Source organism: Rickettsia asiatica (assembly GCF_007989425.1).
Taxonomy (GTDB): Bacteria; Pseudomonadota; Alphaproteobacteria; order Rickettsiales; family Rickettsiaceae; genus Rickettsia; species Rickettsia helvetica.
Window position 1 is genome coordinate 1121567 of sequence record NZ_AP019563.1, and the last position, 57671, is coordinate 1179237.

Genomic DNA, 57671 nt, shown 5'->3' on the forward strand with positions numbered 1-57671 from the left:
CTAGAGATTGAGGAACCTAAATATTTACTAGACGACTATGTGCATAAAATAATTGAAGTAATAGATAGTTTGAAAATTAAAGAAATTAATTTAATAGGACATTGTATTGGTGGTAACCTTGCGATAGCTACAAAGGTACTTATGCCTAAATTTATAAAAACTCTAACTTTACTTACCTGCCCGTGGGATTTTTCTCATTTTTTCTATATAAGAATGTTGCATCGATATTTAAAACTAGATAGTGGCATAGAAAATTTACCGATAATTCCTAAAATTCATATTCAAATTTTATTTTTTCTTTTATTCTCTGATTATTTCAATGCTAAATTACTTCCGATAAGGAGCAAGAATTAGCATTTAGAATAGAGAATTGGCTTATGTCAGGTAATAATATATCTAAGGAGGTTTATAATCAAATCATACAAAATATATTAGATGAAAATATGTTTATAAATCTTAGATGGAAAATCGATAATTTTATTATTGATCCGAGTTTAATTCATTGTCCTGTATATATAATAGCAGCAGAAGATGATCAAATAGTGCCTAAATCTTCCATTTTACCTTTGCAAAAATTATTAAAAAACTCTAAGCGTATAAATGTAACAGACGGACATATTAGTTATTTGATAAATGATAAATTATTTAAGGAGTATAATTCTTGACACCGCTGAATAAATATTAATATCGTCATTGCGAGCAGGTATTGTTGCGTGGATCGATTCCCACTGTCACCCCCCGTGATCAAGTCACGGGGTCCAGCTTAAAATACTAATAATTATTAGTATTTTAAATTGTTTTTTTGGATACCGTGGTCAAGCCATGGTATGATACTGAACTTGTTTTTCGATCCATGCGAAAAAGCTTTTTGTGCTTGTTCTTATTACTTTAATACACAGCTTACGAAGAGTTAAAGCTAAAAAAGGCTTAGTTACTTTATGTATCGGTGGCGGTATGGGTATGGCTATGTGCGTTGAAGCGGTTTAAATATACATTTGACTATATAGGCATTAATTGCTTTATTTGCTAAAGAAGAAGGTTGTATTTATCTGAATTAACTACAGTTCATTGTAATATATATCGGATCTAATATCTCTACAACCTAATAATGCATCATTACAATGTGTTATTGTATTTATAAACTCATGAAAGATAGAAAAATTAGAGAATGCCTCCGGTTCATAACTCTCCCAATAATTTTCTGCTTCTTCTATATTATTACAAACACGCTTTAGCTTTGGACCAAAATATTTAGGAATATTCCCTAAATTTTTTGCCCAACTCCATACCATACAATAGTTAGGATTAGAATCAGTAGGCTCTATAAGAGGAGTTAGTTTAAAATGCTTCAATAAATTAGAAAAGTTATTTATGAGTTTATGAGATGCTAACGGCTTCATCAGGTACGTAATTCTCATCATCAAATTTATGAAATATTTTTAATCTTTTTAGGCATATAAGTATCTCTTTTGCAAGTTCCATATAACGAGAAGATGGAAATTGTGTTATAAAAGGTAAAAGTTTGATTGCTTTTAAGCCATTCCTGGTCATTATTTATTATTTGTGCATCTTCGGATATGCATCGTTACCATCAATTAAACAAGAGAATATATAACTTAAGGCAGCTAGTTGTATGCTTGGTGACTAGTTTATAGGATTCCAAGAAGACCAAATGCTAGACACTATATATTTAATAATTTCCTTATTATTGTGCATTTATTATATCCTATTTGGGTTAAGGAAATATATTCAATGAATTTATAAAAGATAATAAAGTTTTATTAAAAATCATTAATAATCTGGTAATAATTGTGTTCATTATACACATCTTTATATGCTATAAATAGTAACATTAAAAAGTTGTTTACTTCTTCTAGTTTCATACTTAGGATATTTCTATTTTAAGTGTAAACTTCTTTTTATGTACAATCAATCTGATGAACAAATTAAATCTATTTTAGATGTATGGAGAGCTATTGAACACTTAACTCCCTTCAAGAATGAAAATTTGCAACAATATTTTGAAGCTGTAGAAGAATATAAAGAAAAGAAATTATTAGATGAAAAATTTAGCCATAAATTAAAGGATGAAGAAGCACTTATTTTTATTGAGGGATAAACCATTTGAAGAATTTAATAAAAAAGACCTGGATATAGATCTAAATGAAAATGACGTAGCGGTCTATTGGAATATTTATTTAGGATACTTGAAATGGTCAGAAGCCGAAAATTGATTTTTTAAAAAAATTAGTAACCTAACACAAATCAATACAGAAATTTTACAAGATCACGTAAATCAAGATACTGCAACCATTACTCCTATTGCTGCATTAACTATTAATGAAAATATGATTTATGAAAAAGACTCAATGGTTATTTCCACGGCTGCATATGCTTTAGGCGAAATTACCAAAGATGATTTTTGTGAAGATGATCTTACAAAATTAATTAATTTCGATGACATAGATAATAGCTTAATACGTGAATCACTTAGTTACGGTAAAGTTATAAATGAAGGGTAAGTACAACTAGATTTAGAGATAATCAATCGTATTATTGATTTTTTAGTTGCATCATTAAAGATTAAGTCAAAATATTTAATTGATCATTCTGAAATTTGTGTAAGAAGAGTTATTGCATCAAAAAAGAAAAAGCCGGAAGAGAACAAAGCAAAAGAGAGTGAAGAAAATGATAATGAAACAAAGGCAGATGAAGTAAATAATGTAGACAATACTAGTTCTTCATTATCGGCACCGTCTTTAGAAATGTTTAATAGTTTTTTTCTTAAGCCTCTAAATTCGCTTAGAAAAAATGTAAAAATATTACTAAAGATTCAGCAATTTCTAAATATTTAGGATTAGAAAGCAAACCAAATTCTATAGATATTTTAGAGGACTTAGAAGCTTTTAAACGCTTACTGCAACCAAAAGAAATGCAACTTAGCCGTTGGCCTTCTTCACCGAAAAATACTTTAGCTGCTTTGCAAGCAGCAGCAATTAACTCAATATTACCTTCATCAGAAAAGCTTTTTGCCGTTAACGGCCCGCCTGGTACCGGTAAAACCACTTTAATGTTTGATATAATCGCAAACCTTTATATGTTGAACGTGCTTTAAAAATGTCACAATTAAACCATCCGGAGGATGGTTTTGATAAACAAAATCATGTACACGAACAACAAAATTCAAATAAAAAACCCTTTAAGCATAATATAAAGACTTTAAAAACGGAATTACAAAATTATAGTATTGTTATCGCTTCTTTTAACAATAATTCCGTTGAAAATATTTCTAAAGAGTTACCGCTTAAGACTAAAATAGATCCCGTTTACCAAAATGAATTAGATTTTTTCAGTCGACTTTTAACCAATAAAGATAGCTGGGGTATATTTTCAGCAGTGCTTGGAAATTCTAAAAATAGGAAAAAGTTTATTGAACGGTTTTGGGATATTAGAAATGAGAAGGATAATAATAAATCCAAAACTTTCAAGATGCGTCAATATTTAAATTTACTAAATAATAATAACCATAAGGATCATACTCCTGTAAACTATAAACCTGAATATTGTAAATCACCTTCAGACCTAAACAATAAATGGGTTCAGGAATGTCAAGAATTTAAAGAATTACATAAAAAAATTACTGGTATCTATGATGCTATCGATATAGTGATTACTCAAAATCAGGCAAAAAAATATTTTGAATACACATAAGATTATAATTAATGATGAAGAATTTACAGATGTAATTTCTAAGTTAAACCGTATACTAAAAAATATTGATTCGGAATTAGAAAAAAGAAACTTTAAAGGATTTAACTCCGAATTATCTGAAAAAATTCATAAATTCTTTAATACAAAAAAATATCAATATTTCATAGAAAGAGAAAATAAGTTAAAAGCTTCAAGGGAAATAATGAAGTTGCAAGATATTTTACATATACTAGTAAAACCTACCGAGCTTTTGAAAGAATATGGCTTTGACGTTAAAAATTTTGAAGATGACCATTTTTGGCAAATTTGGGAGGAACAAAGTAATAGACTGCATAAAACCCCCATTATTTTAACGAAAAGTTTGAGCAACTTAGATCAGAACTATTTATTAAAGCTACCAAAATACATGAAGTTTTTATAAATGCGAATGCTGATATTTTTTGGTGTAGTTTGAATTTATTTGCAACTATTTTAACTACATCGTCTATGGATATAGATCGTAAAATTTGGCAAACAGTTTGGCAAAACTTTTTTATGGTTGTACCGGTAGTATCAATTACTTTCCATTCTTTCGATAATATGTTTAAGTATTTCAATCATAATAATATTTCTTGGCTTATTATTGATGAAGCCGGACAAGCACAACCACAATATGCTGCCAGTGCTATATATAAATCAAAGAATGTTGTAGTAGTAGGCGACCCGATGCAAACTCAGCCTGTTTCTACACTTAAACAAAAATTAATTGAAAAACTATGTGAAAAATTTAGCGTTTCATTTCCGGATTGGTCGCCTTCCAAAGTTTCCATGCAGCATTTAGCCGATCGTAACTCTTTGTATCAAACTAAATATAATAAAACTCTAGTTGGTTTTCCTTTACTAGTCCATAGAAGGTGTCAAAATCTGATGTTTGATATCTGCAATAAAATTGCCTATGACGATAAAATGATTTTTGCAGTTTCACCGCCAAAATCTGTAATTAGTGATATTTTGGGTAATTCACGATGGATAAATGTTGCAGATAATAATAGCACAAAAGGTAAACATGAGTCTAAGGCAGAATTTGACGTATTATATCAATTACTTAAATCTATTGTAAATAAACCTAATTCAAAGGAGTTATTAGAGTGTAATCACTATGTATAAAAGTTTTAAACTTTATATTCACAAAAATATAAAATATTAAATTTAACTAAAGATCAAAAATTACCGAAATATATAAAAGATTTTTGCGATAGAAATATCGGTACTATTCACGCTTTTCAGGGGAAAGAAGCAGATACGGTTATTATGTTGCTTGGAGCTCAATGACCTAGAGATGTCGGGACTAGAACCATCATGACCGAAAAACCAAACATCTTAAACGTCGGTATTAGTAGAGCTAAAAATAACCTTTATATTATCGGGAATGCCGAGATGTGGCTAAAGCATAAACATATGAAAGAAATCTATAATATGCTTGGTGATAAAGATTATACTTAGATAGAACTTCAAGAATTGGCTAACTGTCCAGATCTGGCGGAGAGAGAGGGATTCGAACCCTCGATACGGTATGACCCATATAACGGTTTAGCAAACCGCCGCCTTCGGCCACTCGGCCATCTCTCCGGTTATGGCCTAACTTTATATCATCTAAATTATAAAATTTCTAGAATTATTTTAGAATTTTTATTACTGATTTAAATATTATTCATAATCATGGCTCGGTAGTTTTGAAGAAACTTCACCTATAGGAAGCATATCATTATAACACCAAAAAATAGGTAATCCTTTTCAAGGTTCTAAATAATCAATAAAATATTTTACAACTTCAGGCTTTGTCGTATTTTTACAAATATTGAAAAGTTGTGTGGTTATATGACAAATAGAATCCGTGTTATCTTTATATTTATCCATCACATAGGTTATGGTTTTAGTTTGCTTTTCTAAATCAAGAGAGATGAAGTCTGAAAGCAATGATTTTACAAAATCATCATTATCACTACAAATGCTAAATAGTATTTCTGAATGTTCTTCGCTAAGATTATCAAATAATTTCTGATATTTAACTAAAAATCTATTCCAAGTTATTGCTTCAATATTGACAAAACTCTTATAGTCTTTTGGTTGGTATTCGGGATTATATTTTTGTAACGGTACTAAAAAGTTAAGGTTATCTAAATTTTGATGAAAATTTTGTAGTTCTTCAAAATGTGCAGCCATAAAAATGATCGTATACTGAGTAATAGCAGAATCTACAAAATAAAATTGATAAATAAATTTGATGATATTTGATATATCTGCTACTAACTCGCTGTCTAGTTTTCTAATATCACCTATATATTTTAACTCTTCATCCGTGTGATCTACATATTTAATATTTAAATCTTCAAAGGTAATAACTTTACCTTTGGCTATTTTATCTATTATTGTATAGTTTTTAATTGTATGTTCTTCATAGTTAGCAATAATATAAATTTCCGGATTATATATATCTTTGAAATTATTTCGGAGCATATTTTTTACTGCTTTTACCGTATTTTGATTTAGATAATCAAGCTCTAATATATGAATGTTGGTAAGTAGTAAACTTGTATGATCTATTTTATTAAAAGGAGCAACATACCATGGATATTCCCCTTCTTTAATGCATCCTTTAATAAGAGCAATTTTTCTATAACATTCTTCTCTTAAAAATGTATTATTACCGTCTAATAAAGCTAAATTTTTCAGCTCTGTTATTCTGTCATTTAAATAGCTTCGCCAATCACTAGTTAATAATTCTAGCAATTGCTTAAAAAAACTAAAACTAATTTTCATATAATAATATTAAGTTAATTTAAAAACTTTATAAGTCAGAAGTTATTAAAGACAGTTATTTGCTAACGTTATCTAAAAAATTCTGTAGTTCTTCTAAATTACTTATATTACTTAATTTGAATGGATAATTAATTTTTCGGAGCATATTTATTAGTACGCTTCCGGCACCTATTTCTACTATATGAGTTATATCTAAGGTATTAAATAGTTCTAAAGTTTCATGCCATCTAACTCGTCCGCATATCTGAAGAATTAAATTTTGTTTGATTTCTTTAGGATCTAGAGTAGGTTTTGCGGTATAATTTTGGATTACCGGTATCAGAGGCTTATTAATTACAGCTTTATCAAGAGCTACTCGCATTTTATCTTCTGCCGGTTTCATTAAGCTACAATGAAATGGAGCACTGACTTTCAGCTTTATCGCTTTATAACCTAAATCTTTAATTATACTAATAGCATGATCTATAGCTATGGTCTTGCCGCTAATAACTATTTGTCCTTCGATGTTATCGTTGGCAATTTGGCATAAATTTATTTTGTTTATATCTTCTAATATTTCTTCAAGTTTTTGAAGTGGAATATTGATACAAGCTGCCATGCTTCCCTCACCTTCAGGACATGCTTCCTGCATAGATGTACTACGTATATGAAGTAGTTTTGCTGCTGTCTCAAGACTAATACTTTCGGTGCTACATAAAGCACTATATTCACCTAACGAATGACCGGCAGCATAATCGCAAAGACTATCCAAACTTTTACCGGTTTCAGCTTTGATAATATTTATTATTGCCATAGATACTGCCATTAATGCCGGTTGTGCGTTAGTGGTTAAGGTCAATTCTTCAGAAGGTCCATTAAAAATTATATCAGTGAGTTTTCGTTTTAGTACTTCATCAACGATCTGAAAAGTTTCTTTGGCGGGTTTAAAATTATCATAAAAATCTTTTCCCATGCCGATCAATTGCGACCCTTGACCGGGGAAGATAAAAGCTGTTTTCATATTTTGTATTATCGATTGAGTTTATTAATAGATTTTATTAAAATTTTCTAAAATAGTCAAATTATTTTAAGCATTTTAAAACTGTTTTTCAATTGTTACGCTACATGTAATTTTTACAAAAGTATTAATTTTTCTTAGCTCTATAACTTGATTACTTTCAACTAGTACTATAAATTAAACTAAGAAAATATAAACAAGGAAATTAGTTATGAAGTTAAAAGAATATTTTGAAAAGTTAGAAAGTACAGCTTTTAGTCCATGGCTTGCTGCATTTAAAAAATTATTTAGTAAAGAGGAGCTAAATGGTGAACTATCTGAGGTGCAAGATAAAAAGAAAAAGGAAGAAAAATTTTTCGATAATGTCAAGCAAGCATTAGATAAAATACAAGTCAATATGGAAATAATTAGATTAATAGAACCTGGGAATAGTACAATATCTGATAATACGGAAACATTTATTACTGATTGTAAATCAGAAAATTTTTCTATGCTATTTACGTATTAAACAACAAAAGTTATTATTAGAGCAGAAAATTAAGGAAGAAATATCAACTAATTATAAGGTAGTATATTTTATCTAATAATGTTGTTAAAACAAATAAATTAGGGTTAGAGAAATTAGAAAAAGGACGAAAATTTGATTTGCAAACGAAATGTGAATTTAAAGATAATAAAATTTATAAATTAAACGATCAACATTTTATAAAAATTAAAGATGAACTTTTTAAAATGAATGAGTTACCAAAAGAATTTGAAAAAGCTACACATATAATTTTAGAATATAAAGAACAAATAGTACCTAGCCTTAGAGTAATTACTAATCTTCAATTAGAAAAATTTGCAGAATTTATATTAAATCTTCCGGAAAATCGTTTAGAATATTACAATTATTTTTTAGTAGAAGAGGAAAAGGATGGATATTCTAAGATTGATGTTTTTAAAAATGTTGCTAATAAAAACAAGTTAGTTGAAAAATTTAGAAATTTAGAGAAATATGACTATCAACAGATTAACACAAACGTTCAAGAATTAGAGGAGTATTGCAATATTTTCAAACCTGAGTTTTCTCATCTAATAGGGCAACCAAAGGATTATGGTTTTGATACTTAATTTATCCAAAATTATAACCGATAGCAAATTACAAATGTAATTTGCTACCCCATAAAAATTGTAGAAATCTGGGTTTGACGCTAGTCTTCTTTTATATTCAATATTTCTAACCGAATAATAATTCGCTATTTGCATTATTTAAGTTGAAATTTAAATGAATGTTACTACTATTATATAGTATCAACTAAATTCTGTGAAATTAATAATGTTTGATCAGTTAAATATCTTATATCCTCTGTTAATAAGTATTTTTATTTTTCTTGTTGTAGTCGTTATTTCTAAAATAACAAAGTATAAAAAAACCTTAAAAGCCCTAGAACTGAGAATTATGCTAATTCTTTTTTAGAAAATATCAAATCTTATTTTAAATTAGATGATATAAGAGTAATTTCACAGGAAGAGCTAGAAAGTGATCAAAGAGTTAAGTAGTTTATTTAAAGACAAGTTAGAAGAAGTTGTACATCTTTTTTAGATGAAACAAAAAAAGATATAACAGCTTTGTATGAAGTGCTGCATGCTAATAAGGAGTCTCAGGATCAAGAAGAACATAGATTATATATATATTTCCGCCTGACCAAATAAAGAAGCAAGACGCCAAAAAACTTATTTATATAAAATCTCCTTATAAATTTACTAAGGAGGAAATTGAAACGCTGGATATTTATATACTATTTAGTACAGTTATTTAATACTGGTTCGGAGTGAGTTAAAAATAATTAACTTGCTCTTCTCGCTATTTCCATAGTACGAATACGATCTTTAATATGTGGCTAATCGTTACGTTCTGCAAGTTCTAAGTCATAATGTGATTGCAGATTAATCCACATTTGAGCCGAAGTTTGAAAATATTTACCAAGCCGTAAAGCCATATCAGCAGTAATTGATCTTTTGCCATGTACTATAGCATGGATACGGCTTGGCAGTACATCAATATCACGAGCTAATCTATTTTGACTTATATTTAAAGGCTTCATAAATTCTTCTTCTAATTTTATGTCCTTTCGAGAAGATTTGAATGAATTTTAGTTGATGCTCAAAAATATAATAAAGCCTAGTTGACTTTTTAAAGTAGTAAGCTAGAATTCTTGCAAGAATAGCGGTAACGTTATTCCGAGGTGTAGAAGTCCTTTATCACAGATGGTTAGCATTATCCATTTAAAAATGCTCCTCAACTTTGTCATGGTTGGGGTGATTTTAGCGATGTTCAGGGTTTAAAGTTTGCACTTTAAACCTAAAGGCTATTATAACTGTTCTGTGACGGTTCTTCTAATGCCCCAACCACCCAAGGTTAAAATCTTCGGTGGTTAAAACTTGAGCAACTTAAGTTTAATCAATCGGGAGCAACCGTATGTTCAACAAAAATAATAAATTATTATCTAAAATATTACCAATTTCTAAGAAAAATAAAGATTTAGAAAAACTGAGATCCAAGTTTAAATAAAGGCTAGAAGAACAGGTAACGATAGATGAGATAAAAAGAATAGAACAGCGTTCATTATATTTAGAAAGTATAAAATAATTCTAGGTTTTATGAAGGAAAATTAATAAGATTTTTGAAAGAATAGTTAATTCTATTTCAAAAAAATCTTATTAATTTTTGCTAAAAATTTATTTTTCTTCTCCTTTTTTAACAATTTTAGATAAATTGGTTATTTGTCAAGCTATTCTTATTCTATGACTTCTCCAAGCTTATCTACTTTATTTTCAAATTCAGTGCTATAATCTGCAGGGATATAATTTTTATTATCTTGAATATTCTTATCAATGCCATGAGATTGAAGCAGTATTTTTATTACTTCCTTATTACCTTTTTCATAAGCATGATGCAGAGGGGTATTACCGTTAATATCTTGCTTGTTTACGTCACATTTTCTATGTAAATATATTCTTACATCAGAAATACTACCTTCTGCAGCAGCTGCATGTAAAGGCGGTAATTGCTTAAACCTTTCTATTTTAATTCTTGCTTTATTTTCAAAAAAAATTTCTAAAATCTTCAACATAAGACGCTATTTTAAATTATAAGTGCGTCTTAATGGCATATTATATTTAATTAAGCAATTATTAATTGAAAGTTTTCTTGGTTATTTCATACCAACAATTTTCAGGAATAGCAGCTTTATTACTAAAACCGCATATAATGAGCTGGTCTTTAGCTCTCGTCATTGCAACATAGAGTAGTCTTATATATTCCTGCAAATCTTTTAGTTTTTCAGCGTCTTTCAGCTTTTGTAAAAATGTTGGTGTATCTACAATATTAGCAGAAAAAAACATTTCACCTTTATCATCCCAAATAAATTTATTGCTGCTTATCGGCAAAGTAGTAGAATCGCATAATATAACGATAGGAGTTTCAAGTCCTTTAGAGCCGTGTATAGTCATTACTCTTATTTTGTCTGAATGTTTCATATCACGTTTGATATAGATATCGTTATTCTCAAACCAGGCTATAAAGCCTTGTAGTGAATTATCTATATCATTCACATAGTTTTTGCTTAACGTTAATAGCTCATTTATCATATCATCGCTATCATCGCCGTTATAAGCGTAAAAAATCTCTCGTAAATTTAAATTATTCATCACTAAATCAAAGAAGTTCTCAACAGTTGATATTTTATAAATTTCAATCAAAGAATTTAATTTAGTATATATTTCTTCATAAGCAGATAGATTATCCCATAAACTATTATCGTTTTTATTTACAAGAAGTTCGTATAATTGTTGCTCATTCATGCCGATAATCGGCGATTTTAGTAAACCGGCAAGGTTTAAATCATCGTCAGGTAATAACACAAATTTAGCCACGGATATTAAATCCATTATAGTTAGATTTTCTTTAAGATTAATTCTATCACTTATCTCAACCTTAAGTTTAGCTTTGCTAAGTTCTTTTATCAGATTATTACTAAATTCATCTCTCTTTCTTACTAATATCATGAAATCTTTCTCGTATATTCTGCTTGCAGTGGACGGTAAAATTTCTTTGCTTTCTATTTGTTCTTTTATAAAATTTACGATTTTTTTTATGAGTAAATCGGCAGCAGATTTAGAATTTTCATAATCTTCAGGTAACGCCCAAAAAAGCTCTTCTTGTTTTTCACTTGTTACTAAGGGCCAAACCGTTATGATGCCTTGATGTGTACGAAATGAGGATATTAAAGGATTATTCGAAAGGAATAAACTTGGATAATCAGATTTTATATTTTTCAAAACATTGTGAGTAAATTGTAAAATTTCTGCACATGATCTATAAGAATATTCAAGGGTGATATTTTTGAATTTCTTATTAGTACTTGTAAGGTTTGCTTTTAGTTGCTCATTTACTAAGCTGAAATTATGAAGATCGGCACCTTGAAAACTGAAAATGGATTGTTTATCGTCACCTACTATGAAAATTGTCATCCCGCGACTCGATCGCGGGATCCAATCTTTTTTTATTTTTTCCTGGATACTGTGGACGAGCCATGGTATGACATTTTGTTGTTTATCTGCCGCATTAAACTCTGTTATTAAAGTAGTAATAATATTCCACTGCGGGGGGCTTGTATCTTGTGCTTCATCAACCAAAATATGATTTATTTCACTCTCCAGCTTATGCAGCAACCATTCGTGCATAGTTTTATTATTTAGTAATTTCTCGGTGTAGTAAATTAAATCGTCGTAATCGAGTAAATTATTTTCTTCCTTATATGAATCATATTTTTTTAAAATAATATGAGCAAGTTTAGTAAGTAAATTCATGTGATATTCTAGCTCTTCTATACGACGCAGCTCATCTAATCGGTAAATTTCAGAGGTAATTTTTTCTAGCTCTAGCAATAATTTAGGATATTTTCTTGTTAATTCTTTCGATAAAAGGCTTTTACGTTTTTTTCCGTCTTTCGTAAAAAAAATTTCTTGAGCTTTTATCTCTAGATCATATTCTGCAAATAAATTTTCTATTTCGTCATAGATATTGTTTAACTGACCAAGTGCTAGTCTTTTATTAGATATTTCTTTTGAAATAGTTTTATGAGTAAATAACTTTTTGAATTTAATTTTCTGCTCGATTATTTCAGTAAAAATATCTTGCAGGGTTATTTCATGAAAGCGGTTCAACAAAACTTTAATTAGGTCATTATGCTCATCGCTTAAATAAAGTTCGTTTCTGATATTTAGGAAGATATCTTGTAGCTTGGTTTCTTCAAGAATTTTAAATTCCGGCGTTATGCCGGCTTCTAAAGGAAAAATTTTAAGAATTTTTTGACAAAAAGCATGGATTGTATAGATATTTAAAGGCTCATTGCTATTTAGTATTTTATTATATAAAGTTTTTGCGTTTTCTGTTTCTTGCGGCGATGGCTTATTGCCGCTCATTAAGAAAAGTTCTTTTTCTAGTTTCTCGGCGTTGCAAAGAGAAAGATATTTAAGTCTGCTATTAATCCTTGCTTGCATCTCTATAGCAGCAGCATTAGTAAAAGTAAGGCATAAAATATTTGAAGGTTCTACTCCCGTTATTAATAGACGTAAAAACCGATCGGTTAGGATCTTAGTTTTACCGGTACCGGCAGATGCCGAAACCCAAACGGAATAATTGGGATCGGATGCTTGTTGTTGTAAATCACTCATTATTTCTTTTTTCTATATTGTATGGATCTGATGTCATTCCTGCGTAGCATTATTGCATGTGTACCTAATCGTCATTGCGAGCAACCGTAGGCTGCGTGACAATCTAGAAAATAATTAAAAAAATGCTAATCTTTAGCATTTTTTAACTGGATTGCTTCGTCAATTACTTGCGTAATTTCCTCGCAATGACGAAAAACTGATCTCTACGCAGGAATGACATTACGCCTATAAATCACATATATTACGATTAAGGAAATAGCAAGTCCAAACCAAGTTAAGGCATATTCTAAATGGTCGTTTCTAATAGCTGCTAAATGATTGATCGAAAGCGGCAGTACAATATCTAGATTACTAATATCTTTTCCTTCCTCGATAATATAAAAATTCTCTAGATTTAACCCTAAAGCTTCGGATGCTGCTTTTAAATCTAACGTTAGCCACACATTATTTTTTATATCATTAGCAGGTAAGTAGCTACGAGTTTTTTCAGATGGCATAGTAACGCCGATTATTTCATGTTTTTGATCATTGGTCGCCTGCGTGATAATATTTTTATTGCGATTACTAAACCAACCTCGTGCTACTAAAATAACTTTATCTTCTATGGTTTTAAAAGGAGTCACTAAATAATATCCGTCTTTTTCACTCGACATTGACCTTCTACCATATAAATATATGTCTTTATTAGGCAAAAATTGACCGGTAATTTTTACTTTGTGATAAGATAAACCGTCTTGAATTTCTGCTAAATTAATTGCAGGTGAGGTTAGATTAGCTTGCATTGAGGCTAAGAATAATTTCTTTTCTTTTAATCGACTAAGCTGCCAAAAGCCTAAGGAGATAAGTATTGTAAAAGTTATAAGTACAAAGAAATTTGTTAAATTAGTTTTGTTAGTCATGGTTAAGTTTAATGTCCTTTTGTCATACCGCGGCTACAACCGCGGTATCTCTAGAAATATACCGTTACTGATTGTTTTATTAGATACCGCGATCAAGTCGCGGTATGACAAGGGTTACAACAACCCCAATTTTAAGCCGGCATTAAAATCTTGCTTAGGAATTCTTTATGTTTTTGCAGCTCTTCTTTTGTAGGTTTAATAACGATAGTAGTTTGCTCTGTTTTGTTATTTACTTGATTAGTGGCTAAATTATTTATTCCGGCAGATTTATCAATCATTTTAAAAGCGGATTGTCTACCGCCCATTAGCTCTACATATACTTCTGCAAGTAATGCCGCATCTTTCAAAGCCCCGTGAAACTGCCTACCTGAATTATCAACTTTAAATCTTTTACATAATGCATCAAGATTATATTTTGAGCCTGGAAACATACTTCTAGCCATCACTAAAGTATCAATAGTATTTGCTAGTTCCAAGAGTTTAATTTCGGTTCTTTTTAATAATGATAATTCGTGATTTAGAAATTTAATATCGAAAGGAGCATTATGAATAATAAGTTTGCTATCTGAAATAAACTCTAAAAAATCGTCGGCTATTGTATGAAATAGAGGTTTGTCTTTTAAAAATTCGCCGGATATGCCATGAATTCTATAAGCCTCAAACGGCATATCTCGCTCAGGATTAATATAAAAATGAAAATTCCTGCCTGTTAATACCTTATTTACCATCTCAATAGCACCGATCTCAACGATTCGATGACCTTGTCGTGGGTCAAGTCCCGTAGTTTCGGTATCTAAAATTATTTCTCTTAAACTCGACATTCCAAATCCTTTATTAGTCTTTAAAATCGTCATTGTGAGCGGATGTTATTGCATGGCTCACTTCCCCCCCTCTGTCATCCCCGCGACTTGATCGGGGGATCCAGTTAAAAATACTAATAATATTAGTATTATCAAGTTATTTTTCTGGATACCGTGGTCAAGCCACGGTATGATATCGAATGCGTTTTTCGTTTCATGCAACAAGACCGTAATTTCCTCACAATGACAAGAATTATCTTACTTCCAAATCCTTTATTAGCTTCGCTATTTGTTTTTCCAAGTCTAACATATCAACGCCGCTATTTATAGCAAAATCTGCTTTTGCTATTTTGCTCTCTTGTGATAGTTGAATTTCTTTGATTTTATTATAAATTGCTATATCAAACGAAGATCTCGTTATCGCTCTTTGCATTCTTATTTCTTCAGAGCAGTATATTGTTACGACAAAATCAAAATATTTATCAAATTTAGCTTCATAAAGCAGAGGTATTTCAGCAAAACCAAATTTGGAATTAACGTTTTCTTTTTTAAATAAAATGAGTTTATCTATTAGTAATGGGTAAATAAAATTTTGTAATTTCTCTCTAGATAGGTCGTTATTGTAAATTAAATTACTGATTTTTCCAATATTGAAATACTCAAGCTCAGGTAGTAATTTTAAGATTTGAGTTTGCAAAGCTATATCTTGATATAATTCTTTTATGCATCTATCAGCACAAAAAGTTTTATATCCTTTTTCTGCTAAATAATCTAAAATAAAAGTTTTGCCCGATGCATAGCTACCGGTAATACCTATTGCTAACATTTTGTTATAAAAATTTTATGTTCATTAGCGAGTTTTATAGTTAATTCTTCTTCGACTATAATTACGTTATTTTTCTGAATAGCTACTCCTTTGTAATTATATTGAGCAAGATTCTTTATAGTATTAGGACCGATCGTCGGCATATCTAGTCTATTATCTTGACCTAATTTCGGTATTTTTACTAATACTCCTCCATAAGGATTTTTACGCAAATCTGCACATCTCGTTATTAAATTATCCGTTCCTTCGGCAGCCTCTATACCAAGTATGTAGGCACTTTCAACTATAACAGATTGTGCGATGTCGAATGAACTTAGATGATTTAATAATTTTATTCCAAGCTCAATATCATTTTTATCTGAACTTGTAGGGTTAGTATCGGTTATAATATTGGAGTCACCTTGTTGATTTTTATATATTTCATTACTTGAAATTACCTTGAAACCGTAACTTTCAAAAAAATCTGCTACTGTTTTTAGCAAACTATCATCTCCTCGAATTTTTTGTCCAACTATTGTGAAAAGCAATAAACCGCCTATTTTATCTACGGCTAAATTTTTAAAATTCGGTCTATTAATTCCGCCGATAAAAATAATATTTTTTACGTTATGCTCCTTAAAATATTTAATAGCTTCTCCGACCATGCCTATTTTAAAAAGCTTATATTCAAAATTTTTAATTTGATCTATATCGGCCTCGTCTTTAATTGCCGCTATATAACAACTGCCGCCTTGCTTTGTATAATTACCTGCTATTAAGTAAGGTAATGAACCTCTGCCGGCGATAATTCCAAGATTTGGTAGCATAAAATATTTTTTAAAAAGTAATATTTATTATAAGTATACAAATAATATAAGTCCATTTTTAATATAAATCTAGAATTCTTATTTGACCTTTACATTTTAATCAAATTAAGGCATAATATTTGGTGCTAATATAGCTATAGTAATAAACGTAATTTAGAATAGAGGTTACGGACTCGGGGGCAGTACCCGACGCCTCCACCAAAACTTTCTAAATAACTTGCTCCTAAAGGTAATTTGTACGTCGATCCGGTACTCGAATCCTCACGTACTAAGTGTATGCTGCGGTTCTGCGTTCCGTGTCTTCTTCAAATTCCTCTTTATTAGCTGCGTCATTTAGATGTAATAATTCTTAAAGAGTAGACAATACGAAGTTCATCGAGTATTTTATGGGGGCGAAATAGGATCGACGTGCCTAATAAAAAAATTGCTTTTACTCGGGATGATTCCGCCGATGGTTTTTGCCATATGGGTCAAAACAAAGAAATGCAAACGATAATAATCGTTATGTGGGTGCTCCAGCTTTAGCTGCAGCTTAATCCTACGCGGCTTGGGGGTTTGCCGGGCAACAGAAAAACCCTCGCGTATACTCGTTTAATTTGAAAAATTGGTATTGCCTAAAAACGGTTGATATCGTCATTGCGAGCGACTGAAAGGAGTGCGACAATCCAGAAAATAATAAAAAAAATGCTAACCTTTAGCATTTTTAACTGGATTGCTTCGTCAAAACTTACAGTTTTTCCTCGCAATGACGTAAACTGTTCAAATTAAACTTCGTCTACCTATTTTTATTTTTAGAGTGTATATTTTATTTTTCTCATATGAATATTGAATATAAAAAATTTGTGAATGAATCTATACTAGAATTTGTGAAAAAAATTCTAACAAAAATTCAGCATGAAAATTTATATTGGGATCAGTTAATATACATATCGTACAGAACCGATAACCCTGCGGTAATTTTACCTTCAAAAGTTAAACAGGCATATCCAAAACAGATAACAATAGTACTGCAATATCAGTTTGAAAATTTAATAGTAAATGATACAGGCTTTTCTTTAACGGTAAGTTTTGACGGTGTTAAAGAAATAATTTACGTACCTTTTGATGCACTTATTAGCTTTGTTGATTCCAATAATAATTACAGTCTAACTTTTAATCAGTCGTTAAATATACAAGAAAATCACCAACATGAAGAGGAAATAAGTAATAATAAAAGTTATAAAACTTCATTATCTCCAAATCCAAATGTTATAATGTTAGATAAGTTTCGTAACTCTTCTAAACCTAAGCCTAGTTAATGCCCATATATGGATTCAAAAGTAGTTATATATACTGATGGTGCATGTGCAGGTAATCCTGGTCCCGGAGGATGGGGAGCTTTACTTCAATTTAATGATACTAGCAAAGAAATATTTGGGTATGAGTTAGATACGACTAATAATCGTATGGAAATTATGGCAGCACTTGAAGCATTGAGGATTTTGAAAAAATCTTGTAACGTTGAGATTTATACCGATAGTAAATATTTGCAACAAGGAATTACCGCTTGGATTCATAATTGGGTAAAAAATAATTGGTGTAAAAGCAACAATGAACCCGTTAAAAATGCCGATTTATGGCAAAAATTATACGCAGAATTGAGTAAACATACTATTATTTGGAAATGGGTAAAAGGTCATGCAAATAATAGCGGTAATATTGCTGCCGATAAACTTGCAGTGCAAGGAAGAGAAACTGCTATAGAAATTTTAAAATGTCGTGGATAGATAAGTTTTTTATTACTTTTTTTCACAAAAAAGTAGGAGAAGATGAGTTTTTGAATCAATATTATGAAAGCCGTAATATTGATTATTTAAGGCGTCCAAGGAGGTTTATTATTTATAAAAATGTAAATGAACCTACAAAAATTCCGCCAAGTTGGCACGCTTGGTTACATCATTTAGTAAATGAGATACCAAAAAATATTCAGCTTTTTCCGTGGCAAAAGAATAGATATCTTTCCAAACCAGCTTATAGAGAGGAATTTAAAGGAGAGACGGAACGCAGCACCGCAGCGTATATAGACATACGTGAGGATGCGAGTACTGGATCGACGTCTAAATTACCTCTAGAAGCGAAGAAGTTTGGAATGTCTAATAATAAAATAGCTAAAAAGGCATCTAAAACATCAAATCTTAAATATAATAGATGGCAACCGTAATTAATTATAAAATATAAAAAAACAATGAAACAGAACATTATTGAGACAATTATCGGCTTTGTGGTATTAATTATTGCTTTGCTATTTTTGATTTTTGCCTATAAAACAGGTAGTTCTATAACTAGCTTAAAAGGTTATCAGGTAACTGCTAATTTTCAGAGTGCAGAGGGTATAGCAGTCGGAAGCGACGTAATGATCTCAGGTATAAAAATCGGTAGTGTAAAGAAAATTACTTTAGATCCAAATAGCTTTTATGCAAGTGTATATCTAAATATTAATGATGCTGTTAAAATACCTAAAGATTCTAAAGCCCAAGTAGTCACCAGCGGATTACTTGGAGGTAAATATATTTCAATTGTACCGGGTAATGACGATGAAAATTTAGCGGCTAATGAAGAGATAAGATATACTCAATCAACAATTAATATTGAATCATTAATTAATAAAATTGTTTCTTCATTTGGTAGTAAGTAAAAACTCTCTAAAATTCAACCGAATCTATTCTGGATTCGGTTTTTTTTATTTTAAAATCTCATAAATTTATTTCAATAATGTTATTTAAGCTATTGTAAAGTGCTTATAAGAGGAGTATCCTATAATTGTAAGCAAAGTAATTTACTTAACAAAATGTAAACTAATAAAGGAGTAAATTATGAAAGAATCAAATTCAAACTCTGCTAAAGAAGATGTCGAAGGTATCAAAAAGATATTGAAAGCTTAGTGTCAAGATTACGTAATTTAAAAGGTAAATCCGGAGATATTCTTGATGAGCAGTTAGGTAATTTATCATCCGTTATGGAATATTATAAAGATAAAGGAATGGATAAAGGTAAAGCTAATGTAGCGGATTTATGTGAGTCGACACGTGACCACCCTTTGCGGAATCTCGCCTACGCTTTTGGTGCAGGCGTATTGCTCGCTATTCTTATGAAATAGGTAATTCAATGTTAAAATCTCTAATATATTAATTATTAAAAAGTAGCATGAAGCAAGAAGAGAAATCTTATGGCAAACCATTTGTCTATTTTTTTAATATTCTAGGTTTAGTTTTAATAATTATTGCTAATTATTGTTATTGTTCGGATAGTACGGAATTTTATTTTCTTATGCAAAGCGGAATAATTTCTATTATATCTTCTATTAGATTGTTTAAGATCAAAAAGTAGAGAGTTAGTAGAGAGCATAAGTACGCCGTTTACTGACTTAGTTTCAATAAGACCTTAATAAGATATTTACCTACGATAATTCGCTATGTTCCAAGTACCGTACTGACATTTTTAGTATGTACTTATATTAAAAGAAAATTCTTAAAAAATGTTACATATCCACTTTTAGGTAAGTAGTAATTTATTACTCGGTTTAGGTAACTCTAAACCGAGTTTTAAATAACTCTATCTTACTTAAAAATATAGTTTCAATATTAAGCTCTTGACACCGAATTTTGTAAGATTCGCTTATACGCTTCATTAAGCTCACTTTTAAATTTGTTATTTGAGTTTCTGATTTTGTTTTTGGGAAATCTCATTATCTTAGCCAAGTGTATGAAAGTGTTTAAGCTTTCTTCATCGTCTTTGGTCATTATATAAGGTACATATAAGCATTTGATGTGTTTTGTCCGATATTTTATTTTTCTCTAAAAACGCATATAATTTATGAGTATTGTTATGTTCATCTTGTATACTAAACGCTTTATTTACTGCAACTGATTTATCAGATTTTGACATAAAATCATCAATAAACTTTTCTTCAATTTCATAACACTCTAAATGTATAGCAACAACTAGAAACTTCTTAAATGTTTCCACAATGATCTTCTTCGCTTTTTCAGGTGATTTAGCTCCTAAGGTTTGCACGTTATGAATACGATCAAATAATTTTATAAGTGCGGTATCATATCTTTTTTGCTTAATAATAGGTTTAGGCTTTCTTCGGCACTGATTTTTCCGTGAGGTTTAATTCTAGTTAAACCTTCTACATGTTTTGCTATTTCTTTGCCAAAAATTTCGATGATCATCTTTTCAGTACGCTCTGTATCATATTTACGTTCTTTGCAATTACCAATATCGAACGTATATACTTCCGTTTGCATCGGTAAAACTAATATTTCCTTGTGAGCGATCATATTTTTATTATATCCGCTAACATGACGCACAGAAGTTACTTTTGTACAGCCTGAAGTAATAAAAACTAATAAAATATACAATACTAGGTTTTTTAATTGCATAATTATTACCTTTAATTAGTCGGTATTATACGGGTACACTTTTCGGAAAAAATAACATATACTTTTTGACCGTTTCTTATATTTACGTCTGTACCTTGTACCACGGTAATTAAGCAGCTTGTAACTGCGCAGAGATAACATTACGCATAACAAGTACTACCTTCATAATAGTCACTTTTTATTTTAGAAGTATCAACTTTAATTAAATATTCATACCCTTTACTCTGTCCGAGTTTATCTTGTAATATAGTTCCAACAGCTGCCCCTGCGCAAGTGCACCTCCGACAATATCGCAGCACAGTAGTACCGTTGCCTTGACCTACTGTACTACCAAGTACACCTCCCCTGCTATACCTCCTGCTGCCATACCACCTGAATTATCTGATAAACGATCTGATTCTTTTATTTTTACAGGACGTACGGATACTACTTCTCCTTCTAACGTTAAACTTAAGTTGCATCGCTAGTATATACATTTGAAGATAGGTCACGAGCACAACCGCTAATAAAGGTAGCTAAGATAATAAAAATTATAGATTTATGAAAAATCTTATGCATAACATTTAAATTTAAAGTTAAAAAAATTATGAATAAAGATACTTGCACTCATTATTTTCGTCAAGATTTATTTTTTACCTATTACGGTTAAATAATATGGTCATAGAATAAGCAAGTACGGCAAACATGCAAAGATATAAAATCGGAAATAGGTTAAAATCAAATGATTTTATTACCTTTGCACAAATATAATTAGCAGTACCGGACATTAACATTGAGCCGATATTATGCCCTAAACTTATAACACGATAGCGTTCTTTAACTACAAAAGACTTAATAACTATACTATGAGCAAGAGCATTAAAAGGAGCAACTGATGCAGCTAACATTAAACTAGCTGCAAGCCCTAAATTAGTCATTTGATATTTTACTGCTATCACAAAAAATACACTTGCTGTAATAGTACATATAAATGCAGTTTTTAATACTGAATTAACTCCTAAACGATCAGCAATAAAGCCGGCAATCGGCATGCAAACAGCAAAGCATATTACTATTAAGACTGAAAAGGAACTCATAATAATACCGACTGAAGGTAATACGATTGGTAAATATTGCTTCATAAAGATGATTGCAATTTGATATGTTACTCCAAAACCTCCGGCTAAGAATATAAGAGGTAAAATATCCTTCCATTGCTTTTTAATTATGAAGCTAAGTTTTTCAATAGAATCTTGACTATGATGTGCTTCTTTAAATTCCGGTGTTTCATCAAATTTTTGACGGTAATAAAGGGTTATTAATGCAAGCGGTAAACTTAGTAAAAACGGAATACGCCAACCCCACTCCGGAAAAATATGAGAATTAAAGAAATTAGTTGTACCAATCCCGCATAATAAACCCATTACTCCTGTACATCTAGTTATTGCCGAGGCAGTAAATCGGTATTTTGCTCCTAAATGTTCAATAACATAAATCGCTGCACCGTCATATTCCCCTCCAATAAAAATACCTTGCATGAAGCGACATAAAACTAAAATTATTGTACTCCAAACTCCTATCGAAGAATAATCAGGCAATAAACCGATTATTAAGGTAGGAATTACAATACCGATAATCGTAAAACTTAAGGCTTTTTTTCGACCGTATATATCCCCTATACGTCCAAAAATATAAGCACCCATAGGTTTTGATAAATATGCTGCTGCATAAACGGCAAAAACATTTACAAGTTTTGTTAATGGATCAGTACCGGCTGAAAAGAATTTATCGGCAATTATTGCCGCTGAAAAACCATATAAACTATAGTCGTAATACTCAATGATAGTGCCTAAAAAAGCACCGAGAACTTTATTGCTTGATTTTGTTTGTTTCATTTTAAAGATATACTGTGAGTAAGAGAAAGTAGGTAGACGAAGTTTAATTTGGAAAAGAGCAAGGCGTCTTGAAGCTGATAACCGCAGCGTACATACTAGTACGTGAGGATTATCAGCAAAAGACTTTGTCGCCAATTTTTCACATTAAACGAGTATACATGACCGCTTTGGCCGTTACTTAAAATCCTTCAAAGACCTTTATGTAAAGGTGGACTTCATATATCTAAACTGAATTAGTATTAGACAGGGACGATGTCCTAAAAGTTAGTGGTAGTCCTAGGTTAATATTAAGCTCACGAACCAAGCAGCCAAGAGCTAATATATCACTTTCCCATTTTACGTGCAAGGTTTTCTAGGTAACCTGCTATAGTAGTTAAGGTTTCTGCGAATTTTTCTTCGTCTGGATGATTTTTTTGAAAGCCGTTTTTATCAAGCTTTTCTGTTAGGCTTGCTATTTCAGCTTGAGCATTAAGGGATGCCATAACTAATAATAGCTCAAAAGAGGCTGTAGGACTACCAAGTTTAATTTCCGCTACTTTATCATTTAATTTATTCGCTAAAGATAGTAATTCTTCCTCATCTCCATTATTATAATATAATTGAAAACTCTTGTTATTTAATGTTACCGTAACAATTGACATAATTATTTTTGCTGTTTTTTTATTTCTTCAAGTTCATTAATATAAATGTTAATTTGATCTAGCATTTTTATATAATTATCTTTTAATTCTTTATTTTCATTTTGTAATTTTTTAACTTCATTTTGATTATTTACAAGCGTACTCAATAAATCATCGAGTTTATGCTCAACTTCTTCCATTAATTTTTTTAGACTGCTTGCATAACTTGCTTCTAAAGGTATTTGTACGTCGAGCCGGTACTCGCATCCTCACGTACTTCTTTGTACGCTGCAGTGCTGCGTTTTGTGTCTCCTTCAAATTCCTCTTTATTAGCTTCGTTCTGTAAGCAGTCTAATATTTCATTATCCATTTTCATTTAAGCATTAATTATGAATGGATGACTTACAATAATAATCGATAACATTATAATAGATATAAGTACTAAATTGTTTTTTACGTTTATAATTTATCAATGCCGTAGCTCTTTTATTATTTAATAATTTTTCGGTTTCGTTCTGTTTAGTAGCTTCTATCTGCTCTGCATTTCGATCTTTTACATTAAGATAATCCAAGTATAATTTTAAGTAACCTCTTACGTATACTTCTCCCGGTAAAACATTAAAATCCTCCTCTTCTAAAGCTACTAAATATTTTTTTCTAATTTTTAAATCACTAGATACCTGATTTAAAGTTTTACCCGAATCTAACCTAATTTGCTTAAGCATTGACGACATAATTTACTCAAGTTTTTGTAAGAATATTTCAAATTTCTTATTTGCTAAAATAATTATATTTAAGTCTATAGTTTCTTGAGATCTAATTTCTTTAATAAAATCAAGAAAATTTCTAACTAAGTTATTATTATTATCAATCCATAAATCTAAATCAATAGTTGTTTTAGATTTATTAATTATTTTTATTAATAATCTACGTTGTTTGTCATATAAATCATCTTTTAGCGATTGAATACCTAAGCGACACCAAAATGAATCGTTCAATTGCCTATCACAAGCTTTACGTAACCAATCAAGACTAAACATATCACTTATAGCAAAATAAGCTTTTGCTATCTCTTTATTATTTCCTGAAGTCTGTTTTGTTACATATATAATGTCAAATATTGAAATTAAATTGTCAAATGTAGCGATAGTAGCAGCAAATGATTCCTCTACCCCGCTAGTTGTATAATAATTTAATTTTTCTTCAAATCTTATTTTAGTTTCTCCAACTAATAAAGTATCTACCGTTTTTCTTAAGTTTTGTGCAGGAACTCTAAACTCTTCTATAGTTTCACTAATATTAATAGGATGTTTTAAATTTTTAATAAACCATGAAATACCCCGACGCATTAATTTCGTTATTTCGGTAAACATGTCGATTTTTACATTGTAATCAATATTAGTAGGTAGCTTACTTATCGTTTCCCATATATCATCAAGATCAAAAATTGCACAAATAATGGTATATGACCTTATTATATCACAAAGAGGAGCCCCAATCTCATGCTTTACAATACTAATAAGCGGTCCTCCAAGCTGATTAATTATTTTATTTATAGTAACGGTTTTAATAATCTCATGTTTAAGAGGATGAGATAAAATTTCATTACGAAATTTTTTTTGCATCATTTCAGGAAAATAATCTATAAGATATGTATCAAAATATTTATCATGAGAAAAAGTAGAATTAAGTAACTCGTGATAAGCCGACCTTTTACTATATGATAGTAGTAAGCAAAGCTCAGGACGAGTTAATACTTCACCGCTAATAGCTCTTCTATTCAATTCTTCTGCACTAGGCAAGAATTCATTTTCCCGCTCTAATACTTTTTCTTCTTCTAAAATATCTATAAATTGACTAAGTATATTAACGGTTAAAGTAGGAGATAGTTGCATAATTGTTATTGCTTCGGTTTGCTTATAATTATCAAGCAATACTAACTCTTCAACTTGTTTTGTCATATCGTTTAGAAGTTTATTACGTTCTTCTAAAGTAATTTTTCCTGAGATTATCGCACTACTTAAAGCAATCTTGATATTTACCTCATGATCGGAGCAATCAACACCTGCTGAATTATCAATAAAGTCGGCATTTATGCGTCCGCCTTTTTTAGCATATTCAACTCTACCTCTCTGTGATACACCGACATTACCGCCTTCTGCTATAACCTTTGCTCTAATTTCTTCACCGTTACATCTAAGGTTATCATTTGCTTTATCACCGATTTCTAAATTATTTTCCGTTTTAGCTTTGATATAAGTGCCTATTCCGCCATTCCACAATAAATCAACATCTGCTTTTAAAATAGCTTTAATTAATTCTTCCGGTGATATATCATTATCATTTATATCAAGTAATTTTTTAATTTCCGGTGATAATTTTATTAATTTACTACTGCGTTCAAATACTTTGCCTCCTTTAGAAATAAGCTTAGAATCATAATCGGACCAATTAGAACCCTTTAAATTAAATAAACGCAAACGCTCATTAAAACTTGATAAAGGATCAGGAGTAGGATCAATAAATATATGTTTATGATTAAAGGCGGCGACTAACTTAATAGCCTCTGATCTTAGCATACCGTTACCGAATACGTCTCCCGACATATCTCCTATACCTACGACGGTAATAGGGTCTTTTTGGACATCTAACCCTAAAGTTTTAAAGTGATTAGTTACGGAGATCCAAGCTCCTTTAGAAGTAATAGCCATTTTTTTATGATCGTAACCTGCAGAACCACCGGAAGCAAAAGCATCATCAAGCCAGTAATTATATTCTCTTGCCACACTATTAGCATAATCCGAAAATGAGGCTGTACCTTTATCGGCAGCAACCACTAAATAAGGATCTTCTTTATCATAAATAATAACGTCTTTCGGATGTACTACTTTACCGTCAATGATATTATCTGTTATGTCTAATAAACCTCTTAGGAAATTCTTATAGCATTCTACCACTTTTTCCATATATTCATCACGAGTAAGCCCTTCCTCAGTAAAATGAACATAAAAGCCGCCTTTAGAACCGACAGGGATAATAACGGAATTCTTCGTCATTTGTGCTTTCATAAGCCCAAGGACCTCAAGCCTATAATCTTCTGCTCTATCCGACCATCTAAGCCCCCCACGTGATATGGGACCGCCTCTTAAATGAACAGCTTCAAAATTTCTAGAATAAACAAATACTTCGGCAAACGGAACAGGTTTAGGCAAATCCGGTACTTTTGAAGAATCAAACTTAAATGAAAAAATATGTTTATGTGGTTGATAGTAATTTGTTCTAGTAATGGCATTAACTATACCAAGCATATTACGTAGTACTTTATCTTCACTACTCATCTCAACGGTTACTAAGTAATTATTTAGTTTGTCTTTAATTACGTCACAATTATTAGACATCTTCCCAAACTTCGCTTCTAGAAGTAATTTAGACGTCGAACCGGTACTCGCATCCTCACGTATGTCTATATACGCTGCGGTGTTGTGTTCCGTCTCTCCTTTAAATTCCTCTCTATAAGCTGGTTTGGGAAGATGTCTATTATCAGAGTATTTAGGATTGAATTTTATATCAAATAGATTTACCAACATTTTTGTATATTCGGGATGTTTAAGTAACGTTAACTGTACATAACCTTTGCCGTAACTAAATCCCGTTTGATGTAAATATCTTGTTAAAGCTTTTACTAATTTAACTTGTTTCCAATTAAAACCGGCAAGCACTATTAATTTACTTAAAGAATCATTAGCAAGCATCCCAAGTGCCATTTTATCTAAAGCTTCTTCAACATTTATTTTTAATTCGGTAATATTATCCTTTACAGGTACAATAGAAGTTAAGATAAAATTATATATCCAGCTTTCTTTGATTTCGAGGGCCTCCTTAATTGCAAAAGTTTGTTCATCAATTGCTTTAAAACCTAAATTTTCGATTGGTGGCAATATGTTAGAAAGGGCAAGTTTTACTTTTGGACTATATATTTTTAAGTAAAATTCCGTTTCATTTACAGAAACTAGATTAAACATACATTTTTGTGACTTGCTTGCTTCCGTTAGATATTCAATATCTACTAAAGCTATTTCCGGAGAAAATTTTTGCCTATAGTCTGCCGGAAAAACATTATCAAAAAGCTTTAAATTAATACCTGCTTGATATTCGCCGAATTTTTTAGAAAGCTTCAAATAAAAATCTTCACTCCAACGTGTAGAGATACGATCTAAATCTTGCTGTATTATTTCTGCTTCAAAATTTATTTTATGTTCCCCTTGTGCTTCAAGCGTTACAAAAAGATAAGAAAAATTACCGGCTACTTCGGTGATATAGTTGGATAAAATTTTACTACCGAATTTTTCCGCTAAATAACAATCTATCATATTATGTATTTCAGCCGTTAAACGTTCTCGTGGCAGAAAAATTATGATATTAAGAAAAGAACTCGACCAATCATATTGAATAAACAATTTAAGCTTCTTACTCATCATACTTGAGAGCATATGTAAACACATACAATATAAATCGCCTTGATCAATTTGTATTAAAGCTTCTCTCGGTAACGACTCCATTAAAATTCTTAACTTATCGGCATTATAACCGGATAATGCAAAACCAGCTTTCTCAATTACAAAATTAAATTTTTGTCGTAGGATTGGAATATTACTTATTGAATGGTAATACATATTTGAATTATATATGCCGAAAATTATACTTCCTGAAATATATCCACCTGAAGAATCAAATTTTTTTACTAAGATATAGTCGATTAAATTATCTGAATGGATAAGCGACGCACTATTTATTTTACCGAGTATTATTAATTGATTTTGATATAAAGGATTAGCAGAACATTTTATAATATCATCAATCTCGTCTTTTACTTCTTGCCATATTTTTGCTGCTCCTATTTCATTACTTAATTTTAAAGATTTTACCTCAAAATCAAGAGTCCCTAATAAAACTAAATTATCGTTTTGTAACCAATTTAAGAATTCTTTAGCCTCTTCAAAATTTAATTTATCATTATCAATTATATTTTTAGATAAATCTTGTAATTTTGTGAGTAATTGCGGTAAATGGCTATAGCTTTGCTCTAACTCTTCTAATCTTTCATTTATAGCCTCGGTTAAAAATGTAGTAGTTTTATCGTCAAAATTTCCTAAAATGGTTAAATGTAGTATCGATTCTGATTTTTCATCCGACACAGAATTTTCTAATATTTTTTCTAATTCTCCTTTACTATTTCGGACGCAGTTTATTACCGGATAGAGTAAAAACTTAGTTTGCAAATTCATGTTTTTAAGCAGACATATGATAAAATCAACAATATGCGGCTTATTATCAAGCAATATCAAGACATTTATTGTCGGATCATTTTCGATAACTGCCTTTGTTATTACTATTTTTCTTGCTCTTTCTACCCTTTGTTTAAAAAACTTAAAGGCTTCATCTGCAAAATTTTGGAATAATTTTTCTCTATTCTCAAAATCATAATCTATCGGAATATAATTTAAAAACTTTTGAACAAAATCTATATATATGGAACTTGACTCACGTTCCTTGCTAAGTTCTAGAATTTTAGTTTTATAATTCGGGATTTGACAATTTAAACGACTAAAGTTTAAAGAGGTTGTTTTTGGGGTCATGATTTTCTCAAGTAATAATAATATGATTATTTCTTTTGTTATTATATTATATAAAATAACTTAAGCAAGAGGCATAGAAAATAAGTGGAAACGATATTTGCACAAAGCTCTGCATTCGGTAAAGCAGGCGTAGCGGTTTTTAGGATTTCCGGTCCTCAAAGCTTAGAAGTGTTACAGCTACTTACCGGTAGAAAGGACTTTAAATCGAGATTAATGTATTATCAACAAATTACAGTCCCTGAAACTAAGGAGCTAATTGATAATGCTATGGTTGTTTATTTTAAATCACCTAATAGTTTTACTGGCGAAGATGTAGTCGAGATTCATACGCACGGCAGTAAAGCTATTTCTACAATGCTTATTAATGCATTGTTAAATATAGCTGATATTCGTTTGGCAGAAGCAGGAGAATTTACCAAAAGAGCTTTTTTAAATAACAAATTCGATTTAACAGCAGCAGAGGGGATAGCCGATCTAATTAATGCTGAAACCATTATGCAGCATAGGCAAGCAATTAGACAAGCAAGCGGCGGGCTTGAAGAATTATATAATAACTGGCGTAGTCAGCTTTTAAAAATTATCTCTCTGCTTGAAGCTTATATAGATTTCCCTGATGAAGATATACCGGATAGCGTCCTTAACGACGTTAATAACACTCATAAAAACCTTGTAAATGAAATATCTAATTATCTTAACGATAATAGACGAGGAGAGCTACTAAATAGCGGCCTTAAGCTTGCAATTATCGGTCCACCAAATGTTGGTAAGTCTAGCTTACTAAATTTTTTAATGCAAAGAGATATAGCGATTGTCTCAAATATCGCAGGAACTACTAGAGATATAATTGAGGGTCATTTAGACATTGGAGGCTACCCTATTATTTTGCAAGATACAGCAGGTATAAGAGAAGAAAGTAGCGACATTATCGAGCAAGAAGGTATAAAAAGAGCTATAAATTCGGCTAAAACAGCGGATATTAAAATTATTATGTTTGATGCCGAAAAATTAGACTCCTCTATAAATGAAGATATTATTAATTTAATTGATGAAAATACTATCGTAATAATTAATAAAATCGATCTTATAGAACCGAACAAAGTATTTTTAATTGAAGATAAATATAAATGCTTAAGAGTTTCGATTAAGAATAATATAGCCTTAAACTATATATTGAAAAATATCGAAAATATTGCTGAAAATATGGCAGGTTTTACCGAAACGCCTTACATAACAAATCAGCGTCATCGTCATTATTTAAAACAAGCTCTCTCGCATTTAACGGCTTTTAGCTTAGATAATGATTTAGCCTTAGCAACTGAAGATATTAGAATGACAACACGCTGTATCGGTGCTATTACGGGCGTTATTAACGTAGAAGAAATACTAGGCGAAATCTTTAAAAATTTCTGCATAGGAAAGTAATGTTGTATAGCTCATTCTACGTCATTCCCGCTTTCGCGGGAGTCCAGAATAAATAGCTTAATAATTAGTACAAGCTTGATGAAATAAGCATAAAAAACAAGTTTTTTTATATGCTTGCCTGGATTCCCGCTTTCGCGGGAATGACATAAAGGTCTAATCATAATAACCTATCTCAAATCCTTTCTCTCATATATTAATTTATTTATAACTTCCTCTTGACAAAAACATTAATATATTCTAGAAACCATGTTTTATGGTTTTATTAATTTAAATTAAAGGAGTAATAATTATGGCACCTGTATTAAATTCAAACGTTTTTAAATGTGTTATGCCTATATTTTCAAACGAAATGATAAGCAGTTTACCGGGTAATGTAAACCATATCGTTCATAAATTAGGTAATACTATACTTTCATCGGTATATAATACTGTTGAGGGAACTTTTAAAAAAGGCTTCCTAGTAAACAATGCACATTGTAATTGGAAAAATATTGAATACTCTTTCCAAGACTCGCCTGATGATTTTTCAATACTGCACACAGAATGCATAAAAGGTTTAGATACTCCAATAAATAACATTTTTACCGATGCAGAAAATAATCCACATATACTTTTACAACAAGCTGTAACACCTAATCAAAACGGTACAGTCAATATTTTTGATCAGCTTTATAAAGTAACACATGATTATATGTTCTCACAAGGCAATATTACCGAAACTAACGGAGCTGATTTCTTAGGTTTAAATGAATGCACTACAGAAGAGGCTATAAATACTTTACAAAACTATAACACTTATAAAGACACTCTAATTCCTCATGAATCGTTCATCAATACTCTTGAAAATACTCTAAATCGTTTAGGTATATCTTTGGATAATGTCTCTCCTACAGAAATAGGTAAACATATTTTAGATCAACTTGGTAAAGCTTATACTGAGGCAACCACTCCCTCTACCACGGAAAATCCTAACAATGATACAAATGACTGTGGATATAGCGGTGCTTACATCGCTGCAGTAGCAGTAGGTACATTAGTTGTAAGTGCTATCTTAGGGTATACAGTTAAATATGGATGGGATTGGTATAAGGGAAGAAATATAAAAAACGAAAATTTAGAGTTAAAGTATGAAAACTCAAAGTTAAAATTGGGGGATAAAACACTTGAAATACTAATTGAAGATCAAGCTATATTAGATGAAATTATAGGAATTGGAAATTTAACAGATATACTGGCAATATTAAGCAATCCTAATCAAGATATGATAAATTTACATGGTCAAGATTATGATATCTCTCTATTAAAATCAAAAACACAAGATTTAGATAAAGCAATTATAAAGTTAAATTCTATCTCTAACATATTTGCTAATATAAATTCTTTAGGTAACACATTACATATAATATGTACCCTTCTTAATGGACAGGATACTTTTATGACTGTTAAATCCTTTGCAACTTTAATAAAAGAGTCAAGGAAAACAGATACTAAATCCGAAGAACACAAAAACTGTCTTGAGAAAATATTCGAGACACTACTTGGAATTGATGAAACCTCAAACAGAGAATATCATTATATTCTAGAAGAAGAGTTACAAAATCATGAAATACCATTATTAGCCGATGGATCATCACCATCTGGATCTTCAAGTATAGAACATTGTTAGTACCATAACAAACCATCATTGACTTTTTGAAAGTTATATATAAAATGATACTTGAAACAGCAAAGTGCTGTTTCAGGGTGTCGAAACCTCTGCCAAAAGTGAGAGCATTTCTCACAAAACTGATGTAATCCTTGACTCTTTTGATCGGGGGGATGATAGGGTATGTTCAGGGCTTATAGGGTATAACTTTAAGCTTAAAGCCTATCATAGCTGTTGTTCTATACGGTGTTATTAACGCCCTGGTGATTTGTGTTTAAGAAGTCAAGATAATTTGTTTATATTGCTCCTGCCAAGGTCGTTTGTTTTTAACAATGTTATTGATAATTATTATTATCTTTCGCATTACAGCAGTAAGAGCTAATTTTTTGGCCTTTCCTTTTTCTACAAGTCTTTTATAAAAAGGTTTAACTGCAGAATTACATCTTACAGACATAACAGCTGCCATATATAATGCTGCCCGTACCGTTTTTCTACCACCTTTAGTTTTTGCTTTAAATCTTGTTTTGCCACTTTCCTTACAGTGAGGTGCTACCCCTACTAAAGAAGCTTATTTGTTTACAATTTAAATTACCAAGCTCCGGTAATTCTGTAATTAAGGTTATTGCTATAATCGAGCCAATACCTGGAATAGTAATGAGTAAATTATAATTTCTTTATAACTTTCTAGATTTAAAATAAGATGTAATATAAGCTTTTCTACTTCTTCCTTTTGGCTATTAAGTAAATCAATAACATTATTTATACTATTAATTATTTTTTGATTAGTAACTCTACGTAAGCGATTGTGTTCAGATACTATCATAGTAATTAATTGGTTACGTCTAGCTGTAAGTTCTTTTAATTCTTTTTCTATCTCATTCGCTACTTTTCTAGATTCAGGGTTAATTTTTTCTGCAAATAATGCTAACATTTGTGCATCGATGGTATCAGTTTTTGTAAACTTACCTCTCATAGTTCTAAATGCTGATGTAAAATAAGGATTAACTACTGACACCAAATATCCTGCTTTTTATAAGGTGTTTGCCGCTTTATATTCAAGCCTACCGGTAGCTTCAATTACAATTTTAGCAATACTATAACCTGCTATATATTCGGCTAGCTCATTAATGCCTTTTTGATCATTATTAAAAACTTTATATTTATTCAATGGGTGTAACCAGACGTCTAAAGTATCTTCAGATACATCGATACCTATAAAAATATGCTTTGTTATGTTTTTCTCTCCTGTCCTATGTACGAGCTAGGGGGTTATTCACTTGATCTTAATGGTTGATCGTGAATAACCCCTTGCTCTATTGATTGTTTGGAACCAAATTAAGTAAGGAGTAACACACCGGGGCACGGTTCATTAATTATAATTAAATTAATAACCTGACCACCATCGTTACCTCCTTACAGTATCTAGAATTATGCATTATTCTAAACACTTATTAAATACATAGACCACCAAGAGTTTATTTCTCTTCGGTGGTTGAAACTTGAGCAATTTAAGTTTAATCAATAGGGAGCAAACATGTCTGACCAAAATACTAAAACCATCTCTAGACTCGTCATAGAATTTACTTTAAATGAAAATACAAAAAATCTAAGAGCCGAGATAGCAGATTTACTAGAAAGACCTATAACAAAAAGCGATATCGAAAGAATAGAACAACGCTTAGCAGAATTAGAAAAAATATTTAGTAATGATTTATAGCCTTGAAAATATCATCATCTCATTTTATTAACTACCTACTATAAAAATACGCACTAAAATAATTATAGTAACCATTATGATAAATAGTGCAAAAATAGCAAAAGACGGTAAGGTTTCTATACCAGTTTCATCATGTAATAAAGCTATTAATGTAGAGAGGTAGATGCTTTAAAAGGAGGAAGAACATACATAATCACACCCGCCAATATTAGCATGATTATTCCTAGAATAATACCTACTATATTAAATGCATTTATAAAAGCAATATTAACCTCCTTAATAATTCGTGAGCAAATGAAGGTGGTAGTTGTTGAGCAATAATTATTCCTTCACCAATTGAGTCACGAGCTATTTCTGCCATTGATACAAAAACACCGTGAGGGATTACTAGATTGTTACTATATATAAAAGACGTAATACTCACAATAACAGCTATACCTAATACATTACCTAGTTCATATGCTGTTTCTTGTAGTGCTGCTGCACCTCCGTATCTCTCTGCCGGCACTGCATTTATCATAACTGTTACGGTGGTAGAGAGGCATAGACTACTTCCTATACCAAGCAGTCCAAGATGTATAGTATTCGATAATAAATCTCTATAGTCTAAAAATATACTAGGCAAAATCAATGATATAGTTAGTAAAGCCCACTAAACATTATTACACGTGCGGTAAATCGTGTGAGTAAATATGGCATAACTAAAGATGCAATTAAAGCAAAAACTGCTGCAGGCAACATATAAAGACCTGCATATAAAGGACTTAACCTTTTGATAAACTGTAACCATCAGGACATAAGATACATTATGGCTTCTAAGACACAAGTAATCAGCAAATAAACTATTACTCCTATACTAAAATTGCTAATTAAGAATAAACACATATCCACTAACGGATCATCGCTTTTAAGTTGGCGTAAGGTAAATATTATTAGTAACACAATGCCAATTAAGAGCATTCCGCCGGATGCTAGATTCATAATACCGTATTTAGCCAACATCTTAATGCCTTGAACTAAAGCTGCCATCCCAAAAAACGATTGAAATACTCCTATCCAATCCCATGGTTCATTACTAGGATTAGATGATTCAGGAATCCAAACTATGCCAAAAGCAATAATTACTAATGCAATAGGTGCGTTTATAAAAAATGCAAATTGCCAACTTAAAAGCTCAACCAATACTCCTCCTAGTACGGGTCTTATAGCTGCCTATGGTTGCCATTATTCCCCACACGGAATATTGCGATCATACGTTCATGTGTATTAGTAAAAATGTTATGCAATATAGATAAAGTGGAAGGCATAATCATTGATCCTCCTAACCCAAGTAAAGCACGACATAATACTAATCCCCATGAGCTATCAAATACATAAACTAACATTGAAGCGATGGAAAAAACTAAAAGCCCTCAAAGTAATAATCTTTTACGACCAAATCTATCTCCTAATGCACCTGCGGTAATTAGAAGACCTGATAATACTAATGCATATACATTGATTATCCATAATTGTTGTAAATTAGATGGTTTTAAATCAAGGATTATAGTAGGCATAACAGCATGCAAGATTGTAGCATCCATCGATACCAAAAGTAAGCAAATGCTTAAAATAATTAAAATATGCCATCTAAATTTATAAGATGTAGATGATGAATTATTTTTAGCGATATATTCAGTTTGTGGGAATTGTGATACCATATGTGATAAGTTATTTAATAAGGGTTTTACTAAATCTATCTTTTTCGGGAACTATGGGACCGTTAACAAGTAATTTAATTAGCTTTAAAATTTATTTTGTTAACAGTCCTAGGTCAATTCAGTTGGATTTGCATACAAGGGTCAAGACCTATAATTAATAGGAGAGTGACAAGTAACATAGTAGGCAAGTCCATATCAATTAACCATAACACAAGCAAATTTAACATCTAAGCATCACCTAGCATGGAAGTCAAGATTTAATCTTACAAGCACAATAACATAAATAAAATTTGATTTTTCTTTCTCAAGCTTATATTTTAATTGATAAGTTTATAATATGGAAATGTATGTCAAATACAGATAAGGAAAGAGCCATTGCCGCAGCACTCGCACAAATCGAAAAAAGCTACGGTAAAGGTTCGGTAATGAAACTAGGGCAGCGTCCGAATGTTGATATAGAAGCCGTATCGACCGGCTCACTTGGGCTAGATATAGCTCTTGGAATCGGTGGTGTTCCCAAAGGTAGAATAATTGAGATTTTCGGTCCTGAAAGCTCAGGTAAAACTACTTTAACATTACATTTAATTGCCGAAGCACAGAAAAAAGGAGGCACATGTGCTTTTATTGATGCCGAGCATGCATTAGACCCTGCTTATGCTAAAAAATTAGGCGTAAATATTGATGAGCTTATTATTTCACAGCCCGATACAGGTGAACAAGCCCTAGAAATTGCCGATACGTTAATTCGCTCCGGCGGTATTGATATGATAATAATAGATAGTGTTGCGGCTTTAGTACCAAAATCAGAGATTGAGGGCGAGATGGGTGATGCCCAAATGGCTTCTCAAGCAAGATTAATGAGCCAGGCTTTGCGTAAACTTACCGCATCAATTAATCGTACCAATTGTATTACTGTTTTCATCAACCAAATCAGAATGAAAATAGGTGTGATGTTCGGTAGTCCTGAAACTACGACTGGCGGTAATGCTTTGAAATTCTATGCTTCTGTTAGGATCGATATAAGAAGAATCGGCTCCATTAAAGATAAAGAAGAAGTAATAGGCAGCCAAACCAAAGTAAAAGTAGTCAAAAACAAAGTATCTCCTCCGTTTAAAACTGCAGATTTTGATATAATGTACGGTTCAGGTATTTCAAAAGAAGGCGAGATAATCGACCTTGGAGTTAAGCTTGATATTGTTGAGAAATCCGGCTCTTGGTTTTCCTACAATAACGTACGCATAGGTCAAGGGCGTGAAAACGTCAAACAATATTTAAAAGAACATCCACAAATTTCCAACGAAATTGAGAAAATAATACGTGAAAAATCGTCAAAAATTACTAATATAAATCTTGATCAAAGGGAGGAAGAAAATGATTGATTTAACAGGTAAAACTTCCTTAATTACGGGAGCTTCAGGAGGCATAGGCGGAGCTATAGCGAGGTTACTGCACAAACTCAGAAGCCATGTAATTATTAGCGGTAGTAATGAGGAAAAATTAAAATCCCTTGGAAATGCTTTAAAAGATAATTATACGATAGCAATATGCAACCTTGCAAATAAGGAAGAATGCAGCAATTTAATATCTAAAGCATCAAAGCTAGATATTTTAGTATGTAATGCCGGTATTACTAGCGATACGCTAGCAATCAGAATGAAAGATGAAGATTTTGACAAAGTTATTGATATTAATTTAAAAGCAAATTTTATTTTAAATCGTGAAGCAATAAAAAAAATGATGCAAGACAGGTATGGACGCATTATTAACATATCTTCAATAGTAGGAATTTCAGGTAACCCTGGGCAAGCTAATTATTGTGCTTCTAAAGCAGGTTTAATAGGTATGACCAAATCGCTCTCTTACGAAGTTGCAACCAGAGGAATTACGGTTAACGCAGTAGCTCCAGGATTTATTAAATCAGATATGACCGATAAACTAAACGAAAAACAAAGAGAAGCCATAGTACAAAAAATTCCGCTAGGCACTTACGGTATGCCGGAAGATGTGGCAAACGCAGTCGCATTTTTAGCAAGCGATCAGGCATCATACATTACCGGCCAAACTATACATGTAAACGGCGGTATGTTAATGGTATAAAAATTAATAAGATTATTTTATGCTAGCATAAAATAATTTTTTGTGCTAGAAGTTCTTTTAAAGATAAAATGCTATGAATATTTTAAATAAATATTCATACAGCTAAAATAAAGTCTAATAGCTGAATAACCGCTATTATATGGCATATAAAATTAAATGATTTCATGGAGTTCAAAATTATGAGTACAACGGACAAGATCGAACAGAAAGTTATTGAAATGGTTGCTGAAAAGCTAAATAAAGATAAATCGATAATAACTACGGATTCAAGATTTATAGAAGATTTGAAAGCTGATAGCCTTGATACCGTAGAGTTAATGATGGCAATAGAAGTTGAATACGGTATTGATATCCCTGATGATGAAGCCACTAAAATTAAAACCGTATCCGATGTTATAAAATATATCAAAGAACGCCAATCTTAATCTGCATACATTAAATCCCTAATAGATAATTAAAAATGTCGAATCAAAGAGTAAATAAAAGAGTAGTTATTACCGGACTTGGACTTGTTACTCCTGTTGGGCTTAATGTTAGCTCATCTTGGAAAAATATTGTAAATGGAGTAAGCGGTATAAAAACTATTACGGAATTTGACACTTCTAAACTTGCGTGTAAAATTGCCGGACTTATAGATAACTCTGAGAAAGATGGATTTAAACTTGAAAATTTCACACAAGCAGATGACGTTAATAGACTAAGTAAAATGGATAAATTTATCCATTATGGAGTAGCAGCTGCAACCGAAGCAGTTGAAGATAGCAGCTGGTTACCCGAAGATGAAGAATCTCGTGATAGAACTGGCTTGATATTAGGTTCAGGAATCGGCGGGCTTAAAATGATCGAAGATACCTCTATCAAACTTTATCAAGAAAATAACGGCAAAGTTAGTCCCTTCTTTATTCCAGCCTCATTAATTAACCTTTTATCCGGTCTTGTTTCTATAAAATACGGTTTTAGCGGTCCGAACCAAGCGGCAGTAACAGCTTGCTCTACAGGGGCACATGCTATAGGCGATGCTATGCGTATGATAAAGCACAACTATGCAGACGTTATGGTCGCAGGCGGTGCAGAAGCTCCAGTTACACCTGTTGGAGTTGCAGGTTTCGTTGCTGCTAGAGCATTATGTACTAAATATAACGATAATCCTGAAAAAGCCTCAAGACCTTGGGATAAAGACCGCAGCGGCTTTGTTATGGGTGAAGGAGCAGGCGTTGTAGTCTTAGAAGAATATGAGCATGCCGTAAATCGAGGTGCTAAAATTTACGGTGAAGTTATAGGATACGGCACTACAGGTGACGCATATCATATGACAGCCCCACATCCTGAAGGTAGAGGGGCTTATAGAGCGATGAGAGATGCAATGCTAGATGCAGCTATCACTCCCGATATGATTGATTATATTAATGCACACGGTACTTCTACTACACTTGGTGATGGAATAGAATTAGCAGCCGTACAAAAATTATTTTTAGAAGCAAATCCCAAAGTTCTAATGTCTTCTACTAAATCATCAATAGGACATTTGCTTGGTGCGGCAGGAAGCGTTGAGTTTATCTTTTCAGCTCTTGCAATTAGAGATCAGATTGCACCGCCAACCTTAAACTTAGATAACCCTATGGATGAGGTTAAGATAGATTTAGTTGCACTTAAAGCTAAGAAAACTAAGATAGATTACGTGCTTTCCAACTCGTTCGGATTCGGCGGTACTAATGCTAGTTTAGTGATTAAGAGTATACTCATTTAATTTGAAAATTGGCTACGTCGTCCTATAAGTACTGTGGTGCTCACGTATTAAGTTATACGCTCCGCTCCTCGTCTTATGGACTCCTTACTCTTTTCCAAATTAAACTTCGTCTACCGACCTTTAACTAAGGTCATTCCCACATAGGCAGGAATCCAGTAAAACATATAAAAACTTGTTTTTATATGTTTATTCTATCAAATATGTAATTTTGTACCAATATTAAGGTTATCTTTTCTGGATTCCCGCTTCCGCGGTAAGGTATTGTTGCGTGGATCGATTTTCCGTTGTCATCCCCCCCACGACTTGATCGTGGGATCCAGCTTAAAATACTAATAATATTAGTATTTTAAATTGTTTTTATGGACCCCGTGGTCAAGCTACGGGGTGACACAATGGATTTTACCGGCCCACGCAACAATGCCACGCGGGGAATGACATAAAAACTAGTCAATAGTAAACTATGATCCCTATTTATTACATTAAAGACGGTAACTTAAGCTTTGCGGATAAAGTAATTTTATCTGATTTAGAGCTTTATTTGTACAAAGGCGATAAGATTTGTCTTATAGGACGTAACGGCTGCGGGAAATCAAGCTTAATGAAAGTAATATCAGGTGATTATGAGCTAGATAACGGTGAGTTATTTCAAGATCCTTTAGTTACAACCGGTTATTTAAGACAAGATATTTCTATAAAAACTAATCTAACTGTTTATGATTTTGTCTTACAACAAACAGATAATACAAAAGAAATAGATAAATACCAAATCGATATAATTCTAGAAAAATTACAAATCAACGGAGCAGATAACTTATCAATCTATTCAGGCGGTCAACTGAGAAGAACAAGCCTTGCTAAAGCTTTAATATTAGAGCCGGAAATATTACTACTTGATGAACCGACTAACCATCTAGATATTGAAACAATCGAATGGTTAGAAGAGTTTGTTAAATCTTATAATGGTGCTATTATTTGCGTTAGTCATGATAGGACATTCCTCTCAAACATCACTAATAAAATTTGGTGGCTTGATCGAGGGATTTTACGTAAATCCGATAAAGGATTTAAATTTTTTGATGAATGGCAAACAATTATCATAGAACAAGAAGAAGCCGCTCTTCGGAAATTAAATAAAAAACTATTACAAGAAAATGAATGGTTAAATGCCGGTGTTACTGCTAGACGTAAGCGGAATCGAAAGAGACTTGCAGAGTTGAAAGCTTTAAGAGCAATAACACAAGAACAGACTGAAAAACTAGCTAGTTCAAAACAAAGAGTTAGGGCAGAGCTTGCTGAAAATATAACTAAAAGTAAATCCATTATTGAAGCAGATAATATTACTTTTAGTTATAAAAATACTAAAATTATTGATAATTTTAGCTTTCGTGTAAAAAAAGGCGAGAAAATCGGTATAATCGGTGCAAACGGCTCAGGTAAATCTACCTTTATCAAACTACTAACAAAACAGCTTACTCCTGAAATCGGTAAAATTATATATGGCGGTAATTTAGATATTTCATATTTTGATCAACATAGAGAAAAACTAGAGCCTAATCATACATTACAACAAACTTTATGTCCTACAGGCGGTGATCAAGTATTTTTGCCAAACGGTAAAACCATGCATGTTGCCGGTTATTTAAAACAATTCATGTTTAATCCTAAACTACTTAATGCAAAAACCGCTATTTTATCAGGCGGTGAAGCTAATAGATTATTACTTGTAAAAATTCTAATTAACCCTGGAAATCTGTTAATTTTAGATGAACCGACTAATGACCTCGATATGGATAGTCTGGAAATTTTACTAGATATACTTGCAGATTATTCAGGCACTTTAATAGTCGTGAGCCATGATCGTGACTTCTTAGATAGGTTAGTTACTAGAACTTTAGTTTTCGCTCAAGGTAAAATTCATGACCTGACAGGAGGTTATGAAGATTATAAGCAGTATTTTACTACCTCTCCTATAGCCAAAAAAACTTCAAAACCACTACCATTAACTTCTCAAAAAGAACCTCTAAATAAAAAGCTATCTTATAAATATCAGCGTTTGCTTGAAACATTACCAAATGATATTGAGAAGCTAGAAATATCAATCCAAAATCTAGAACAAGCACTAGAAGATGTTAATCTATATCTAGATAATCCTAAAAAATACACTCAGATCACAAATCAATTAACTCATGATAAAAAGAAGCTAGATGAGTTATTAAATCAATGGCTAGAAATACAAAATTAATTTTTGTTAAAATGTTCTTGACTTAATTGTTAACTTTTGTTAACGTTTTATGGATGATGGAAACACACATAAAACATAAAAGGTTATTGTGAGTAAAATTACGAATAAAGAATATCCACAAAAAGAAAAAATAGTTGATCCTCAAGCACTTAATGATATCAAAGCTATTCTTGCTCAAATTACCGCTACTAATAATCCTGCAGAGTTAAGTAGATTAGTCAGTGCAGCTCGAAATATTAAATCCGATAGTTCTTTTATTAATGATATAGCAGAAAAAGTAGAGGCTATAGCATTAAAAAAGCAAGAACTAGCAGAAAGCCAGCTTAATTCTGAAATTACTCAAAAAGAGCTAGAACAGTTAGAAGAACAAAGAGAACGGGAAGAAGCAATAATAAAATATAAAATGGAAGCTGCAAGGCAAATTCAAGAACTTAATGCTATCCATGATGGATTTAAGAGAAAATCAGAAGAATATAAAAAATTATCTTCTCCTATAGCAACAATGGTTAGAATAAATGAAAATGGAAAAGAGATAATCGATGAGCAGGCGATTAATAAAAATATTTTAACTAAAGAAGAAATAGAAGAACGTAGACAAAAATTTGCAGAACTTAAGGAGGAACAAGAAAAAGTAAATATAATAGTTAAAAAAGCTAATGAAGAAAAAGAGATTATAGAAAAAGAGATTAATGATTTAACTGAGAAATTAAAAGATAAAAATTTATTACCTGAACAAATTAAGGAATTAGAAGAGAATTTAAAAGTAAAGAAAGAAAATCTAGCAGTTAAAAACACTGTAGTCAAAGAAGCTAAAAAAGTTCAAAAACACATTCAAGAAGAAATAGAAAGTGTTAAGGTATTTCACCAAGAAAATCAAGAAAAAATAAATCAGCTTAGAGATGTTATAGAAAAATCAAAAAATACTCTAGATCCTAACAAACATCAAGAATTTAAACAGAAGCATTCTTTACTCAATAACCAACAAGAAGCAATAGTCAATAATAAAAATTTAAGCAATGAAGAGCAAGATGTACGTAAAAATATATGTAGTAAAATTAATACTCAACGTGAAGCTGATAAAATAAAAGATTCTTTAAATAACCCAATAGCTACCCCGAAGAATCACCAAGTTGAGCAAAGTAATCAAGTTCAACAAAAAAAACAAAATAACGTGTGGATAAGATAAAATTTAAAAAATAAAATATAGGAGCAAATATGAGTAAACAAAGTGGTGATATGGATGCATTAGCAGCATTACAAAGAATTAAAACTAAAACAACAACTTTATCAAACGAGATAAAATCTCAACCTATGAACAATATGGTAAGCTCACCTAATAGTACCGGAGCAACATATTTAACAGTTGATCAAACTTTTGATAAAATGCATAATGATTATGCAGCTCAGCAAACAACACTTGTCGGCAAAGGTGCTAAAAAAGGCGTATGTGAAATAATATAACATTCTAAGAGCTGTGACTCTATATAGTTGCAGCTTTTGTATCATTTTGAATTAAGACAGAGAAACCTATTGCCTGTATTTTTTCTGACAATTTAAAGCTAATATCACCTGGGAATATTATATTAATTTGATCAAGTTTTAAATCTTCTAAAGATATTTGCATTGATTTTGTAATACTCGGTGTATTTGTATATTTAATTTCAAACCCCAAACGTTTTCCATTTTTAAAAATTAAAAGATCTATTTTTGCTCCATTATGAGATGACCAAAAATAACATTCTTCGGGTTCTGCTTTATAATATCTAATAATTTGTTCTAAGACGAATCCTTCCCATGATGCACCTATTTTAGGATGAGTGCTTAAAGCTTCATAATTATTTAAGCCTAATAAAGCGTGATATATTCCACTATCTCTAAAAAAGATTTTTGGGGTTTTAACTTGTCTTTTTTTAAGGTTTTCATACCAAGGCTGCAAAATACGGATCATAAAAGTTCCCTCTAAAATATCTAAATAATGCTTTGCGGTATGATATGAGATAGATAAAGAATTTCCAAGTTCTGAGGCATGAAATATATTAGCGTGATAATGGCAAAGCATTAACCAAAACCTACGTAACTGCATAGACGGAATTGTAAAACCTAAATTTGGTATATCTTCTTTCTAAAAATGTTTTAATGTAATTCTGACGCCATAAAGCACTTAACTCTTCATCATCTGCAAGATATGATAAAGGAAATCCGCCGCGTATCCATAATTGCTGAGTACCTGACACTTCAGATAAGGTAAACGGTGTCATTTCAATATAACCTATCTACCTGCTAGTGTTTCAGAACCTTGTTTAATTAAGTCTCTTGATGCACTGCCTAGTACTAAAAATTTAATATCAGTTGTATCAACAAGAACTCTTAAAATAGGGAATAGATTCGGTTTATACTGAATTTCATCAATAATAACAAATCCTTTTAGATCAGACAAAGCAAGCATCGGTTCATTTAATCTTGCTAAATCTAAGGGATTTTCAAGATCAAAAATATTGATTTTAGGAATATTATAAGCTTCTGCGAATTGTTTAGAAAGGGTAGTTTTTCCGCACTGCCTTGGTCCTAACAAGGCACAAACTTTATGAGTTTTAAAATGTTTTATGATTGATGAAAGGAATTGTTTTCTAAGCATTTAAACTAGTACTGAAAATTAGCAATATAACTTCTAATTTTCAGTATAGAAAGAAAAAACGACAAAGTCAAAATACTTTTTCTCGTTCTACAACTATAATCGCATGTATTTTTTTAAGTGTCCGGTCAAAGTCATCGTTAGTAATTACATAATCGTACTCATTAGCATGTGATATTTCATTTTGTGCTGACTGCATACGTAATTTTATTGCTTCCTCATTATCAGTCGCTCTATTTCTTAAGCGTTGTTCCAGTATTTCAATACTAGGAGGTAATACAAATATAGCAACAACATTAGCAGCATTTTTCTTAATACTCCTTGCTCCTTGCCAATCAATATCAAACAAAACGTCCAAGCCTTGATTTAATAACATTTCGACATATTCTTTAGGCGTACCGTAATAATTATCGTATATTTTAGCATATTCAAGGAATTTATTCTGCTTAACTAATTCTTCAAACTCTAGACCGGTCTTAAAGTAATAGTTTATGCCCTCTACTTCTCCTAAACGTGGTTTTCTTGTAGTTGTTGAAATAGATAAACGTAAATTATTATCTATTTTCAATAATGCTTTAGCTAAACTTGACTTACCTGTACCTGAAGGGGAAGATAAAATTATAATCAGTCCTTTATAGTTCTTCGGAAATTCTACTTCTAGAGGTAATTTAGACGTCGAACCGGTACTCGCATCCTCACGTATGTCTATATACGCTGCGGTGCTATGTTCCGTGTCTCCTTTAAATTCCTCTCTATAAGCGAATTTCTGAAGAACTCTTTTATTTTTTGTTGTCATATTTTATGTTTTATTTCGTAGGTACAGCATATTTCAGAAAAATTCAGACAAGATGAATTTAAATGTGAGCCTGCGAAAGCAGTAGGTAAACTATGTGAGCACAGGCGAGTCATGCAAAATTCGCTTGTATCAAGCTTTATGAATTATGCTGTACTTTTCTTTTTATTACCTCATCCATAGTACAATTAAAATATTTTGCTATTTTTAAAATAGTATCTATTTCAGGATTAAATTCACGATTAACTTCTGCTCTCATAATTCTGCTAACGGTCGTGTAAGGAATATCAGTAACTTGAGCAAGATATTTACGATCTATCTTTTCTTGTTTTAATTTTTCTTCTAAAAATTCTTTTACCTTAGTAGCAAGTGCCATATTAATAACCTCTGAATAAATAAATAGATGTATACGAAGTTCAACTTCAAAAAGAGCAAGGAGTCCATAAGACGAGGAGCGTATACTAAATACGTGAACACCACAGTACTTATAGGACGACGTAGCCAATTTTTGAAGTTCTATCTGAGTATATATTACTCTTTAGGCAATAGTACTTGTACAAATTCTGTTTTAGATAGATCAGCTGCTATGTTTACCATAACATCATGTTCCGTAACTTTAGACACATAGCCCACTAAAATACCTGCAGGATAAATATTACCGTGTCCAGAGGTTACTATCTCCTCATCTCTCTGTACTAAATGATTGTTAGGCAAGTATAAAATTTTACTATTATTATTATTACCTGCTAAAATACCTTGTTCTCTTGAAGAATTAGCTTTAATAGGTATTCTAGAATTAACATCGCTAATTAACATTACTTTAGCATAATTATTACTCACTTCTATTACTTTTCCTACTAATTTTCCTGAATTAACAACGATTTGATCAGGTTCAATGCCTTGCTTTTTACCTGCAGAAATCAAAGCAGTTCTAGAAAAGGGATTAAAAGAAACACTCAGTAATTTAGTAGTAATATATTCAAATTCTTCTTCTTCAGCAATCGTTAACAAATCTTTTAATGCAATGTTTTCGGCTCTTACCGATTCTACTTCACTTTGCAAATGTTGTAATCTTGCTATCTCAAGTTTAAGTTCTATATTTTTTCGTTCTAAATCTTGAAAATAAACAAATTTTTGTGTTATTGAATTTATATATTCAAATATATCTTCATAAACTGCTAAACCAGTTGATACTATACTACCGGTTACTTCAAGTGATATACTAGATATTTTTTTAGGCGTAGTAAAAAATAAATATACAGACAATCCAAGCCCAAATATAACAAAAAAACGCTTAAGAGTATTTGATATTATTCTTATTAATTCTAATGAATTTGAAGAATTTTTTACTCTATTTGCAAGTATTGCCATTGTTAATCCTGTTTAAATAGTACATGTTTTAGCTTTGTAAAATCTTCAAGTACTTTTCCTGTTCCAAGTGCTACACAAGAGAGGGCATCATCTGCAACTATCACCGGCAATTTAGTAGCTTTACTAAGAACAAAATCAAGATTTCGTAATAATGAGCCGCCGCCTGTTAAAACAATTCCCTTATCAACTATATCTGAAGATAACTCAGGAGGTGTTGCTTCTAGTGCTACTTTTACCGCTTCAACAATTTGACTTACCGGTTCAATTAGACTATCAGCAATTTGTCTTTCGTTCAATATCATTTCTTTAGGAATACCGTAAATTAAATCACGTCCTTTAATTTCCATCTTTCTTGGCTCAGCATTTTCATCTACATAAGCTGTACCTATTGCTTGCTTTATCTTTTCGGCAGTAGCCTCACCTATCAATAGGTTATAGTGCCTTCTTATATATGAGATAATAGCTTCATCCATTTTATCACCGCCGACTCTTACCGACCTTGCATATACTATGCCCCCTAGTGATAAAACTGCAACTTCCGTAGTGCCTCCTCCAATATCGACAATCATCGAACCGGTCGCTTCCGTTACGGGCAGCCCTGCTCCGATCGCTGCCGCCATAGGTTCTTCAATTAAATAGACATCCCTACCCCCTGCACTTTCTGCTGCTTCTTGGATAGCACGACGCTCAACCGGCGTAGAACCGGAAGGCACACAAATAACAATTGTCGGACCAAAAAAAGAGCGACGATTATGCACCATTCTAATAAAATACTTTATCATTTCCTCTGCACCCTTAAAATCAGCAATAACACCGTCTTTTAAAGGTCTCTTTGCTTCAATATCCGTAGGAGTACGCCCAAGCATCATTTTTGCTTCATGACCATAAGCATAAGGCACAAAAGCCCCGTCTTTTTTTATTAACGCAATAACAGAAGGTTCCCTTAGAACAATTCCACGACTTTTTTGATAGACAATAGTATTTGCCGTACCAAGATCTATGGCCATACCGGAAGAAAACCCTTCCAAAAATTTCATTATCATTTTATTTTTTCTCTCTAAATTCTAAAAACACTTCTATGGAACTGTTAACAAAATAAACAGTCCCATAGTAAATAAAAATTTAATATAGACGAAGTTTAATTTGGAAAAGAGCGAGAAAAGCCTCGGAATTTTTGACCGCAGCGTAGAATACTACGTGAGGATCAAAAATGAGAAGCGACGATGCCAATTTTTCAAATTAAACGAGTATATATTAAATTTCTTTATAATGTAAAATAATAAAGTTACTAATAAAAAATATTAGCATAATAGGTAATAAAATAGCAGCAATTAAAGACAAATTATTATAAGTAAGTATTTTTAATAATATTTCTGATAACGAATATGCTATAAAACCTGAAAATAAACCTAATATCAGTATTTTTTCTTGGGAATTATCACGCTGTTTAAGACTAATAAAACAACTTGCTAAAATTACGGTTGCCATCATCATTATAGGCTTAAATAATTGCTTATAATAATAAATTTGATAATTAATAGCCGGTAAACCTGAATTTAATAATTCATTAATTAATTTTGGTAAATTCCAAATAGAAACCATTTCAGGACGAATAAATTTATTTACTAAACTATTAATTGATAAATTGGTCTGTATAGTTAAATTGTTGTAAGCCTTAGTTTCCTCTTTTGTGAAAACCTTAACTCTATTTAAATGTAACATTTTATTTTCAATAATACCGTATAATGCATCAATTCTCTTTAAAAAAGAATTATTACTATCAACAAATAAAATTGTAATATTATTTAATTTTTTCTCGGCAACATTAATAAATTGTGTTTGAATAATTTGATTTTCATCATTTAAAGATTTAAAAAATAATAAGCCTGATTTAGATATTATACCCTCACTCAAGGCTTTTTTAGTTAGTTTTGCTTCTAATAACTCATATTTTTGTAAGCCTATAGTACCGATAGGGTTCAATATAGTCGTAAAAAATATACCTAAAATTAAAGTTACAATACATGGAATAACAAGCACTTGCCAAATATGAATACCGCTAGATAACATAGCCGTTAATTCATTATTTTTTGTTAGATTTCTAAGAAAAAATAACATAGCGGTAAAACTAATTAATGAAGATACTTGACCTAGTAAATAAGGAATCTTATATAAGATAAGTCTCCAAAAAAAACTAAAAGGAACATAAATATTTTTGAATTTTTGCAAAAGATCAAAAATATTTGAGATAATTAATAGCCCGATTAAAAGAAATAATATAATCAAGAAACACTTAGAATATAATTTAGTAAGATACCAAGAAAGTGTTTTTAGATTAATCATTATAAATTCAGTTCTAATGCGAATTTAAATAAGAATTTGTGTGGTGGGGCTGGTAGGACTTGAACCTACGACCACACCGTTATGAGCGGCGTGCTCTAACCAACTGAGCTACAGCCCCTTTTCATTTGAAATTTATATAATTATTATGCAGTTAAGTCTAGTAAAATTTTTATATTTTTGAGGTATCGCCTAATCGGTATCATATTGTGACTTGATCACGGTATCCAAAAAAAGTAACTTAAAGTATTAATAATTTTAGTATTTTAACTGGATCCCGCGATCAAGTCGCGGGATGACAATGGAAAAACCGATCCATGCAACAAAGCCGATCAAGCCACGGAATGACAATAGGACAACCTATCAACGCATCAACGCTTTCGCACAATAATAACATCAAGTTATAAATAAAAAAAGCCGAGTAGTAAACTCGACCTTTTAGGATACTATAATTAGTAAATAATTTTAGTGATGTACAACTGTTACAGCTCTACGATTATAAGCAAAAGCTTCTTCAGTATTACCCATCATAGCAGGTCTATCTTTACCGTAAGAGATTGTATTGAATCTGTTATGATCGATTCCTTTATGAGCTAAGAATTTTTTCGCTGCTGCTGCTCTTCTTTCACCTAAACCTAAGTTATATTCTCTGGTACCTCTTTCATCGCAATGTCCTTCAATAGTAGCTTTTACCTCAGGATGCTTTGATAACCAGCAAGCTTGTCTCTCTAGTTCTTCTTTAGCCTTTGGTGATAAAGCAGAGCTATCAAAAGCAAACCATACTGCATTTCCTGCATGCTTCTCGAAATCTTTCATTAATGAGGTTTCTTCTCCTTGGCTCATGTTACAGTCAAATTGCGGTGCTCTTTTTGTAGTATTACACCCTGCAAGCACAAATAATGTAAGAAAAGCTAATGTAATTTTTGTTTTCATAATTAAACTCCTTGAGATTATAATTTATTAATATTGAATTCATTTTAGCTAGTTGTAAAACTAAACTAACCAAAAGCTATGTGAGTTAGTATATATCATTATTTTATTAGTTTAAAGGCTAAAATATTATAAAATGCAATTACTCATGTATAAATGTGGTAAAAATATCATTTTTATAACACGAATAGATACTTATGGATAAATAGATAGATGAAGTTTAATGTGGAAAAGAGGAATCGATTTTGAAGCTTATAACCGCAGCGTATATATAATACGTGAGGATTATAAGCAAAAAGTAACGCTACCAATTTTCAAATTAAACGAGTATATTCACCATCTTATTAATGCACTGCCCCACGTTAAACCTGCACCGATAGCTGAAAATAGTAGAATATCACCTTTTTTTATTTTGCCTGATGCTTTGAGAGTACTTAAAGCAAGAGGAATTGAAGCAGCAGAACAGTTAGCATGTTTTTCTACGGTTTTCACTACTTTATGCTCTTCTATATTTAATAGTTTAGCGAGTTTATTTATAATACGGATATTTGCTTGATGAGGTATAAAATAATCAATATCGCTTACACTGAATTGATTAGCATGCAGTAAATCTTCTATAGATTGTTGCATTTTTTCTATTGCATGACGGAATAATTTTTGACCCTGCATAACTATTTTGCCGCTAGTACCGTTCATACTTACACCACCGTTTGTGTATAATATTTCATAATCAGCCCCGCTTGAGAAGATATTACTATCTATTAAATCGGAATCATCGCTGCTTCGCTGTAATATTACGCTACCAGCCCCATCACCGAATAAAACGCAAGTAGTCCTATCATTCCAATCTAATAATGACGTCATTTTCTCGGCTCCTATAAGCAAAATAGTTTTATATTTACCTGATGAGATAAGAAAATTTGCTACTTGTAAACCATAAACAAAGCCGGCACATGCTGCTTGTAAATCAAAAGATGGTATATTAACTAAACCAAGATAGCCCTGTAGTTTAGTAGCAACTGAAGGAAAACTATTATCGGGAGTAGTAGTACATGTAATAATTAAATCAATATCATTTGCCGATATCCCTGCATCTACTATAGCTTTTTCAGCTGATTTTAAAGCGAGATGAGAAGTATATTCATTATCACCTGCTATATGACGCTGTGTAATACCTGTTCTTGTTCTAATCCATTCATCATTAGTATCAACAAATTTTGCAAGTTCGTCATTACTAACTATTTTTGAAGGAAGATACCCTCCGCAACCAATAATTTTACAGGTCATAAATCTTTAGGCTCATTCTTCTTCAGTTTCAATTTTTTTTGTTACTACTTGACGATTATTATAAGTCCCGTCAACTAAAGAAACGTGATGCGGAAGCTTATATTCACCGGTTTGCGAGTCAACTATTACGTTAACTTTACCGAGTGCTAAGTGCGAACGTCTCATATTACGTTTTGATTTTGATGTTTTCTTCTTTGGAACTGCCATTATTAGCCTCTCTAAATATAAATTAAAAAGTATTTGTCAAATTAGTGAAGCAGTATATTATAATCTTGTAATAAAATCTAGATAAAATTAAACTTATGAAAATTGTTATAACATACATTTTTAGTATATTAGCCTTTTTTTCCTTAAGCGGCTGCAAAACTATCGAAAATAGAGGTCAATCCATCGATGATTCGGCACTTGTAAAATTAGAGTCTAAAACACTAAATAAAGCGGAAGTCGTAGAGTTAATAGGTACGCCTACTATGGTACCAGAATATTCCCAAAATACCTGGTATTATGTTGAGAGAGTTATGTCTCAAAGAGCTTGGCTTAATCCAAAAATTGAAAAGCAAAAAATAGTAAAAATTACGTTTGATGCTAATAATTTTATGCAGGAAGTAGTAGTAATAGATGATTCTCATAGACAAGATATAGAAATAGTCCGTGAATATACTAGGACATATGGAACGGAACTTAACGGACTACAAAAATTTGTTAAAAATTTAGGTAGATTCAATAAAACCACTGACGGAAATAAAAATAAAAGCAAGAATAAGAAGAAGAGATAAGTACCTTAGTCATCATTACGAGGAGGCTTGCCTGTGTGGCTACCAAATCGTCATTGCGAGCGACTGTAAGGAGCATGGCAATATCTCATGAAATTAAAACTAGATTGCCGTGTCGCTACGCTCCTTACAGTCGCTCGCAATGACGATTTGGTAGCCACACAGGAATGACCCCAACATCCATAAAACAAAAACTATCTAATATGATTTCAATATTTAGTAAATTAAAACAAAGTTTATCTAAAACTTCTAATAAAATATCGGAAGGTATCGACAAAATATTTTACAAGAAAAAATTAGATGCAGAAACTCTAGAAGAGCTACTTATCTCAAGCGATATGAGCGTTTCGGTAGTAACTAATATTATTAAAGAGTTTCAAAAGGTAAAATTTGACAAAGAAATAGATAGCGATACAGTAAAAGAAGCCCTTGCTAAATTAATAGAGCAGCAGCTATCAAAATCAGAAATTCCTTTTACTTTAAACAAAAATAAATTAAACGTAATTTTAGTTTGCGGTGTTAATGGAGCAGGTAAAACCACAACTATAGGTAAGCTTGCTGCAATGTACTCAGCACAAGGGAAAAAAGTAGCAGTTGCGGCCTGCGATACTTTTAGAGCAGCTGCCGTAAATCAGCTAAGTACTTGGGTAGATAGAGCAAATGCACTACTTATTACCGGTGAAGAATCGGCTGACCCTGCGAGTGTTGCTTACCGCGCTATGGAAGAATCGATAAAACAAAATATCGATATACTTTTTATCGATACGGCAGGCAGGCTTCACAATAAGAAAAACTTGATGGATGAACTCGCTAAGATCGTAAAAGTTATAAAAAAACTAGACGAGAATGCTCCTACTCATAGCGTTTTAATAATTGATGCTATTACAGGACAAAATACTTATAACCAAGTAGAACATTTTAATGATGCTACTAATTTGACGGGGCTTATCGTGACTAAACTAGACGGCAGTGCTAAAGCGGGCGTAATTGTCGGAGTAGTACAAAAATTTAATTTACCCGTATACTTTATCAGTATAGGCGAGAAGATAGAGGACTTAAAAATATTCAACCGACATGATTTTGCTAAAAGTTTGGTCGGGTTGTAAGTTTCTTGGTCATCCCGTGGCTTGACCATGGGATCTAGAAATACAACTTGCAGCACTAATAATTTTAGTATTTTTAACTGGATCCCGTGGTCAAGCCACGGGATGACAAAGAGAATAAAAAAACAAATCATAAAATGACTCAAAAAAATACCTTATTGCTCATAGACGGATACGGATTTGTTTTTAGAGCCTATTATGCACAACAGCCTTTAACTTCACCAAAAGGCGAGCCTGTCGGTGCTCTTTATGGTTTTACTTCAATGCTGCTAAAATTACTGAGTGACTTTAAGCCTAAACATGTCGCTGTAGTATTTGACAGCGGCGGGAAAAATTTTCGCCATTATATTTATCCTGAATACAAAGCTAACCGTCCGCCTCCCCCTGAAGATTTAATTGTACAATTACCTTTAGTTCGTGATGTGGCAAGTAACTTAAATTTTCCTATTCTAGAGAAAAACGGTTATGAAGCCGATGACATTATCGCAACCTTTGCTACTAAAACTGCTGCACTTGGCGAAAATGTAGTCATTATCTCTTCAGATAAAGATCTATTGCAGTTAATGAATGAAAACATCAAAATATATGATCCGTTAAGAGGGAAATATATTACAGAAGATGATGTTGTTAAAAAATTTGGCACTACTTCTGATAAATTACGTGAAGTGATGGCTTTAATCGGCGATAGATCGGATAATATTCCGGGTGTGCCATCTATTGGACCAAAAACGGCAAGTAGTCTTATAACGCAATTTGGTTCTGTAGAAAATATATTTAACTCTTTAGACCAAGTCTCAAGCGTAAAACAACGTGAAACTTTACAAAATTCAAGAGAAGCAGCGTTAATTTCATGGCAGTTAATAGGTCTTGATTCTAATGTTGATTTAGATTTTCAGCTGAATAATTTAGAATGGTCACCTCCAAATAGCGATAAATTAACAGGATTTTTACAGGAATACGGTTTTAGATCTTTATATAAAAGAGCAGAAAATTTATTCGATATTAAAATTAATGACCACAAAGATATAGTAGATAATAAAGTAACAGAAATAAAAGAAATTAGTAATAAACTTGAACTTGAAAATTTTGCTAAAGATGCTGAGAAAATAGGAATATTTGGAATATACTTACTGCAGCATAAAGGAGATAATCTTGCTTTTATTTTATCACTGCAAAACCAAAGCTATATTATTAAAATTTCTAACACTTCTCATGATCTATTTTCTTATAATGCTAAAAATAATAACGACTGGTTTCCGGATATAATCTTCAATTTACTAGCCGATAAATCCATAAAAAAAATTACTTACTCTCTTAAACCTTTACTGAAATTTTATGCAAACCAATCTCATGAAATTACGGCTATAGAGGATTTAGAACTAATGCAATATGCGTTATCTGCCGGTTTATCACAGAAAAATTTATTTGAAGAAGCTTTGAAAGAGGACAATAGGCCTCTTTCAAAACTCGCTTATAGAAAGGAATTTAAAGGAGACACGGAACGCAGCACCGCAGCGTACAAAAGCGTACGTGAGGATGCGAGTACCGGTTCGACGTCTAAATTACCTCTAGAAGTAGAGTTTGGGAAGAGGCCTATTGTAATCAATGAATCGGCAAGAATAGTAGCAAATTTTATCTCACTTTATAAGCAAAATATATTGGAGCTTAAAGATAATAAAGCCTTTAGACTTTATAGCGACATTGATTTACCTATTTGTTTTATTTTAGATAAAATGGAGAAAGTAGGTATTAAAGTAGATGCTAATTACCTAAAACAATTATCTACTGAATTTGGAGCAGAAATTCTAAAGCTTGAAGAAGAAATTTTTGCTCTTAGCGGAACTAAATTTAATATTGGTTCACTAAAACAACTAGGTGAGATTTTATTTGAAAAAATGCAATTACCTTTTGGTAAAGCTTCAGCTAAAGCAAGCTCTTACTCAACAGGAGCGGAAATACTAGAAAAACTTAGTGAGCATGGATATAATATTGCAGATTTATTATTAAGATGGCGGCAGCTTACAAAATTAAAGAATACCTACACCGATAGTTTGCCGAAACAGATAGATAATATAACACATAGAGTACATACGACATTTTTACAAACTTCTACCACTACAGGAAGACTTAGCTCACAAGAACCTAATCTGCAAAATGTACCTATTCGCTCTAGTGAGGGGAATAAAATCAGACAAGCTTTTATTGCTGAAGAAGGTTATAAATTAATATCTGCAGATTATTCTCAAATTGAGCTTAGAATATTAAGCCATATCGCAAATATAGATGCACTAAAACAAGCATTTATCAATAAAGACGATATCCATACTCAAACCGCTTGTCAGATCTTTAACTTACAAAAACACGAATTAACTAACGAACATAGGCGTAAAGCAAAAGCTATAAATTTTGGTATCATTTACGGTATAAGTGCTTTTGGGCTTGCTAAGCAATTAAACGTTACTAACGGCGAAGCATCCGAATATATCAAGAAATATTTTGCCGAATATAAAGGAGTGCAAGAATATATGGAGCAAACAAAAGCTTTTGCAAGTAGCAACGGCTATGTCACAAATTTCTTTGGCAGAAAATGTTTTGTACCTCTAATTCATGATAAAAAGCTTAAACAATTTGCAGAACGTGCGGCTATTAATGCTCCGATTCAAGGAACTAATGCCGATATAATTAAAATTGCCATGATCAATCTAGATCAAGAAATAGAAAAACGTAAACTTAAAACAAGATTAGTACTGCAAATTCATGATGAATTACTATTTGAAGCACCGATTGATGAAGTAGAAATCATAATACCCATTATTAAAAAAATCATGGAATACTCTACTAATATGGATGTACCGATTATAACCGAAATTAGAACAGGTAATAACTGGATGGAAATTCATTGAGTTATACTCGTTTGATTTACTTGGAATACAGCTTTAATTTAAGCGACTAATTTTAGTTGCATAAATCAACAAATATGTTTATAGTAAGGTTATAAGTAGTAAAGAATACCAACTTGAGTTCAATAGATAAACTTATAAAAAGATTAAAATCAAAACCTAAAGATTTTACATAGGATGAGCTAGTTAGGTTACTAAGTAGCTTAAATTTTGAGAAAATTACAAGCGGTAAAACCGGTGGTTCTAGAAGAAATTTTTATAATAAAAAAACGGGATTAATTATTAATTTACACAAACCTCATCCTCAGCCAATTATAAAATCTTATTTAATTGAACAAATAATTAAAAAATTAGAAGAGGAGGAATTAATATGATAAAAAATGATTTGATAAGTTATAAAGGCTATTTAGGATCAGTACATTTTAACGCTTCGGAAGAGTTGTTTTTTGGAAAAGTAGAATTTATAAGGGATTTGATAAGCTATGAAGCATCTGATGCTAAAACTTTAATAAAATCATTTCAAGAAGCTATAGATAGTTATTTAGAAGATTGTAATATAGTAGGTAAAACACCTGATAAACCATTTAAGGGTAGTTTTAATGTAAGAATTGAGCCTGAACTACATAAAGAAGTAAGCTTATATGCGATGCAGCACGGCGATACTTTAAATGGTATAGTTAAAAAAGCTTTAAACGAATTTATAAAAATATAAGTTTGGAAAGTTTTAAAAAAGGAGCGTAATGTATGAAAAATTTTATATTCACGTCTGAGTCGGTTTCTGAAGGGCATCCGGACAAAATTGCCGATCAAATTTCAGATGCGGTACTTGATGAAATTCTAAAACAAGACCCTAGCAGTCGTGTCGCCTGCGAAACTTTTATAACAATCGGTCTAGTTCTAGTGGGCGGTGAAATTACTACTAGTACTTATGTAGATATTGAGCAAATAGTACGGCGTAAAGTACAAGAAATCGGCTATAATAACCCAAATTATGGATTTGACGGCAGCTGTTGTGCTGTAATTTCGTCTATCATTAAACAATCACCCGATATAGCTATGGGTGTTGACAATGCAAATGACGATGAAATAGGAGCAGGAGATCAAGGTATGGTTTTTGGGTATGCTTGTAATGAGACGGATAGTTTAATGCCTGCACCGATTTACTATGCTCATCTCTTAATGAAAAGACAAGCATATTCACGTAAACAAAATATACTTCCTTGGCTTAGACCTGATGCAAAATCACAAGTCACGTTACGATATGAAAATAACAAGCCGGTTGCCATTGATGCAGTAGTTTTATCAACTCAGCATCATCCGGAAATACAACAAAAAGATCTTATTGAAGCAGTAATGGAAGAAATTATTAAACAGGCATTACCAAGCAATCTACTTCATAAAGACACTAAATACCTAATTAACCCGACAGGTAGATTTATTATAGGCGGTCCTGTTGCAGATTGCGGTTTAACCGGTAGGAAAATTATCGTGGACAGCTATGGAGGAATGGCAAGACACGGTGGCGGTTGCTTTTCTGGAAAAGACCCAACCAAAATAGATAGATCGGCTGCCTACATGGCACGCTATATTGCTAAGAATATAGTAGGAGCAGGGCTTGCCGATCGATGTGAAATACAAATATCCTACACAATAGGCGTTGCTGCTCCCATATCTATTTACGCTGAAACTTTCGGTACTAGTCAATTAAGCAATGAACAAATTACTAAGCTAATAACACAGCATTTTGATATGCGTCCAGGCAGAATTATTAAACATCTGAAGCTTCGCACTCCATGTTATCAAAAAACGGCTGCTTACGGTCATTTCGGCCGTGAAGACGAAAATTTTACATGGGAACA

Annotated in this window: 56 protein-coding genes, 2 tRNA genes, 2 other RNA genes and 16 pseudogenes (2 of these 76 running past the window's edge); 37 read left to right on the plus strand and 39 right to left on the minus strand. The window is 31.7% G+C overall.

The genetic code is table 11. From position 1 onward, the window contains the following. Together RAS_RS06695 and RAS_RS06700 are read left to right on the plus strand one after the other, a co-directional pair. Positions 1-665 (plus strand): annotated as a pseudogene (locus RAS_RS06695) (alpha/beta fold hydrolase); it begins 375 nt to the left of the window's first position. Between the two features lie 211 nt (positions 666-876). Continuing rightward, a pseudogene (locus RAS_RS06700) lies at positions 877-987 on the plus strand (hypothetical protein); the annotation flags it as partial. Positions 988-1058: 71 nt separating this feature from the next. Here the strand turns inward: RAS_RS06700 and RAS_RS06705 are convergent. Continuing rightward, positions 1059-1400: a hypothetical protein gene (locus tag RAS_RS06705; protein WP_232049203.1), complete on the minus strand. Its 342-nt coding sequence runs from the start codon at positions 1398-1400 to the stop codon at positions 1059-1061. Continuing rightward, positions 1378-1551, minus strand: a complete 174-nt coding sequence (locus RAS_RS10120; RefSeq protein WP_232049204.1) for a hypothetical protein — start codon at positions 1549-1551, stop codon at positions 1378-1380. The genes RAS_RS06705 and RAS_RS10120 overlap by 23 nt, the downstream gene beginning before the upstream one ends. A gap of 370 nt (positions 1552-1921) precedes the next feature. Between RAS_RS10120 and RAS_RS10125 the strand changes: the two genes are divergently transcribed. From RAS_RS10125 to RAS_RS10155, 7 genes are all read left to right on the plus strand, one after another. Continuing rightward, entirely contained in the window at positions 1922-2119 is a 198-nt protein-coding gene (locus RAS_RS10125) for a hypothetical protein (protein WP_232049205.1), read from the plus strand. Between the two features lie 229 nt (positions 2120-2348). After that, complete coding sequence (locus tag RAS_RS10130; protein WP_232049206.1) at positions 2349-2522, plus strand: hypothetical protein; 174 nt, start codon at positions 2349-2351, stop codon at positions 2520-2522. Positions 2523-2932: 410 nt separating this feature from the next. Continuing rightward, the gene (locus tag RAS_RS10135; RefSeq protein ID WP_232049207.1) at positions 2933-3115 is read left to right on the plus strand and encodes an AAA family ATPase; all 183 of its coding nucleotides are present in this window, start codon (positions 2933-2935) and stop codon (positions 3113-3115) included. A 2-nt stretch (positions 3116-3117) separates the two neighbouring features. Continuing rightward, positions 3118-3711: a hypothetical protein gene (locus RAS_RS10140; protein WP_232049208.1), complete on the plus strand. Its 594-nt coding sequence runs from the start codon at positions 3118-3120 to the stop codon at positions 3709-3711. Next, complete coding sequence (locus RAS_RS10145) at positions 3698-4132, plus strand: hypothetical protein (RefSeq protein ID WP_232049209.1); 435 nt, start codon at positions 3698-3700, stop codon at positions 4130-4132. The genes RAS_RS10140 and RAS_RS10145 overlap by 14 nt, the downstream gene beginning before the upstream one ends. Positions 4133-4161: 29 nt before the next feature. Further along, entirely contained in the window at positions 4162-4857 is a 696-nt protein-coding gene (locus RAS_RS10150; protein WP_232049210.1) for an AAA domain-containing protein, read from the plus strand. Between the two features lie 192 nt (positions 4858-5049). Beyond that, positions 5050-5193 (plus strand): hypothetical protein, encoded by a 144-nt coding sequence (locus RAS_RS10155; RefSeq protein WP_232049211.1) that lies wholly within the window; start codon positions 5050-5052, stop codon positions 5191-5193. Positions 5194-5227: 34 nt separating this feature from the next. Here RAS_RS10155 and RAS_RS06715 read toward each other — a convergent pair. The 3 genes from RAS_RS06715 to fabD form a co-directional block, all read right to left on the minus strand. Continuing rightward, positions 5228-5319, minus strand: a tRNA-Ser gene (locus tag RAS_RS06715). A gap of 165 nt (positions 5320-5484) precedes the next feature. Then, positions 5485-6510, minus strand: coding sequence for a hypothetical protein (locus RAS_RS10160; protein ID WP_232049212.1), 1026 nt, complete (start codon positions 6508-6510; stop codon positions 5485-5487). 55 nt (positions 6511-6565) lie between these two features. Next, positions 6566-7510 carry an ACP S-malonyltransferase gene (gene fabD / locus RAS_RS06735; RefSeq protein ID WP_147143430.1) on the minus strand — a complete coding sequence of 315 codons (945 nt, stop codon included), beginning with the start codon at positions 7508-7510 and terminating at the stop codon, positions 6566-6568. A gap of 208 nt (positions 7511-7718) precedes the next feature. Here fabD and RAS_RS06740 point away from each other — a divergent pair, with 208 nt between their 5' ends. Together RAS_RS06740 and RAS_RS06745 are read left to right on the plus strand one after the other, a co-directional pair. Beyond that, positions 7719-8015 carry a hypothetical protein gene (locus tag RAS_RS06740; RefSeq protein ID WP_147143434.1) on the plus strand — a complete coding sequence of 99 codons (297 nt, stop codon included), beginning with the start codon at positions 7719-7721 and terminating at the stop codon, positions 8013-8015. 137 nt (positions 8016-8152) lie between these two features. Beyond that, positions 8153-8620: a hypothetical protein gene (locus RAS_RS06745; RefSeq protein ID WP_147143437.1), complete on the plus strand. Its 468-nt coding sequence runs from the start codon at positions 8153-8155 to the stop codon at positions 8618-8620. Between the two features lie 770 nt (positions 8621-9390). Here RAS_RS06745 and RAS_RS06750 read toward each other — a convergent pair. The 8 genes and pseudogenes from RAS_RS06750 to RAS_RS06780 form a co-directional block, all read right to left on the minus strand. Then, on the minus strand, positions 9391-9615 hold the full coding sequence (locus RAS_RS06750) for a HigA family addiction module antitoxin (RefSeq protein WP_269473027.1): 225 nt from the start codon (positions 9613-9615) through the stop codon (positions 9391-9393). A gap of 672 nt (positions 9616-10287) precedes the next feature. Continuing rightward, a complete protein-coding gene (locus RAS_RS06755) occupies positions 10288-10623 on the minus strand; it encodes an ankyrin repeat domain-containing protein (RefSeq protein WP_147143440.1) in 336 nt (111 codons plus the stop codon). A gap of 61 nt (positions 10624-10684) precedes the next feature. Then, positions 10685-12016: pseudogene (locus RAS_RS11180) on the minus strand (3'-5' exonuclease); the annotation flags it as partial. After that, positions 11993-13228 (minus strand): annotated as a pseudogene (locus RAS_RS11185) (UvrD-helicase domain-containing protein); the annotation flags it as partial. The pseudogenes RAS_RS11185 and RAS_RS11180, both read right to left, overlap by 24 nt. A gap of 203 nt (positions 13229-13431) precedes the next feature. After that, positions 13432-14127 carry an SURF1 family protein gene (locus RAS_RS06765; RefSeq protein WP_147143447.1) on the minus strand — a complete coding sequence of 232 codons (696 nt, stop codon included), beginning with the start codon at positions 14125-14127 and terminating at the stop codon, positions 13432-13434. Between the two features lie 131 nt (positions 14128-14258). Then, positions 14259-14948 (minus strand): DNA polymerase III subunit epsilon, encoded by a 690-nt coding sequence (gene dnaQ, locus RAS_RS06770; protein ID WP_147143451.1) that lies wholly within the window; start codon positions 14946-14948, stop codon positions 14259-14261. 232 nt (positions 14949-15180) lie between these two features. Then, on the minus strand, positions 15181-15753 hold the full coding sequence (coaE, locus tag RAS_RS06775) for a dephospho-CoA kinase (RefSeq protein ID WP_147143454.1): 573 nt from the start codon (positions 15751-15753) through the stop codon (positions 15181-15183). Further along, a complete protein-coding gene (locus RAS_RS06780) occupies positions 15747-16559 on the minus strand; it encodes an LpxI family protein (RefSeq protein ID WP_147143457.1) in 813 nt (270 codons plus the stop codon). Before RAS_RS06780 ends, coaE begins: the two co-directional genes overlap by 7 nt. Before the next feature lie 84 nt (positions 16560-16643). Here RAS_RS06780 and ssrA point away from each other — a divergent pair. The 7 genes and pseudogenes from ssrA to RAS_RS09095 all read left to right on the plus strand — a co-directional run bounded on the left by ssrA (position 16644) and on the right by RAS_RS09095 (position 20102). Continuing rightward, positions 16644-17139: a transfer-messenger RNA gene (ssrA, locus tag RAS_RS06785) on the plus strand. A 238-nt stretch (positions 17140-17377) separates the two neighbouring features. Further along, positions 17378-17857 carry an SspB family protein gene (locus RAS_RS06790; RefSeq protein WP_010421429.1) on the plus strand — a complete coding sequence of 160 codons (480 nt, stop codon included), beginning with the start codon at positions 17378-17380 and terminating at the stop codon, positions 17855-17857. A gap of 9 nt (positions 17858-17866) precedes the next feature. Further along, complete coding sequence (gene rnhA / locus RAS_RS06795; protein ID WP_147143459.1) at positions 17867-18325, plus strand: ribonuclease HI; 459 nt, start codon at positions 17867-17869, stop codon at positions 18323-18325. Beyond that, complete coding sequence (locus tag RAS_RS06800) at positions 18313-18759, plus strand: NADH-ubiquinone oxidoreductase subunit NDUFA12 family protein (RefSeq protein ID WP_147143463.1); 447 nt, start codon at positions 18313-18315, stop codon at positions 18757-18759. The genes rnhA and RAS_RS06800 overlap by 13 nt, the downstream gene beginning before the upstream one ends. A gap of 24 nt (positions 18760-18783) precedes the next feature. After that, entirely contained in the window at positions 18784-19233 is a 450-nt protein-coding gene (mlaD, locus tag RAS_RS06805; protein ID WP_147143466.1) for an outer membrane lipid asymmetry maintenance protein MlaD, read from the plus strand. A 178-nt stretch (positions 19234-19411) separates the two neighbouring features. Next, a pseudogene (locus RAS_RS06810) lies at positions 19412-19695 on the plus strand (hypothetical protein). Between the two features lie 47 nt (positions 19696-19742). Further along, positions 19743-20102 (plus strand): annotated as a pseudogene (locus RAS_RS09095) (hypothetical protein). A 179-nt stretch (positions 20103-20281) separates the two neighbouring features. On the opposite strand, the pseudogene RAS_RS10815 reads toward RAS_RS09095, so the two are convergent. From RAS_RS10815 to RAS_RS10840, 9 genes and pseudogenes are all read right to left on the minus strand, one after another. Then, a pseudogene (locus RAS_RS10815) lies at positions 20282-20794 on the minus strand (hypothetical protein); the annotation flags it as partial. An 821-nt stretch (positions 20795-21615) separates the two neighbouring features. After that, positions 21616-22857: an MFS transporter gene (locus tag RAS_RS06835; RefSeq protein WP_147143469.1), complete on the minus strand. Its 1242-nt coding sequence runs from the start codon at positions 22855-22857 to the stop codon at positions 21616-21618. A 155-nt stretch (positions 22858-23012) separates the two neighbouring features. Continuing rightward, positions 23013-23171, minus strand: a non-coding RNA gene (gene ssrS / locus RAS_RS06840) — 6S RNA. 9 nt (positions 23172-23180) lie between these two features. Next, complete coding sequence (locus tag RAS_RS06845) at positions 23181-23498, minus strand: cell division protein ZapA (protein WP_147143472.1); 318 nt, start codon at positions 23496-23498, stop codon at positions 23181-23183. A 2-nt stretch (positions 23499-23500) separates the two neighbouring features. After that, positions 23501-23677, minus strand: a complete 177-nt coding sequence (locus tag RAS_RS10820) for a hypothetical protein (protein WP_332094801.1) — start codon at positions 23675-23677, stop codon at positions 23501-23503. 32 nt (positions 23678-23709) lie between these two features. Continuing rightward, positions 23710-23853, minus strand: coding sequence for a palindromic element RPE1 domain-containing protein (locus tag RAS_RS10825; RefSeq protein WP_332094802.1), 144 nt, complete (start codon positions 23851-23853; stop codon positions 23710-23712). After that, positions 23854-24211, minus strand: a pseudogene (locus RAS_RS06855) (helix-turn-helix domain-containing protein). 3 nt (positions 24212-24214) lie between these two features. Further along, a pseudogene (locus RAS_RS10830) lies at positions 24215-26869 on the minus strand (NAD-glutamate dehydrogenase domain-containing protein); the annotation flags it as partial. A 147-nt stretch (positions 26870-27016) separates the two neighbouring features. Further along, a pseudogene (locus tag RAS_RS10840) lies at positions 27017-29113 on the minus strand (NAD-glutamate dehydrogenase); the annotation flags it as partial. Between the two features lie 84 nt (positions 29114-29197). Here RAS_RS10840 and mnmE point away from each other — a divergent pair. Then, entirely contained in the window at positions 29198-30535 is a 1338-nt protein-coding gene (gene mnmE, locus RAS_RS06865) for a tRNA uridine-5-carboxymethylaminomethyl(34) synthesis GTPase MnmE (protein WP_147143478.1), read from the plus strand. A 289-nt stretch (positions 30536-30824) separates the two neighbouring features. Then, complete coding sequence (locus tag RAS_RS06870; RefSeq protein ID WP_147143481.1) at positions 30825-32201, plus strand: DUF5460 family protein; 1377 nt, start codon at positions 30825-30827, stop codon at positions 32199-32201. Positions 32202-32454: 253 nt separating this feature from the next. On the opposite strand, the pseudogene RAS_RS10165 reads toward RAS_RS06870, so the two are convergent. From RAS_RS10165 to RAS_RS08815, 3 genes and pseudogenes are all read right to left on the minus strand, one after another. Further along, a pseudogene (locus tag RAS_RS10165) lies at positions 32455-32736 on the minus strand (transposase); the annotation flags it as partial. Positions 32737-32805: 69 nt separating this feature from the next. After that, positions 32806-33195, minus strand: a complete 390-nt coding sequence (locus tag RAS_RS06880) for an IS110 family transposase (RefSeq protein WP_172616097.1) — start codon at positions 33193-33195, stop codon at positions 32806-32808. A gap of 15 nt (positions 33196-33210) precedes the next feature. Continuing rightward, positions 33211-33348 (minus strand): hypothetical protein, encoded by a 138-nt coding sequence (locus RAS_RS08815; RefSeq protein WP_172616098.1) that lies wholly within the window; start codon positions 33346-33348, stop codon positions 33211-33213. A gap of 366 nt (positions 33349-33714) precedes the next feature. Between RAS_RS08815 and RAS_RS06885 the strand changes: the two genes are divergently transcribed. Then, the gene (locus RAS_RS06885) at positions 33715-33897 is read left to right on the plus strand and encodes a hypothetical protein (RefSeq protein WP_147143485.1); all 183 of its coding nucleotides are present in this window, start codon (positions 33715-33717) and stop codon (positions 33895-33897) included. A gap of 253 nt (positions 33898-34150) precedes the next feature. Here RAS_RS06885 and RAS_RS10170 read toward each other — a convergent pair whose 3' ends face one another. The 4 genes from RAS_RS10170 to RAS_RS08820 form a co-directional block, all read right to left on the minus strand. Further along, entirely contained in the window at positions 34151-34522 is a 372-nt protein-coding gene (locus tag RAS_RS10170) for a hypothetical protein (protein ID WP_232049213.1), read from the minus strand. Positions 34523-34686: 164 nt separating this feature from the next. Beyond that, positions 34687-35079 carry an efflux MFS transporter permease gene (locus RAS_RS10175; protein WP_232049214.1) on the minus strand — a complete coding sequence of 131 codons (393 nt, stop codon included), beginning with the start codon at positions 35077-35079 and terminating at the stop codon, positions 34687-34689. A 20-nt stretch (positions 35080-35099) separates the two neighbouring features. Beyond that, entirely contained in the window at positions 35100-35282 is a 183-nt protein-coding gene (locus tag RAS_RS10180; RefSeq protein WP_232049215.1) for a hypothetical protein, read from the minus strand. 27 nt (positions 35283-35309) lie between these two features. Beyond that, positions 35310-35597 carry a hypothetical protein gene (locus RAS_RS08820; RefSeq protein WP_232049216.1) on the minus strand — a complete coding sequence of 96 codons (288 nt, stop codon included), beginning with the start codon at positions 35595-35597 and terminating at the stop codon, positions 35310-35312. Positions 35598-35944: 347 nt separating this feature from the next. On the opposite strand from RAS_RS08820, the gene recA reads away from it, so the two are divergent. From recA to RAS_RS06945, 7 genes are all read left to right on the plus strand, one after another. Further along, positions 35945-36976, plus strand: a complete 1032-nt coding sequence (gene recA, locus RAS_RS06910; protein ID WP_147143492.1) for a recombinase RecA — start codon at positions 35945-35947, stop codon at positions 36974-36976. Beyond that, the gene (gene fabG, locus RAS_RS06915) at positions 36969-37694 is read left to right on the plus strand and encodes a 3-oxoacyl-ACP reductase FabG (protein WP_147143495.1); all 726 of its coding nucleotides are present in this window, start codon (positions 36969-36971) and stop codon (positions 37692-37694) included. The genes recA and fabG overlap by 8 nt, the downstream gene beginning before the upstream one ends. A gap of 164 nt (positions 37695-37858) precedes the next feature. Next, positions 37859-38119 (plus strand): acyl carrier protein, encoded by a 261-nt coding sequence (gene acpP / locus RAS_RS06920; RefSeq protein ID WP_008579292.1) that lies wholly within the window; start codon positions 37859-37861, stop codon positions 38117-38119. Positions 38120-38154: 35 nt separating this feature from the next. Further along, on the plus strand, positions 38155-39441 hold the full coding sequence (gene fabF, locus RAS_RS06925) for a beta-ketoacyl-ACP synthase II (RefSeq protein WP_010421218.1): 1287 nt from the start codon (positions 38155-38157) through the stop codon (positions 39439-39441). Between the two features lie 460 nt (positions 39442-39901). After that, positions 39902-41683 (plus strand): ABC-F family ATP-binding cassette domain-containing protein, encoded by a 1782-nt coding sequence (locus RAS_RS06935; RefSeq protein WP_147143498.1) that lies wholly within the window; start codon positions 39902-39904, stop codon positions 41681-41683. An 88-nt stretch (positions 41684-41771) separates the two neighbouring features. Then, complete coding sequence (locus tag RAS_RS06940; protein ID WP_147143500.1) at positions 41772-42869, plus strand: hypothetical protein; 1098 nt, start codon at positions 41772-41774, stop codon at positions 42867-42869. 29 nt (positions 42870-42898) lie between these two features. Next, a complete protein-coding gene (locus RAS_RS06945; RefSeq protein ID WP_147143503.1) occupies positions 42899-43144 on the plus strand; it encodes a hypothetical protein in 246 nt (81 codons plus the stop codon). A 19-nt stretch (positions 43145-43163) separates the two neighbouring features. Here RAS_RS06945 and RAS_RS06950 read toward each other — a convergent pair. Then, positions 43164-44318 (minus strand): annotated as a pseudogene (locus RAS_RS06950) (ATP-binding protein). A gap of 67 nt (positions 44319-44385) precedes the next feature. Beyond that, positions 44386-45111 (minus strand): guanylate kinase, encoded by a 726-nt coding sequence (gmk, locus tag RAS_RS06955; protein ID WP_147143508.1) that lies wholly within the window; start codon positions 45109-45111, stop codon positions 44386-44388. 30 nt (positions 45112-45141) lie between these two features. Between gmk and RAS_RS10185 the strand changes: the two are divergent. Next, positions 45142-45264, plus strand: a pseudogene (locus tag RAS_RS10185) (palindromic element RPE3 domain-containing protein); the annotation flags it as partial. Here RAS_RS10185 and RAS_RS06965 read toward each other — a convergent pair. From RAS_RS06965 to pal, 6 genes are all read right to left on the minus strand, one after another. Next, positions 45248-45484 carry a helix-turn-helix transcriptional regulator gene (locus RAS_RS06965; protein ID WP_010421206.1) on the minus strand — a complete coding sequence of 79 codons (237 nt, stop codon included), beginning with the start codon at positions 45482-45484 and terminating at the stop codon, positions 45248-45250. The pseudogene RAS_RS10185 and the gene RAS_RS06965 overlap by 17 nt on opposite strands. A gap of 155 nt (positions 45485-45639) precedes the next feature. Then, positions 45640-46479, minus strand: coding sequence for a rod shape-determining protein MreC (gene mreC / locus RAS_RS06970; RefSeq protein WP_147143511.1), 840 nt, complete (start codon positions 46477-46479; stop codon positions 45640-45642). Between the two features lie 2 nt (positions 46480-46481). After that, on the minus strand, positions 46482-47522 hold the full coding sequence (locus tag RAS_RS06975) for a rod shape-determining protein (RefSeq protein ID WP_010421200.1): 1041 nt from the start codon (positions 47520-47522) through the stop codon (positions 46482-46484). A 211-nt stretch (positions 47523-47733) separates the two neighbouring features. Further along, entirely contained in the window at positions 47734-48822 is a 1089-nt protein-coding gene (locus RAS_RS06980; protein ID WP_147143521.1) for an LptF/LptG family permease, read from the minus strand. A 41-nt stretch (positions 48823-48863) separates the two neighbouring features. Beyond that, positions 48864-48940 (minus strand) — tRNA-Ile (locus tag RAS_RS06985). Positions 48941-49284: 344 nt separating this feature from the next. Further along, a complete protein-coding gene (pal, locus tag RAS_RS06990) occupies positions 49285-49752 on the minus strand; it encodes a peptidoglycan-associated lipoprotein Pal (RefSeq protein WP_147143523.1) in 468 nt (155 codons plus the stop codon). Positions 49753-49972: 220 nt separating this feature from the next. Between pal and RAS_RS11335 the strand changes: the two are divergent. Continuing rightward, positions 49973-50044 (plus strand): annotated as a pseudogene (locus RAS_RS11335) (palindromic element RPE1 domain-containing protein); the annotation flags it as partial. A gap of 38 nt (positions 50045-50082) precedes the next feature. Here the strand turns inward: RAS_RS11335 and RAS_RS06995 are convergent. Together RAS_RS06995 and rpmF are read right to left on the minus strand one after the other, a co-directional pair. After that, positions 50083-51036 carry a beta-ketoacyl-ACP synthase III gene (locus RAS_RS06995; RefSeq protein ID WP_147143525.1) on the minus strand — a complete coding sequence of 318 codons (954 nt, stop codon included), beginning with the start codon at positions 51034-51036 and terminating at the stop codon, positions 50083-50085. 12 nt (positions 51037-51048) lie between these two features. Continuing rightward, complete coding sequence (gene rpmF / locus RAS_RS07000) at positions 51049-51243, minus strand: 50S ribosomal protein L32 (protein ID WP_010421190.1); 195 nt, start codon at positions 51241-51243, stop codon at positions 51049-51051. 95 nt (positions 51244-51338) lie between these two features. On the opposite strand from rpmF, the gene RAS_RS07005 reads away from it, so the two are divergent. The 7 genes and pseudogenes from RAS_RS07005 to metK form a co-directional block, all read left to right on the plus strand. Beyond that, a complete protein-coding gene (locus RAS_RS07005; protein WP_147143527.1) occupies positions 51339-51812 on the plus strand; it encodes an outer membrane protein assembly factor BamE in 474 nt (157 codons plus the stop codon). A 200-nt stretch (positions 51813-52012) separates the two neighbouring features. Next, entirely contained in the window at positions 52013-52915 is a 903-nt protein-coding gene (gene ftsY, locus RAS_RS07010; protein ID WP_147144135.1) for a signal recognition particle-docking protein FtsY, read from the plus strand. A gap of 9 nt (positions 52916-52924) precedes the next feature. Continuing rightward, a pseudogene (locus RAS_RS11195) lies at positions 52925-53026 on the plus strand (proline/betaine transporter); the annotation flags it as partial. A gap of 23 nt (positions 53027-53049) precedes the next feature. Beyond that, positions 53050-55815: a DNA polymerase I gene (gene polA / locus RAS_RS07015; protein ID WP_147143529.1), complete on the plus strand. Its 2766-nt coding sequence runs from the start codon at positions 53050-53052 to the stop codon at positions 55813-55815. A gap of 185 nt (positions 55816-56000) precedes the next feature. Next, positions 56001-56186 (plus strand): annotated as a pseudogene (locus RAS_RS11200) (type II toxin-antitoxin system HicA family toxin); the annotation flags it as partial. Beyond that, positions 56183-56524 carry a type II toxin-antitoxin system HicB family antitoxin gene (locus tag RAS_RS07025; protein WP_147143531.1) on the plus strand — a complete coding sequence of 114 codons (342 nt, stop codon included), beginning with the start codon at positions 56183-56185 and terminating at the stop codon, positions 56522-56524. The pseudogene RAS_RS11200 and the gene RAS_RS07025, both read left to right, overlap by 4 nt. Before the next feature lie 32 nt (positions 56525-56556). Further along, positions 56557-57671 carry the 5' portion of a methionine adenosyltransferase gene (gene metK / locus RAS_RS07030; RefSeq protein ID WP_147143532.1) on the plus strand. Its footprint extends 28 nt past the window's final position, so only the first 1115 of its 1143 coding nucleotides appear in the window; the start codon lies at positions 56557-56559; its stop codon lies off the right edge, out of view.

Excerpts from the sequence above, each read along its gene's own strand:
- RAS_RS06705 (WP_232049203.1), bottom strand. The coding sequence starts at position 1,400 with ATGAAGCCGTTAGCATCTCATAAACTCATAAATAACTTTTCTAATTTA.
- RAS_RS10120 (WP_232049204.1), bottom strand. The coding sequence starts at position 1,551 with ATGACCAGGAATGGCTTAAAAGCAATCAAACTTTTACCTTTTATAACA.
- RAS_RS10125 (WP_232049205.1), top strand. The coding sequence starts at position 1,922 with ATGTACAATCAATCTGATGAACAAATTAAATCTATTTTAGATGTATGG.
- RAS_RS10130 (WP_232049206.1), top strand. The coding sequence starts at position 2,349 with ATGATTTATGAAAAAGACTCAATGGTTATTTCCACGGCTGCATATGCT.
- RAS_RS10135 (WP_232049207.1), top strand. The coding sequence starts at position 2,933 with ATGCAACTTAGCCGTTGGCCTTCTTCACCGAAAAATACTTTAGCTGCT.
- RAS_RS10140 (WP_232049208.1), top strand. The coding sequence starts at position 3,118 with ATGTCACAATTAAACCATCCGGAGGATGGTTTTGATAAACAAAATCAT.
- RAS_RS10155 (WP_232049211.1), top strand. The coding sequence starts at position 5,050 with ATGACCGAAAAACCAAACATCTTAAACGTCGGTATTAGTAGAGCTAAA.
- RAS_RS10160 (WP_232049212.1), bottom strand. The coding sequence starts at position 6,510 with ATGAAAATTAGTTTTAGTTTTTTTAAGCAATTGCTAGAATTATTAACT.
- fabD (WP_147143430.1), bottom strand. The coding sequence starts at position 7,510 with ATGAAAACAGCTTTTATCTTCCCCGGTCAAGGGTCGCAATTGATCGGC.
- RAS_RS06740 (WP_147143434.1), top strand. The coding sequence starts at position 7,719 with ATGAAGTTAAAAGAATATTTTGAAAAGTTAGAAAGTACAGCTTTTAGT.
- RAS_RS06755 (WP_147143440.1), bottom strand. The coding sequence starts at position 10,623 with ATGTTGAAGATTTTAGAAATTTTTTTTGAAAATAAAGCAAGAATTAAA.
- RAS_RS06765 (WP_147143447.1), bottom strand. The coding sequence starts at position 14,127 with ATGACTAACAAAACTAATTTAACAAATTTCTTTGTACTTATAACTTTT.
- dnaQ (WP_147143451.1), bottom strand. The coding sequence starts at position 14,948 with ATGTCGAGTTTAAGAGAAATAATTTTAGATACCGAAACTACGGGACTT.
- coaE (WP_147143454.1), bottom strand. The coding sequence starts at position 15,753 with ATGTTAGCAATAGGTATTACCGGTAGCTATGCATCGGGCAAAACTTTT.
- RAS_RS06780 (WP_147143457.1), bottom strand. The coding sequence starts at position 16,559 with ATGCTACCAAATCTTGGAATTATCGCCGGCAGAGGTTCATTACCTTAC.
- RAS_RS06790 (WP_010421429.1), top strand. The coding sequence starts at position 17,378 with ATGAATATTGAATATAAAAAATTTGTGAATGAATCTATACTAGAATTT.
- rnhA (WP_147143459.1), top strand. The coding sequence starts at position 17,867 with ATGGATTCAAAAGTAGTTATATATACTGATGGTGCATGTGCAGGTAAT.
- RAS_RS06800 (WP_147143463.1), top strand. The coding sequence starts at position 18,313 with ATGTCGTGGATAGATAAGTTTTTTATTACTTTTTTTCACAAAAAAGTA.
- mlaD (WP_147143466.1), top strand. The coding sequence starts at position 18,784 with ATGAAACAGAACATTATTGAGACAATTATCGGCTTTGTGGTATTAATT.
- RAS_RS06835 (WP_147143469.1), bottom strand. The coding sequence starts at position 22,857 with ATGAAACAAACAAAATCAAGCAATAAAGTTCTCGGTGCTTTTTTAGGC.
- RAS_RS06845 (WP_147143472.1), bottom strand. The coding sequence starts at position 23,498 with ATGTCAATTGTTACGGTAACATTAAATAACAAGAGTTTTCAATTATAT.
- RAS_RS10820 (WP_332094801.1), bottom strand. The coding sequence starts at position 23,677 with ATGGAAGAAGTTGAGCATAAACTCGATGATTTATTGAGTACGCTTGTA.
- RAS_RS10825 (WP_332094802.1), bottom strand. The coding sequence starts at position 23,853 with ATGAAAATGGATAATGAAATATTAGACTGCTTACAGAACGAAGCTAAT.
- RAS_RS06870 (WP_147143481.1), top strand. The coding sequence starts at position 30,825 with ATGGCACCTGTATTAAATTCAAACGTTTTTAAATGTGTTATGCCTATA.
- RAS_RS06885 (WP_147143485.1), top strand. The coding sequence starts at position 33,715 with ATGTCTGACCAAAATACTAAAACCATCTCTAGACTCGTCATAGAATTT.
- RAS_RS10180 (WP_232049215.1), bottom strand. The coding sequence starts at position 35,282 with ATGTTAGTTTATGTATTTGATAGCTCATGGGGATTAGTATTATGTCGT.
- RAS_RS08820 (WP_232049216.1), bottom strand. The coding sequence starts at position 35,597 with ATGGTATCACAATTCCCACAAACTGAATATATCGCTAAAAATAATTCA.
- recA (WP_147143492.1), top strand. The coding sequence starts at position 35,945 with ATGTCAAATACAGATAAGGAAAGAGCCATTGCCGCAGCACTCGCACAA.
- fabG (WP_147143495.1), top strand. The coding sequence starts at position 36,969 with ATGATTGATTTAACAGGTAAAACTTCCTTAATTACGGGAGCTTCAGGA.
- acpP (WP_008579292.1), top strand. The coding sequence starts at position 37,859 with ATGGAGTTCAAAATTATGAGTACAACGGACAAGATCGAACAGAAAGTT.
- fabF (WP_010421218.1), top strand. The coding sequence starts at position 38,155 with ATGTCGAATCAAAGAGTAAATAAAAGAGTAGTTATTACCGGACTTGGA.
- RAS_RS06935 (WP_147143498.1), top strand. The coding sequence starts at position 39,902 with ATGATCCCTATTTATTACATTAAAGACGGTAACTTAAGCTTTGCGGAT.
- RAS_RS06945 (WP_147143503.1), top strand. The coding sequence starts at position 42,899 with ATGAGTAAACAAAGTGGTGATATGGATGCATTAGCAGCATTACAAAGA.
- gmk (WP_147143508.1), bottom strand. The coding sequence starts at position 45,111 with ATGACAACAAAAAATAAAAGAGTTCTTCAGAAATTCGCTTATAGAGAG.
- RAS_RS06965 (WP_010421206.1), bottom strand. The coding sequence starts at position 45,484 with ATGGCACTTGCTACTAAGGTAAAAGAATTTTTAGAAGAAAAATTAAAA.
- mreC (WP_147143511.1), bottom strand. The coding sequence starts at position 46,479 with ATGGCAATACTTGCAAATAGAGTAAAAAATTCTTCAAATTCATTAGAA.
- RAS_RS06975 (WP_010421200.1), bottom strand. The coding sequence starts at position 47,522 with ATGATAATGAAATTTTTGGAAGGGTTTTCTTCCGGTATGGCCATAGAT.
- RAS_RS06980 (WP_147143521.1), bottom strand. The coding sequence starts at position 48,822 with ATGATTAATCTAAAAACACTTTCTTGGTATCTTACTAAATTATATTCT.
- pal (WP_147143523.1), bottom strand. The coding sequence starts at position 49,752 with ATGAAAACAAAAATTACATTAGCTTTTCTTACATTATTTGTGCTTGCA.
- RAS_RS06995 (WP_147143525.1), bottom strand. The coding sequence starts at position 51,036 with ATGACCTGTAAAATTATTGGTTGCGGAGGGTATCTTCCTTCAAAAATA.
- rpmF (WP_010421190.1), bottom strand. The coding sequence starts at position 51,243 with ATGGCAGTTCCAAAGAAGAAAACATCAAAATCAAAACGTAATATGAGA.
- RAS_RS07005 (WP_147143527.1), top strand. The coding sequence starts at position 51,339 with ATGAAAATTGTTATAACATACATTTTTAGTATATTAGCCTTTTTTTCC.
- ftsY (WP_147144135.1), top strand. The coding sequence starts at position 52,013 with ATGATTTCAATATTTAGTAAATTAAAACAAAGTTTATCTAAAACTTCT.
- polA (WP_147143529.1), top strand. The coding sequence starts at position 53,050 with ATGACTCAAAAAAATACCTTATTGCTCATAGACGGATACGGATTTGTT.
- RAS_RS07025 (WP_147143531.1), top strand. The coding sequence starts at position 56,183 with ATGATAAAAAATGATTTGATAAGTTATAAAGGCTATTTAGGATCAGTA.